The 56,592-nt window shown below is 56.5% G+C and carries 50 protein-coding genes; 27 read left to right on the plus strand and 23 right to left on the minus strand.

Annotation, left to right across the window (positions count from 1 at the left end; all coding sequences use genetic code 11):
- Window positions 1-127: 127 nt before the first annotated feature.
- The 9 genes from rhaB (at window position 128) to rhaM (ending at window position 9,984) form a co-directional block, all read left to right on the plus strand.
- Window positions 128-1,597 (plus strand): rhamnulokinase, encoded by a 1,470-nt coding sequence (gene rhaB / locus WFN61_RS19125; protein ID WP_337039096.1) that lies wholly within the window; start codon window positions 128-130, stop codon window positions 1,595-1,597.
- Window positions 1,594-2,853 carry an L-rhamnose isomerase gene (gene rhaA / locus WFN61_RS19130; protein WP_312273557.1) on the plus strand — a complete coding sequence of 420 codons (1,260 nt, stop codon included), beginning with the start codon at window positions 1,594-1,596 and terminating at the stop codon, window positions 2,851-2,853. The genes rhaB and rhaA overlap by 4 nt, the downstream gene beginning before the upstream one ends.
- Before the next feature lie 56 nt (window positions 2,854-2,909).
- The gene (rhaD, locus tag WFN61_RS19135) at window positions 2,910-3,740 is read left to right on the plus strand and encodes a rhamnulose-1-phosphate aldolase (RefSeq protein WP_144818857.1); all 831 of its coding nucleotides are present in this window, start codon (window positions 2,910-2,912) and stop codon (window positions 3,738-3,740) included.
- Between the two features lie 86 nt (window positions 3,741-3,826).
- Window positions 3,827-4,813 (plus strand): rhamnose ABC transporter substrate-binding protein, encoded by a 987-nt coding sequence (gene rhaS, locus WFN61_RS19140; RefSeq protein WP_103821692.1) that lies wholly within the window; start codon window positions 3,827-3,829, stop codon window positions 4,811-4,813.
- A gap of 101 nt (window positions 4,814-4,914) precedes the next feature.
- Window positions 4,915-6,417, plus strand: coding sequence for a sugar ABC transporter ATP-binding protein (locus WFN61_RS19145; protein ID WP_337039097.1), 1,503 nt, complete (start codon window positions 4,915-4,917; stop codon window positions 6,415-6,417).
- Complete coding sequence (locus tag WFN61_RS19150; RefSeq protein ID WP_144818861.1) at window positions 6,417-7,421, plus strand: ABC transporter permease; 1,005 nt, start codon at window positions 6,417-6,419, stop codon at window positions 7,419-7,421. The genes WFN61_RS19145 and WFN61_RS19150 overlap by 1 nt, the downstream gene beginning before the upstream one ends.
- A complete protein-coding gene (locus WFN61_RS19155) occupies window positions 7,418-8,422 on the plus strand; it encodes an ABC transporter permease (protein ID WP_144818862.1) in 1,005 nt (334 codons plus the stop codon). The genes WFN61_RS19150 and WFN61_RS19155 overlap by 4 nt, the downstream gene beginning before the upstream one ends.
- 102 nt (window positions 8,423-8,524) lie before the next feature.
- Window positions 8,525-9,673: a lactaldehyde reductase gene (gene fucO, locus WFN61_RS19160; RefSeq protein ID WP_337039098.1), complete on the plus strand. Its 1,149-nt coding sequence runs from the start codon at window positions 8,525-8,527 to the stop codon at window positions 9,671-9,673.
- A complete protein-coding gene (gene rhaM / locus WFN61_RS19165; protein WP_312176252.1) occupies window positions 9,670-9,984 on the plus strand; it encodes an L-rhamnose mutarotase in 315 nt (104 codons plus the stop codon). The genes fucO and rhaM overlap by 4 nt, the downstream gene beginning before the upstream one ends.
- 36 nt (window positions 9,985-10,020) lie before the next feature.
- Here the strand turns inward: rhaM and WFN61_RS19170 are convergent, their stop codons facing one another.
- From WFN61_RS19170 to WFN61_RS19195, 6 genes are all read right to left on the minus strand, one after another.
- Window positions 10,021-11,280 carry a hypothetical protein gene (locus WFN61_RS19170; protein WP_144818868.1) on the minus strand — a complete coding sequence of 420 codons (1,260 nt, stop codon included), beginning with the start codon at window positions 11,278-11,280 and terminating at the stop codon, window positions 10,021-10,023.
- Window positions 11,281-11,301: 21 nt separating this feature from the next.
- Entirely contained in the window at window positions 11,302-13,296 is a 1,995-nt protein-coding gene (locus tag WFN61_RS19175) for a hypothetical protein (RefSeq protein ID WP_337039099.1), read from the minus strand.
- 151 nt (window positions 13,297-13,447) lie between these two features.
- Window positions 13,448-14,722: an MFS transporter gene (locus WFN61_RS19180; protein ID WP_337039100.1), complete on the minus strand. Its 1,275-nt coding sequence runs from the start codon at window positions 14,720-14,722 to the stop codon at window positions 13,448-13,450.
- 43 nt (window positions 14,723-14,765) lie between these two features.
- A complete protein-coding gene (locus WFN61_RS19185) occupies window positions 14,766-16,889 on the minus strand; it encodes an alpha-galactosidase (protein ID WP_337039101.1) in 2,124 nt (707 codons plus the stop codon).
- A gap of 104 nt (window positions 16,890-16,993) precedes the next feature.
- Window positions 16,994-17,989 carry a LacI family DNA-binding transcriptional regulator gene (locus WFN61_RS19190; RefSeq protein WP_337039102.1) on the minus strand — a complete coding sequence of 332 codons (996 nt, stop codon included), beginning with the start codon at window positions 17,987-17,989 and terminating at the stop codon, window positions 16,994-16,996.
- Between the two features lie 20 nt (window positions 17,990-18,009).
- A complete protein-coding gene (locus tag WFN61_RS19195) occupies window positions 18,010-18,558 on the minus strand; it encodes a helix-turn-helix domain-containing protein (RefSeq protein WP_144818878.1) in 549 nt (182 codons plus the stop codon).
- Window positions 18,559-18,673: 115 nt separating this feature from the next.
- Here WFN61_RS19195 and WFN61_RS19200 point away from each other — a divergent pair, with 115 nt between their 5' ends.
- Window positions 18,674-19,333: an AzlC family ABC transporter permease gene (locus WFN61_RS19200; protein WP_144818879.1), complete on the plus strand. Its 660-nt coding sequence runs from the start codon at window positions 18,674-18,676 to the stop codon at window positions 19,331-19,333.
- Window positions 19,333-19,656 (plus strand): AzlD domain-containing protein, encoded by a 324-nt coding sequence (locus WFN61_RS19205; RefSeq protein WP_042394496.1) that lies wholly within the window; start codon window positions 19,333-19,335, stop codon window positions 19,654-19,656. Before WFN61_RS19200 ends, WFN61_RS19205 begins: the two co-directional genes overlap by 1 nt.
- A 38-nt stretch (window positions 19,657-19,694) precedes the next feature.
- Here the strand turns inward: WFN61_RS19205 and WFN61_RS19210 are convergent, their stop codons facing one another.
- Both WFN61_RS19210 and fdhD read right to left on the minus strand, forming a co-directional pair.
- The gene (locus WFN61_RS19210) at window positions 19,695-19,907 is read right to left on the minus strand and encodes a DUF1471 domain-containing protein (protein ID WP_042394493.1); all 213 of its coding nucleotides are present in this window, start codon (window positions 19,905-19,907) and stop codon (window positions 19,695-19,697) included.
- A 128-nt stretch (window positions 19,908-20,035) separates the two neighbouring features.
- Window positions 20,036-20,860: a formate dehydrogenase accessory sulfurtransferase FdhD gene (gene fdhD / locus WFN61_RS19215; RefSeq protein WP_144818881.1), complete on the minus strand. Its 825-nt coding sequence runs from the start codon at window positions 20,858-20,860 to the stop codon at window positions 20,036-20,038.
- 190 nt (window positions 20,861-21,050) lie between these two features.
- On the opposite strand from fdhD, the gene fdnG reads away from it, so the two are divergent.
- The 4 genes from fdnG to fdhE are packed head-to-tail and all read left to right on the plus strand — an operon-like array spanning window position 21,051 to window position 26,577.
- Entirely contained in the window at window positions 21,051-24,101 is a 3,051-nt protein-coding gene (gene fdnG, locus WFN61_RS19220; RefSeq protein ID WP_144818883.1) for a formate dehydrogenase-N subunit alpha, read from the plus strand.
- Between the two features lie 12 nt (window positions 24,102-24,113).
- On the plus strand, window positions 24,114-25,019 hold the full coding sequence (gene fdxH, locus WFN61_RS19225) for a formate dehydrogenase subunit beta (protein WP_144818885.1): 906 nt from the start codon (window positions 24,114-24,116) through the stop codon (window positions 25,017-25,019).
- Window positions 25,016-25,651, plus strand: a complete 636-nt coding sequence (fdoI, locus tag WFN61_RS19230; RefSeq protein ID WP_042394479.1) for a formate dehydrogenase cytochrome b556 subunit — start codon at window positions 25,016-25,018, stop codon at window positions 25,649-25,651. Before fdxH ends, fdoI begins: the two co-directional genes overlap by 4 nt.
- Window positions 25,648-26,577: a formate dehydrogenase accessory protein FdhE gene (fdhE, locus tag WFN61_RS19235; protein ID WP_144818887.1), complete on the plus strand. Its 930-nt coding sequence runs from the start codon at window positions 25,648-25,650 to the stop codon at window positions 26,575-26,577. Before fdoI ends, fdhE begins: the two co-directional genes overlap by 4 nt.
- Before the next feature lie 82 nt (window positions 26,578-26,659).
- Here the strand turns inward: fdhE and WFN61_RS19240 are convergent, their stop codons facing one another.
- From WFN61_RS19240 to WFN61_RS19270, 7 genes are all read right to left on the minus strand, one after another.
- Window positions 26,660-27,292: a hypothetical protein gene (locus WFN61_RS19240; protein ID WP_337039103.1), complete on the minus strand. Its 633-nt coding sequence runs from the start codon at window positions 27,290-27,292 to the stop codon at window positions 26,660-26,662.
- A 131-nt stretch (window positions 27,293-27,423) separates the two neighbouring features.
- Window positions 27,424-28,365: a fatty acid biosynthesis protein FabY gene (gene fabY, locus WFN61_RS19245; protein ID WP_186370588.1), complete on the minus strand. Its 942-nt coding sequence runs from the start codon at window positions 28,363-28,365 to the stop codon at window positions 27,424-27,426.
- A 44-nt stretch (window positions 28,366-28,409) separates the two neighbouring features.
- A complete protein-coding gene (dtd, locus tag WFN61_RS19250; RefSeq protein WP_337039104.1) occupies window positions 28,410-28,847 on the minus strand; it encodes a D-aminoacyl-tRNA deacylase in 438 nt (145 codons plus the stop codon).
- Window positions 28,844-29,716 carry a virulence factor BrkB family protein gene (locus WFN61_RS19255; protein ID WP_144818895.1) on the minus strand — a complete coding sequence of 291 codons (873 nt, stop codon included), beginning with the start codon at window positions 29,714-29,716 and terminating at the stop codon, window positions 28,844-28,846. The genes dtd and WFN61_RS19255 overlap by 4 nt, the downstream gene beginning before the upstream one ends.
- On the minus strand, window positions 29,710-30,309 hold the full coding sequence (yihX, locus tag WFN61_RS19260; RefSeq protein ID WP_144818897.1) for a glucose-1-phosphatase: 600 nt from the start codon (window positions 30,307-30,309) through the stop codon (window positions 29,710-29,712). The genes WFN61_RS19255 and yihX overlap by 7 nt, the downstream gene beginning before the upstream one ends.
- A 120-nt stretch (window positions 30,310-30,429) precedes the next feature.
- The gene (locus WFN61_RS19265; RefSeq protein WP_144818899.1) at window positions 30,430-31,236 is read right to left on the minus strand and encodes a DeoR/GlpR family DNA-binding transcription regulator; all 807 of its coding nucleotides are present in this window, start codon (window positions 31,234-31,236) and stop codon (window positions 30,430-30,432) included.
- A 34-nt stretch (window positions 31,237-31,270) separates the two neighbouring features.
- Entirely contained in the window at window positions 31,271-32,167 is an 897-nt protein-coding gene (locus WFN61_RS19270; RefSeq protein WP_312777706.1) for a sugar kinase, read from the minus strand.
- A gap of 154 nt (window positions 32,168-32,321) precedes the next feature.
- Here WFN61_RS19270 and yihU point away from each other — a divergent pair, with 154 nt between their 5' ends.
- Genes yihU through WFN61_RS19300 form a run of 6 tightly spaced genes read left to right on the plus strand, consistent with a single transcriptional unit; the run spans window position 32,322 to window position 40,298 of the window.
- Entirely contained in the window at window positions 32,322-33,212 is an 891-nt protein-coding gene (yihU, locus tag WFN61_RS19275; protein WP_337039105.1) for a sulfolactaldehyde 3-reductase, read from the plus strand.
- Window positions 33,213-33,229: 17 nt separating this feature from the next.
- Window positions 33,230-34,105 carry a sulfofructosephosphate aldolase gene (gene yihT, locus WFN61_RS19280; protein WP_312283119.1) on the plus strand — a complete coding sequence of 292 codons (876 nt, stop codon included), beginning with the start codon at window positions 33,230-33,232 and terminating at the stop codon, window positions 34,103-34,105.
- A gap of 14 nt (window positions 34,106-34,119) precedes the next feature.
- Window positions 34,120-35,361, plus strand: a complete 1,242-nt coding sequence (gene yihS / locus WFN61_RS19285) for a sulfoquinovose isomerase (protein WP_312235411.1) — start codon at window positions 34,120-34,122, stop codon at window positions 35,359-35,361.
- Window positions 35,362-35,377: 16 nt separating this feature from the next.
- Window positions 35,378-37,402, plus strand: coding sequence for an alpha-glucosidase (locus WFN61_RS19290; protein WP_337039106.1), 2,025 nt, complete (start codon window positions 35,378-35,380; stop codon window positions 37,400-37,402).
- Window positions 37,403-37,447: 45 nt separating this feature from the next.
- Window positions 37,448-38,830, plus strand: a complete 1,383-nt coding sequence (locus WFN61_RS19295; protein WP_312235413.1) for an MFS transporter — start codon at window positions 37,448-37,450, stop codon at window positions 38,828-38,830.
- Window positions 38,831-38,873: 43 nt separating this feature from the next.
- Window positions 38,874-40,298 (plus strand): MFS transporter, encoded by a 1,425-nt coding sequence (locus tag WFN61_RS19300; protein ID WP_312235414.1) that lies wholly within the window; start codon window positions 38,874-38,876, stop codon window positions 40,296-40,298.
- A 48-nt stretch (window positions 40,299-40,346) separates the two neighbouring features.
- On the opposite strand, the gene typA is transcribed toward WFN61_RS19300, so the two are convergent.
- A complete protein-coding gene (gene typA, locus WFN61_RS19305; protein ID WP_144818915.1) occupies window positions 40,347-42,170 on the minus strand; it encodes a ribosome-dependent GTPase TypA in 1,824 nt (607 codons plus the stop codon).
- A gap of 372 nt (window positions 42,171-42,542) precedes the next feature.
- Here typA and glnA point away from each other — a divergent pair, with 372 nt between their 5' ends.
- From glnA to glnG, 3 genes are all read left to right on the plus strand, one after another.
- Window positions 42,543-43,952, plus strand: coding sequence for a glutamate--ammonia ligase (glnA, locus tag WFN61_RS19310; RefSeq protein ID WP_144818917.1), 1,410 nt, complete (start codon window positions 42,543-42,545; stop codon window positions 43,950-43,952).
- Window positions 43,953-44,099: 147 nt separating this feature from the next.
- The gene (glnL, locus tag WFN61_RS19315) at window positions 44,100-45,149 is read left to right on the plus strand and encodes a nitrogen regulation protein NR(II) (RefSeq protein WP_042394460.1); all 1,050 of its coding nucleotides are present in this window, start codon (window positions 44,100-44,102) and stop codon (window positions 45,147-45,149) included.
- Between the two features lie 11 nt (window positions 45,150-45,160).
- Window positions 45,161-46,570: a nitrogen regulation protein NR(I) gene (gene glnG / locus WFN61_RS19320; RefSeq protein WP_144818919.1), complete on the plus strand. Its 1,410-nt coding sequence runs from the start codon at window positions 45,161-45,163 to the stop codon at window positions 46,568-46,570.
- A gap of 52 nt (window positions 46,571-46,622) precedes the next feature.
- Here the strand turns inward: glnG and hemN are convergent, their stop codons facing one another.
- Both hemN and yihI read right to left on the minus strand, forming a co-directional pair.
- Complete coding sequence (hemN, locus tag WFN61_RS19325; protein ID WP_313574937.1) at window positions 46,623-47,996, minus strand: oxygen-independent coproporphyrinogen III oxidase; 1,374 nt, start codon at window positions 47,994-47,996, stop codon at window positions 46,623-46,625.
- A gap of 200 nt (window positions 47,997-48,196) precedes the next feature.
- Window positions 48,197-48,712 (minus strand): Der GTPase-activating protein YihI, encoded by a 516-nt coding sequence (yihI, locus tag WFN61_RS19330; protein WP_222890681.1) that lies wholly within the window; start codon window positions 48,710-48,712, stop codon window positions 48,197-48,199.
- Window positions 48,713-49,298: 586 nt separating this feature from the next.
- Between yihI and yihA the strand changes: the two genes are divergently transcribed.
- A complete protein-coding gene (yihA, locus tag WFN61_RS19335; RefSeq protein ID WP_186370587.1) occupies window positions 49,299-49,931 on the plus strand; it encodes a ribosome biogenesis GTP-binding protein YihA/YsxC in 633 nt (210 codons plus the stop codon).
- A gap of 48 nt (window positions 49,932-49,979) precedes the next feature.
- Here yihA and WFN61_RS21000 read toward each other — a convergent pair whose 3' ends face one another.
- The 5 genes from WFN61_RS21000 to WFN61_RS19355 form a co-directional block, all read right to left on the minus strand.
- Window positions 49,980-50,027, minus strand: a complete 48-nt coding sequence (locus WFN61_RS21000) for a spot 42 RNA, inhibition of DNA synthesis (RefSeq protein ID WP_071892919.1) — start codon at window positions 50,025-50,027, stop codon at window positions 49,980-49,982.
- Window positions 50,028-50,191: 164 nt separating this feature from the next.
- Window positions 50,192-52,978 carry a DNA polymerase I gene (gene polA / locus WFN61_RS19340; RefSeq protein ID WP_337039107.1) on the minus strand — a complete coding sequence of 929 codons (2,787 nt, stop codon included), beginning with the start codon at window positions 52,976-52,978 and terminating at the stop codon, window positions 50,192-50,194.
- A 332-nt stretch (window positions 52,979-53,310) separates the two neighbouring features.
- Window positions 53,311-53,934, minus strand: a complete 624-nt coding sequence (dsbA, locus tag WFN61_RS19345) for a thiol:disulfide interchange protein DsbA (protein ID WP_144818927.1) — start codon at window positions 53,932-53,934, stop codon at window positions 53,311-53,313.
- Window positions 53,935-53,961: 27 nt separating this feature from the next.
- Window positions 53,962-54,948: a serine/threonine protein kinase gene (locus WFN61_RS19350; RefSeq protein WP_144818929.1), complete on the minus strand. Its 987-nt coding sequence runs from the start codon at window positions 54,946-54,948 to the stop codon at window positions 53,962-53,964.
- Window positions 54,949-55,024: 76 nt separating this feature from the next.
- On the minus strand, window positions 55,025-55,294 hold the full coding sequence (locus WFN61_RS19355; protein ID WP_042394445.1) for a YihD family protein: 270 nt from the start codon (window positions 55,292-55,294) through the stop codon (window positions 55,025-55,027).
- 70 nt (window positions 55,295-55,364) lie between these two features.
- Between WFN61_RS19355 and mobA the strand changes: the two genes are divergently transcribed.
- Window positions 55,365-55,946 (plus strand): molybdenum cofactor guanylyltransferase MobA, encoded by a 582-nt coding sequence (mobA, locus tag WFN61_RS19360; RefSeq protein ID WP_312283114.1) that lies wholly within the window; start codon window positions 55,365-55,367, stop codon window positions 55,944-55,946.
- Window positions 55,946-56,458 carry a molybdopterin-guanine dinucleotide biosynthesis protein MobB gene (mobB, locus tag WFN61_RS19365; protein ID WP_312283113.1) on the plus strand — a complete coding sequence of 171 codons (513 nt, stop codon included), beginning with the start codon at window positions 55,946-55,948 and terminating at the stop codon, window positions 56,456-56,458. The genes mobA and mobB overlap by 1 nt, the downstream gene beginning before the upstream one ends.
- Window positions 56,459-56,592: the final 134 nt, after the last annotated feature.

Below are 56,592 nucleotides of genomic sequence, written 5' to 3' on the forward strand. Positions count from 1 at the left end.
AATTGTGAACGCTATCACGTTCATCTTTGCTTTCTTGCCAGCGCCTAATTTTGCCTGTCCATAGCAAGAAGGTACGCCGCTGAGGGGGTTCGTAGACTGTCGGCATTGACTCTCAGAGGACTCCACTATGACCTTTCGCCATTGTGTCGCGGTCGATCTCGGCGCATCCAGTGGGCGCGTCATGCTGGCGCGTTACGACAGTGAACAGCGCGCCCTGAGGCTGCGTGAAATTCACCGCTTCGTCAACTGCCTGCAAAACGTGAACGGCTTTGCTACCTGGGATATCGACAGCCTGGAGAGTGAGATTCGCCTTGGGCTAAACAAGGTCAGCGAGCAGGGTATTCAGATCGATAGCATCGGCATTGATACCTGGGGCGTGGACTATGTGCTGCTTGATGAACACGGCCAGCGCGTCGGTCTGCCGGTGTCGTACCGCGACGGGCGCACCCACGGCGTAATGGCCCGCGCCCAGGCGCAGCTCGGCAGAGAGACAATTTACCGCCGCAGCGGTATCCAGTTTCTGCCTTTCAACACGCTCTATCAGCTGCACACATTTGTCGAACAGCAGCCAGAGCAGGCGGCGCAGGTAGCTCATGCCCTGCTGATCCCAGACTACTTCAGCTTTCGTCTGACGGGCAAAATGAACTGGGAGTACACCAACGCCACCACGACCCAACTGGTGAATATCAATAGCAATGACTGGGATGACATCCTGCTGGCCTGGACCGGCGCTAACCCAGCGTGGTTTGGCACACCGACCCAGCCGGGCAACGTGATTGGCCACTGGCGAGGCCCGCAGGGGAGTGAAATTCCCGTCGTGGCCGTCGCCAGCCATGATACCGCCAGCGCCGTGATCGCCTCGCCGCTGAGCGATGCGGACAGCGCCTACCTCTCCTCTGGAACCTGGTCCCTGATGGGTTTTGAGAGCCAAACCCCCTATACCGACGAGGCGGCGCTGGCGGCCAATATCACCAACGAGGGCGGTGCCGAAGGGCGCTACCGGGTGCTGAAAAACATCATGGGCCTGTGGCTGCTACAGCGCGTGTTGAAAGAGCAGAACGTCACCGACCTGCCCGCCCTGATTGCGGAAACCGAGCAGCTAACCGCATGCCGGATGCTGATTAATCCCAACGATGAGCGCTTTATCAACCCGGAAAACATGAGCGCCGAGATCCGCGCTGCCTGCCGCGAGTCAAGCCAGCCAGAGCCAGCCAGCCAGGCTGAACTGGCGCGCTGCATCTTCGACAGCCTTGCCCTGCTCTACGCCGACGTGCTCGGCGAGCTGGCGGCGCTGCGCGGCAAACGGTTCAGCCAGCTGCATATTGTTGGCGGCGGCTGCCAGAACCGTCTCCTCAACCAGCTCTGCGCCGACGCCTGCGGCGTCACGGTGGTCGCGGGCCCCATCGAAGCCTCAACGCTGGGCAATATCGGTATTCAACTCATGACCCTGGACGAGCTGGACAACGTCGACGCTTTCCGTCAGGTCGTGACGGCCAATTACCCCCTGACAACCTTTATTACACAACCTGACAGTGAAATTGCCCGCCACGTCGCGCAGTTTCAAACCAAACAACAGAGAAAGGAGCTTTGCGCATGACCACTCCCATTGAACAAGCCTGGGAACTTGCTAAGCAGCGGTTTGCCGCGGTAGGCGTTGACGTTGAGGAGGCGCTGCGCCAGCTCGATCGCCTGCCGGTTTCCATGCACTGCTGGCAGGGCGATGACGTGGCTGGGTTTGAGAACCCGCAGGGCGGCCTGACCGGCGGGATCCAGGCCACCGGCAACTACCCTGGCAAAGCGCGCAGCGCCCAGGAGCTGCGGACGGATCTGGAGCAGGCTCTGAGCCTGATCCCCGGGCCAATGCGTCTGAATCTGCATGCAATCTACCTTGAATCAGAGACGCCGGTGGAGCGTAACGCCATCAGGCCCGAGCACTTTACCAACTGGGTGGCGTGGGCAAAAGCGCAGAAGCTGGGCCTGGACTTTAACCCCTCTTGCTTCTCGCATCCGCTGAGCGCCGATGGCTTTACCCTCTCCCACGCCAACGACGAGATCCGCCAGTTCTGGATCGACCACGTTAAAGCCTGCCGCCGCGTATCTGCCTGGTTTGGCGAGCAGCTGGGTACGCCGTCGGTGATGAATATCTGGGTTCCGGACGGCATGAAAGACGTCACCGTTGACCGCCTCGCCCCGCGTCAGCGCCTGCTTGCCGCGCTGGATGAAGCCCTGAGCGAAAAGCTGAGCCTCGACCACCACATCGATGCCGTAGAGAGCAAGCTGTTCGGTATCGGTGCGGAGAGCTACACCGTCGGCTCGAACGAGTTTTATATGGGCTACGCCACCAGCCGCCAGACCGCGCTCTGCCTGGATGCGGGCCACTTCCATCCGACGGAGGTGATCTCCGACAAGATCTCCGCCGCCATGCTCTATATCCCGCGCCTGCTGCTGCACGTTAGCCGCCCGGTGCGCTGGGACAGCGATCATGTGGTGCTGCTGGATGACGAAACCCAGGCCATTGCCAGCGAAATCATTCGCCACGATCTCTTTGACCGGGTGCACATTGGTCTCGACTTCTTTGATGCGTCAATCAACCGCATCGCCGCCTGGGTGATCGGCACCCGCAATATGAAAAAAGCCCTGCTGCGTGCCCTGCTGGAGCCGACCGACCAGCTGCGCACGCTGGAGGCCGAGGGCGACTACACCGCCCGGCTGGCGCTGCTGGAAGAGCAAAAATCGCTGCCGTGGCAGGCGGTATGGGAGATGTACTGCCAGCGTCACGATACCCCGGCGGGGAGCCAGTGGCTGGACAGCGTGCGGGCCTATGAAAAAGAGATTTTAAGTCACCGTAAATAAACAGTAGGCCGGGTAAGCGCAGCGCCACCCGGCATTTTCAAAGGAACTATAAGACTATGCAGACCATCACTACTTCATGGTTCGTCCAGGGGATGATCAAAGCGACCTCTGACGCCTGGCTGAAGGGCTGGGACGAGCGCAACGGCGGCAACCTGACCCTGCGGCTGGACGACGGCGATATCGCCCCGTTTACGGCCGAATTCCACGCCAGCCCGCGCTATATCGCCCTGAGCCAGCCGATGCCGCTGCTGGCCAATACGCCGTTTATCGTCACTGGCTCCGGCAAGTTTTTCCGTAACGTGCAGCTCGACCCGGTAGCTAACCTCGGGATCGTTAAAGTCGACAGCGACGGCGCGGGCTACCACATTCTCTGGGGGCTCACCGATGAAGCGGTTCCTACCTCCGAGCTGCCGGCGCACTTTCTCTCCCACTGCGAGCGCATCAAGGCTACCGATGGCAAAGACCGGGTGATTATGCACTGCCACGCCACCAACCTGATCGCCCTCACCTATGTGTTGGAAAACGATACGGATGTGATCACCCGCAAACTGTGGGAAGGCAGTACCGAATGCCTGGTTGTGTTTCCTGATGGCGTTGGCATTCTGCCATGGATGGTCCCCGGCACCGATGAGATTGGCCAGGCCACCGCAGGGCAGATGTCACGGCACTCGCTGGTGCTGTGGCCGTTCCACGGCGTCTTCGGCAGCGGTCCAACGCTGGACGAAGCCTTTGGCCTGATCGACACCGCCGAGAAGTCTGCCGAGGTACTGGTGAAGGTCTACTCGATGGGCGGCATGAAGCAGACCATCACTCAAGAGGAGTTAATTGCCCTCGGTAAACGTTTTGGCGTCACCCCGATGGCCAGCGCACTACAGCTTTATAAATAAGAACATCGCGCCCCGCTCATTGAGATGGGGCGAAACCACACCTGCAAGCCCTACACAACTCACTCAATATCAGTGGAGTAAAAGCAATGAGAATAAAGACAAGCTTGATCCTCACCGTTGCCGCTCTGGCGTTGTCCGGTTCCGCATTAGCAGAAGTCAAAATTGCCCTGGTCGCAAAATCCCTCGGCAATGGTTTTTTTGAGGCAGCGAACGTCGGTGCCCAGGAGGCGGCTAAAGAGTTAGGGGATGTTAAAGTCATTTATACCGGCCCGACCACCACCACGGCGGAAGCGCAGATCGAAGTGCTTAACGGGTTGATCGCTCAGGGGGTAGATGCGATCGCTATCTCAGCAAACGATCCGGACGCCGTTGTGCCGGTACTGAAAAAAGCGATGCAGCGCGGGATCAAAGTTGTCTCGTGGGACTCCGGCGTGGCGAAAGCGGGTCGCCAGATCCATCTCAATCCATCCAACAATGCGCTGATTGGGGAAACCAACGTTAAGCTCGCCGCCGAGGCGCTGAAGGCGCTGAACGTGGAGAAAGGCGACGTGGCGATCCTCAGCGCAACGCCAACCTCGACCAACCAGAACATCTGGATTGAAGAGATGAAAAAGGTGCTGCCGAAGTACCCCTCCGTCAACCTGGTGACAGTGGCCTACGGCGATGACCTCTCCGATAAGAGCTACCGCGAAGCGGTCGGCCTGCTGAAAACCTACCCGGATCTGAAGGTGATCGTCTCCCCCTCCTCGGTAGGTATCGTGGCTGCCGCCCAGGCGGTGAAAGATCAGGGCAAGATTGGCAAGGTGTACGTCACCGGATTAGGCCTGCCGTCTGAGATGGCGGGCGCGGTGAAATCCGGCGCAACCAAGAGCTTTGCTATCTGGAACCCGATCGATCTGGGCTATGCCGCTACCTATCTGGCGGACGATCTGGTCAAAGGCACGGCCACTAAAACGGAAGCCAATATGGGCAAACTCGGCAAGGTGAAGCTGGATGCAGACGGCAGTGGTGCGATGTCTGAGCCGTTTGTCTACGATGCCAGCAATATTGATAAGTTTTCCAAAATTTTCTGATGTGATTTGTAGGAGAGATAAGCGCCAGCATCAACCGCCGTTCTGCCGGATGGCGCTGCGCTTATCCGGCCTACGATCCCCCGTCGATACGGAGACTTATCATGACACCACTGCTTCAGCTCAAGGGGATCACCAAAGTGTTCCCTGGCGTGCGCGCTCTTGAGAACGTACAGCTTGACCTCTGGCCTGGCAAAGTTACCGCGCTGATTGGTGAAAATGGCGCAGGCAAATCCACGCTGGTTAAAGTGATGACCGGCATCTATCAGCCTGAAGAGGGTGAAATCCTCTATAAGGCGATCCCTATCCAACTACCCGCGCCGGAATCCGCCCATCGGGTGGGCATTACGGCGATCCACCAGGAGACCGTGCTGTTTGATGAGCTGTCGGTAACGGAGAACATTTTTGTCGGTCAGTACCTCTATAAGGGCTTTTTGAAAAAGCTCGACTGGCCCGCCATGCACCAGAAAGCCCGGGATATCCTCGCTCGCCTCGAAGTGCAGATCGATCCCAATGCGACCCTGAAAACCCTGAGCATCGCCCAGCGCCACATGGTCGCCATTGCACGCGCCCTCTCCTTTGATGCGCAGGTAGTGATCCTCGACGAGCCTACTGCCGCGCTCTCCCAGCACGAGATTCTGGAGTTCTACCAGATCGTTGAGCGCCTGAAGCAGGAGGGCAAGGCGATCCTGTTTATCTCCCATAAATTCGACGAGATTTTTGAGCTGGCGGATCACTACACCATCCTACGCGACGGGGTGTACGTCGGCTCCGGGGCGATGAGCGAGATTAGCGAAGAGCGGATGGTGGCGATGATGGTAGGCCGCGCCATTACCCAGACCTATCCCAAGATCGCCTGCGATCCTGGCGAAACGGTGCTGGAGGTGAAGGATCTCTGCCATCCCACCGAGTTTGCCCACATCAACTTTACCCTGCGCAAGGGCGAGATCCTTGGCTTTTACGGGCTGGTGGGCGCAGGTCGTACCGAGCTGATGCAGGCGCTTTCCGGCGTGTCGCGCCCCTCTTCCGGCAGCATCGTGCTTAACGGCAAAACGGTGCAGTTCCACCAGCCTGCGGATGCCATCCGGGCCGGTATCGTCTGCGTGCCGGAGGAGCGGCAGAAGCAGGGTGCCATTATTGCCCTGCCCATCGCCCAGAACATCAGCCTGCCACAGCTCGGCAAGCTAAATCCGAACGGCGTGCTGCACGACGACCGTGAGTGGCGACTCGCCGACGAGTATGCCAGACGGCTCCAGGTCAAAGCGTTCAGCTGGCAACAGCCGGTGGAGACACTCTCCGGCGGCAACCAGCAGAAGGTGGTGATCGGTAAATGGCTCGCCACGCACCCCGACGTCATCATTCTTGATGAGCCTACCAAAGGCATCGATATCGGCTCGAAGGCGGCCGTACATCAGTTTATGTCCGAGCTGGTCGGCCAGGGGTTGGCAGTGATCATGGTCTCCTCGGAGCTGCCTGAGGTAATGGGCATGGCCGATCGGATCGTGGTGATGCATGAGGGGCGGATGGTCGCCGAATACGCGGCGGGTGAAGCCACCGCCGAGACCATCGTTAGCGCTGCCAGCGGTGCGAAACAGGAGGCAGCATAATGTGGCAACAACTGCTTAAAAACCGCGAGGCGCTGCTGGCCGCGGTGATCGTCCTGATGGTGCTGGCTATCGGCAGCCGCGTACCGTCGTTTATCGCCCCTGGCAACCTGGCGGAGATGTTTAACGATACGGCGATCCTGATTATTCTCGCCCTCGGCCAGATGATGGTGCTGCTGACCAAGGGCATCGATCTGTCGATGGCCGCCAACCTGGCGCTGACTGGGATGATCGTCGCCCTGCTCAACTTCCATCATCCTGATATTCCGGTCTGGGCGCTGCTGATCCTGGCGACCGGCCTCGGACTGGTGATGGGCGCGATCAACGGCCTGCTGGTGTGGAAGATGGGCATTCCGGCGATTGTGGTGACGCTCGGCACCATGAGCATCTATCGCGGCATTATCTTTCTACTTTCTGACGGGGGCTGGATCAACTCCCACCAGATGAGCGGCGATTTCCTTGCCCTGCCGCGCGCCAGCGTGCTGGGGCTGCCGCTGCTGAGCTGGTGCGCCGTCGCCGCGCTGCTGCTGGTAGGCTACTTCCTGCGCTACAGCCGCACCGGGCGGGCGCTCTATACCGCAGGCGGCAACGCCACGGCAGCCTACTACACCGGCATCAACGCTGGAAAAATGCAGTTCGTCAGCTTCTGCCTCTCTGGCGCGCTGGCCGGGTTCTGCGGCTACCTGTGGATCTCCCGCTTCGCCGTGGCCTATGTCGACGTCGCTAACGGCTTTGAGCTGCAGGTGGTGGCCGCCTGCGTAATCGGAGGGGTTAGCACCATGGGCGGTACGGGCCGCGTGCTCGGCTGCTTGTTTGGCGCGCTGTTCCTCGGCGTGATCAACAACGCGCTGCCGGTGATCGGTATCTCACCCTTCTGGCAGATGGCCATCTCCGGCACGGTGATTGTGATAGCGGTTCTGCTTAATGAGCGCGGCAATAAACGCAAAGGTCGGCTGATCCTGCGCGACGCGGCGCTGGCCCGACAGAAACAGGCGGTGAAATCATGAGTAAAATGTTAACTACTGACGGCCCAGGCAACCCTCCCGCAACGCTGCCGCTGCTGAAACGGCTCCTGTGCTGGGAGGGCTTCTTACTCGCCGTCACGCTGCTGGTGTTTTTAATTAACGCCTTCGCCTCTCCCTACTTTCTCAATATCTGGAACCTCTCTGACGCCACCTTTAACTTCACCGAGAAGGCGATCATCGTTCTGCCGATGGCGATGCTAATTATCGCCCGGGAGATAGACCTGTCGGTGGCCTCTACCATTGCCCTCAGCTCCACCGTGATGGGCTTTTGCGCCCAGGCGGGGGTGGATACACCGCTGCTGGTGGTTGTGGGGTTAGGCGTCGGTCTGCTGTGCGGGCTGTTTAACGGCCTGCTGGTGACGCGGTTTAATCTCTCCTCTATCGTCATCACCATCGGCACCATGAGTCTCTATCGCGGCATCACCTATATTCTGCTAGGTGATAAGGCGCTGAACGAATATCCCGAAAGCTTCGCCTGGTTCGGCCAGGGTTACGTCTGGGGGGCGCTGTCGTTTGAGTTTGCGCTCTTTATCGTGCTGGCGGGCATCTTTGCGTTCGTGCTGCACCGCACTAACTTTGGCCGCCGCACCTACGCCATCGGCAATAACCCAACTGGAGCATGGTACTCCGGCATCAACGTCAAGCGTCACAACCTGCTGCTTTTTGCCCTGGTGGGGCTGATGGCCGGACTGGCCTCGGTGCTGCTCACCTCGCGCCTCGGCAGTACCCGCCCCACTATCGCTACCGGCTGGGAGCTGGCGGTAGTGACTATGGCAGTGCTGGGTGGGGTCAATATTCTTGGCGGCTCCGGCAGCATGGTGGGCGTGATTATCGCCGCCTTCCTGATGGGGCTGGTGACCTTTGGCCTGAGCCTGCTCAACGTGCCGGGCATCGTGATGTCGATCATCATCGGCGCGATGCTGATTGTGGTCATCTCCCTGCCGATCATCACCCGCCGGATTGTGCAGCGAAGACGAATATAGCTGCCGGGTGGCACTACGTTTACCCGGCCTACGGTCCTGTAGGCCCGCGCAAGCGCAGCGCCGCCGGGCATAAAAAATCACAGTAATGAACGGAGATCTATCATGAGCTTTATGTTGGCACTGCTTAAAATCAGCCTGCATGGCGCAGGTGCAATTGGCGATATGGTTAATCTGGTAGCAAACAAGCAGTGGGGCAAGGCGCTGGTTGTCACCGACGGTCAGCTGGTTAAGCTGGGCCTGCTCGACAGCCTGTTTGCCGCCCTGAATGCGCACCAGATGCCCTACCACCTCTTCGATAGCGTCTTCCCTAACCCCACCGAGGAGCTGGTGCAGGCGGGCTACGCGGCCTGGCAGGCGGCGGAGTGTGACTACATCATCGCCTTCGGCGGCGGTAGTCCGATCGATACCGCGAAAGCGGTAAAAATCCTCACCGCTAACCCTGGCCCCTCAACCGCCTACTCCGGTGTCGATAAAGTGGTTAATCCCGGCGTGCCGCTGGTAGCCATTAATACTACCGCCGGTACCGCGGCGGAGATGACCAGTAACGCGGTGATCATCGACTCGGCGCGTCAGGTAAAAGAGGTGATTATCGACGCCAACATCATTCCGGATATCGCTGTCGACGACGCCAGCGTAATGCTGGCAATCCCGGCATCGGTCACCGCCGCCACCGGCATGGATGCCCTGACCCACGCGGTAGAGGCCTTTGTCTCCGTCGGCGCGCATCCGCTAACCGACGCCAACGCGCTGGAGGCAATTCGGCTGATCAATCTTTGGCTGCCGAAAGCGGTTGGCGATGGGCAAAACATCGAGGCCCGGGAACAGATGGCCTTCGGCCAGTATCTGGCGGGGATGGCGTTTAATAGCGCCGGGCTGGGCCTGGTACACGCTCTGGCACACCAGCCGGGGGCGACGCACAACCTGCCTCACGGCGTCTGCAACGCCATCCTGCTGCCGATCATCGAAAACTTTAACCGCCCGAACGCGGTGGCGCGCTTTGCCCGCATCGCTCAGGCGATGGGGGTCGATACCCGCGGCATGAGCGACGAAGCCGCCAGCATGACGGCCATTCAGGCGATTCGCGATCTCAGCGCTCGGGTAGGTATCCCCTCCGGCTTCAGCCAGCTCGGCGTGACCAAAGAGGATATCGAAGGCTGGCTGGACAAGGCCCTGGCCGACCCCTGCGCCCCCTGCAACCCACGTACCGCCAGCCGGGACGAGGTGCGTGAGCTCTATCTGGAGGCATTATGATCCGCAAAGCCTTTGTGATGCAGGTCAACGCCAACGCCCACGAGGAGTACGAGCGCCGCCATACGCCTATCTGGCCCGAGCTGGAGGCGGTCCTGAAGGACCACGGTGCGCATCACTACGCGATCTACCTTGATAAGGCGCGTAACCTGCTGTTCGCCACCGTAGAGATTGAGTCTGAGGAGCGCTGGAACGCGGTCGCTAATACCGACGTCTGCCAGCGCTGGTGGAAGCATATGCGCGATGTAATGCCGACTAACGCCGATAACAGCCCGGTAAGCGCCGAGCTGAAAGAGGTGTTCTACCTGGCGTGAGGTGTTGCCAGGCTACTCCTGTTCAAACGTTTGTGCTCAGTCGCTGAGGCGTTGCGCCAGACTTGTCAGCAGCTGCTCCTTATCCGTGACCGCGTATGAGGCATAATATTGCTCTGCGCCCTGGGCGGTGAACATTACTGCTTTTGGCGTATTGGCAATAAAAATACCGCAGGCCTCCAGCCAGCCGGGGGCCTGCTGCAGCAGTTCTGGTGCCATATCGCTGCCGTCCTGTTTGAAGATCAAATACAGCGTTGCCAGGCCGTCACCCAGGCTTCTGAACACCGGAGTGGTACTGATGTGTTGATTGGTCAGTAATGCCTGGCATACTGCCTGCGCCCGTTCTGTCTCTGCTTGCCAGCCATGCTGTCGGCTATCCACGGTCATCGCCAGGGTGGGTAAATACCAGTCAATCTGCTGATATTCTCCGTCGGTGAGTGCCTGAGCGCGTTGATAGAACAGGGGTAAAGGGACATCGCCAGGAATAAACTGTAGATGAGGCGTATTTCTATCGCTGCTGGTTTCCAGCGAGTTTTGTACCAAAATATCCCCAGCCTGGCTGTAGCGGGTTAAATACTCGACCATCGCGGTGAAGTATTGCGTTTTATTCAAAAAATTGTCGCCGGCACGCAGCGCTGACTCATTGGCAAAAACATCATCGTTATACGTTTTTAGCTCAGCGATCGGAGCCTGATTGAAATAGAGCGCGCTATCATCACGCGTTTTGCACAATAAGAGATTATTTCTTTGCTGCTCTTGCTCCGCTCGGTACAGAGTGAAATCTGGCGTGACGATTTTCTGTCCAGCAAAGTAAGGTCGGGTAGGCTCCTGTTCAATAAAAGGCTGGCCGTTTAATGCGATCCTTTTGGGTTGTAATGCGTCATCACGCTGATAGAAGCGAGTGAGAGACGTCAGTTCGGCGTGTAGCTGGGCATGGCGCTCGACTTTATTTCGGTCATCAATACCCAGCTGGTCCAGCAGGCGTTTTCTCGGCGCCTGAAGCACTTTTTCAGCAAAATTCAGCGCTTTTTGATCGCCAAGCAGGGCTATCATATAGGGCGACATGCCCCCCTCTTCACTGCACCCTGCCAGCGGATGGGTCATTTTCTCAATGCTGCTGGTGCTATTACCCGGCACGACATCCATTTTGATACATTCCCCGGCTGGCCTCTCCTGGGTTAGATGTGCCGTACGGGGTTTATTGCTCTCTTGCTGGAGCGGTATAAATTGGCCGATCGTGGATCGGTAATTATGGTTAATCATATTGGTTATTTCTTTATTGGGGGAGAAAGGGGCCATGATGGCCCCAGGTAAACCGGATCAGGCTGCCAGCCGATCGTTTAACAGACGGTGGGTAATGAAATGCTGCAGTAGCGGCTGCTGCTGCTCTTTGATGCGGTCAAACAGGGTGCTATCGACGTTGGCCCGGAAGTTATGCAGGGCGGAAACGGCCTGGTCCAGATCGTCAATCATATAGTAGGTGAATAGTGACAGCACCTGATGGGTTTCGGGCTGGCTTGCGCGCAGCGGGAATTGGCTAACATACTCCCGGGCCAACTCTGCCCGGCTGTCAAACAACGCCGTCAGCTTCGGGTCGGCCTTGAGTGCGTTGAGGGACTGGGTTGCCGTTTGGTAAAAGCCCTGAATGTCATGGGTGATATCAATCAGTTTATCCATCGGCAACAGATTATTGGGGCTGTTACTGAACTGGATGTGTGGCAAATCGCGTTTCAGCGGCGCCTTGAACTGTTCGTTGGTGCGTTCCCGCAGTTGGGTTCTGGCTGGAAATGCCCTGTTCTCGGAACAATCGGGCTTCAACTCGGCATTTTGATCGTAGTTCATTAGCAGGGGAACGACAGCGAGCACCGTCTCGGGTAAATCGGCAGAGGAGAGATCCAGTTTAGGGATCTTATCCAGAACTTCGGGTAGGTTATCGTAAGTGGTAAGCTGCTTATTGAATAAAGCCTCGTTGGTAATTTGTAGCCGCTGCCCGCTGAATTTAGCCACGGTTATTTTTTCCAGCGGTTTAAAGGTATTGGCCGTCAGATTTTGCCTTATTTGTGCGTTGAGGATCTCTTTCTGTTCTTTTAATGCTGCGACAAACTGTTGGGGATCGGCATCACGGAATTTGCCCAAGACAAAACGTTGTAATGACGTGAGATGCGAGGCCTGGTCCAGCTCTTCTGCGGTAAGAAAAGGCTGGCACCGGTCGGTACCATGGAAGGTCATTAATTCAGAATCGCGTGATTCCGTTTCGTTTTGGCTGCTTGCAGAGCGGTGATGCGCGATCATTTCAGTACGAATACCCGTTTCAATCGGTGTTGTACTGTCTGGGTTGTGAATAACTACATAGCTCGCCCCCGGAATATGGCTGAACTCTTTTTGCAGATCGTCCATGGTTGGGAATTTAGTTGCCGCTTCGTTTTGGGTAAAACGGATACTTTTTTCGGTATCATAAGGAAACGCGGCCAGGCACTGTTCCGTGTTGGCCCGATCGGTACCGGCGGTACGTGTGGTAATCAGCTTAAACTCGGCAGCATAATTACTGTTGTCAAAGTGATACATCCACTCCCGGTATTTTCCGTCTTCTTTACTGGCCGGATTGTTCATAAAGCGGAAGTTGGACACTCCCGGAATATCGCCTAGCTGATAAGCTGCCTTGAACAGCTGCAGCGGCGTCAGTTTGGCATTTAAACAGCGCGGGTCGGTAATCTGCGATTTGATATTTTGCGCAGCAAAATCCAGTTTCGCGTAGTCGTCCTTTTTAACCGCGTGGTTTGCCATTTTTTCGTCATAGAATTGTTTGAAATCGGCATAGGTTTCCCTGTCGATCTCGCTGGCAGAAACGCCATAGGTTCCCCACTCTTTTAACAGCGTATTAAAAGAGCCTTTCAGATCGTCGTCAACGAGGGAGAGGAGCTCCAGCCGGAGCTGCGCCGTTTTGTCAGCGTCTGATAGCTGTTTATATTGGCTCTTTTCAACCTCGCCTAAATCGGTGATGGCCTGGAATCGGCTAGGCTGCGCAGTACTAAAGCTATACTGGCTAAGAACGGTATTAATCAAGTCCGGATTTTTAATTATCTCCATGGCATTACAGTGGGTGATCTTATCTATAAAATTTATGCCCATTGCCTCCACCGTGGAGAAAGCGACCGGGTTTAGTTTTACACTACTGTTTGTCACTGCTGAGAGCTGATATACCAGCCCTTTGTTTTTATCAATCAAAAAACATTCATTACCACTGTCCGTTTTTGCCTCAACAACGGCGACAGGATAATGAGTTGGCGTCAAATTGGTATTATTAATAACAGGCATACTTTGCATTTTCCCATGATTTTTAAAAGCGCCGTATTTTTTAGCTACCGCTATTTTTTGTCTTTCAAAAATCGATTATGGGATACGTATCTGCAATGCTATCGGTAAGACCCACCTCTGGTGGGTTTTACCTTTTAAAACACCTTACCGATCAGCGCCTGGCTGGAAGCGGCGTTGTGTCTGAGGTGTTCTCTGTACGCCCTCTGCCGCTCAGCGTAAACGCCGATACCACCGTAATTGCCAGTACAAAGCAGCCCAGCATCAGGTAGGTATCCTGGAAGCCGATCCGGTCATACATATTCCCGGCAAAAGCGGAGAGGAATATCGCCGCGAGCTGCTTAGCAAACTGGAAACCAATCAGGTAGATAGTGGCAGACAAACGGGTATCAAATACACCGGTAATGTATTTAAAGGCCCCTACCAGCAGGAACGGCACCTCCAGCGCATGCAGCATCTTCAGGGCAACCACCTCAACCACCGTTGTGGCGAACGACGAGCCAATAATACGCGTCGCCATAATCAGCCCGGCAATCAGCAGCGTGTTTTTCGCCCCGATGCGGTTAATGATCCACGGCGAGCAGAACATGATGATAGCGTTGCAGATCTCCCCGGCCGTGGTGGCAAAACCAAAGGCGCGGGTGCCCTCCTGCGGCGTAGCAAAGAAGGATTTGAAGAAGGTGGCAAACTGCTGGTCGAATACGTCATAGACGCAGGCAACGCCCACCACGTAGAGAATAAACAGCCACATTTTGCGCTGGCGGAACAGATTAAATACCGTTTTCGCCGTGATTTGCGGCTGGTTGGCCCCGAGCGCGTTCATCACCTCTGCCGTCTGATTTGGTTTTGGTTTGGCGATAATCAACAGCAGCATCAGCAATAGTGCCGCCGCCGAGCCCATCCAGAATACGTATGATGGGTCGATACCGAACAGGATCCCACCTGTCGAAGCGCAGAGTCCCCAGCCAAGGCAGCCAAACATGCGCGCCTTGCCATATTCGAAGTAGCTGTTGCGGCTTACGCGCTCAATATAGGCTTCGATAGCCCCCGAACCCGCCGAGAAAACAAAGCCAATGTACAGGCCGCCGCTTAATGCCCCCAGCCAGATGCTGGTTTTCAACAACGGGGCGAAAACGTAGAGGAAAAACGGTGCGAACAGAAACAGCAGCACCGCAATGATCCACAGCATGTGTTTTTTCAGCCCCAGCTTGTCCGAAATCACGCCCAGTACGGGCTGGAAAGCGATGGCAGAGAGCGAAATACAGGAGAAGACGATCCCCGTATGGGTTTTATTCAGGCCGATGATATCCGACAGCCAGATCGGCAGGAACGGAAAGCAGGTGGCCATAATGAAGAAGTAGAAAAAGAAAAACAGCCCGAAGATCCAGAAGTTAGGGTTGTCTTTATGGGTACAGGTTGTTGTGCTCATTATTATTATCCTCAGCCTGGGCCGGCTCCCCGGCCCATCACCATTACACCCGTTCGACACCAATCAGGATGGCGCTTTCCGGATCCAGAATCGGCAGTGCAATGCCCGCCTGCATCAACCACTCACCGCTTACCGTCTGCGGGGCTTCCATCCATGCAGGCAGTTTGCGCATGGTATGTCCGCCCTCGCCGGTTAAGCGAATGTCAGGATGATCGAGCAGCGTGATACGGTATTGCGCGCCCGCCTCCAGCCCCGGCATGCGCAGCGGCATCATCAGGGTGTAATCCGGCATCTGAAGCTGGCTGACGATAAACAAGCCCTGGCCTCGATCCTGACTCACGACGCCCTGCACCAGCGTAGTGGGATCCGGCATATCCACGCGCCACTGAGTACCCGTGTGGATCACCTCGCGCCACCGCTTGTGCAGCGCGGCGTAATGCCGGTAGCCCTCACGCTCCTGCTGGTCGACGCTGAGCGGATCCAGCTCCAGCCCCATGTGGCCAAACAGCGCCGTCAGCCCGCGAAATGCAATGCTGTGCTGGCGGAAGGTGGCGTGGCATTTATGATGACCGATATGCGCGCCCATCACCTCCGTTGGGAAGAAGTAGCTCATCCCGCGCTGGATGGTATTACGCTCCAGCGCGTCGTTGTTATCGGATGCCCAGAAGCGATGGCAGCGGGTCAGCACCTCGTAGTCAATACGTCCTCCGCCCGAGGAGCAGGACTCAAACTCGACCTGCGGGAAGCGTTGGCCAAGGATATCGAGCAGGCGATAGAACTGGCGCGTTTGCGCATCGGCGGCGGCCTTGCCGTTGTGCCCCGGCTGCACCAGCTCCCGGTTCATGTCCCACTTCACATAGTCCACCGGGTGCTCACCCAGCAGCCAGGAGATACGTTCCAGCAGATACTCAAACGCTGCCGGAATATTCAGATTGAGGACGAACTGATGGCGCCCAGTGGGCTGCGTATATCCCGGCATTGCCAGCACCCAGTCCGGGTGCGTCCGGTAGAGATCGGAGTCCGGGTTGATCATCTCCGGCTCGACCCAGATACCGAACTCCATGCCGAGGTTTTTAACGTGGTTAATCACCGGCATCAGGCCGTTGGGGTACTTTTTCTCATCAAGATACCAGTCACCCAGCGCGGCGTGGTCGTCGTTGCGCCCTTTAAACCAGCCGTCGTCGATAATAAATCGCTCCACGCCCAGCGCTGCCGCTTCGTCCGCCATCCGCATGATGTAGTGCGGATCGTGGTCGAAATAGATCCCTTCCCAGGTATTGAGGTGCACCGGGCGCGGCTTATTTTCCGGGAAGCGGATAACGTTGTCCCGCAGATAGCGGTGGAACTGCTGGCTCATCCCGTTCAGTCCGTTTGCGGAGTAGCTGGCATACAGGCGCGGCGTCCAGAGGGTTTCCCCCTCGGCAACAGCCCTCTCTCCCGGCAGGTAGAGCGCTTCGGCCTGCAGATAGCGGCGGCCGTCGGTTTTGGCCTCGGCCCGCAGACGGTGATTGCCGCTCCAGCCAAGGTGCACGCCCCACACATCGCCGTGCATTTCACTGAATGCCTGGGTACCGCTAATTAGCGCCGGGAAGTGTTCATGAGAGGTGCGACCGCGACGGTTTTCAATCACGAAGCTGTCATGTTCGAGCTTCACACGGTGCGGCTGGAATTCGCGGATCCAGCGTCCGTGAAAGGCCATCACCTCTCCGGCGCGCTCGGCAATGGGCAGCGTGACGGCAAGACGATCGACCTGCCACGCCTGCGCCCGCAGATTGGTTAAACCGTGGCGTACTACCAGCACGCCGCTGGCGTCGAGGGCAAGCTCACTGACCAGACGCAGGCCAGCATGCTCATCTTCCGCGGTCACGGTGAGGGATTGCCCCTGCTGCTGCACGTGTGTGGTTTTGAATACTGGCGAGCTGTCTAAACCATCGCGATGGCCTTCAATGCCAGGCGTTCCAAACAGACCGTGACCCAGCTCGGCCATCAGCGTGACCGGCGAGTCAACGTCTAGTCTGCCGTTGGCAACCGGGCGAGACAAACTCTCTGCATCCTGCGGCGAAAAGTGGTTAAGGTGCGGGCCCCAGTAAAGAATTTCAGCAAACGGGTGAGTTTTCAACACCACGTCTACCGACTTGCTTTCCAGTCGTAAAATCGAATCATGCATCAGACATCTCCTGTCGTCGGGATGTCTTGAGTGTTGATCCGAAACGTTTCGGATACAAACCAAAACGTTTCGGATTTGTGATCGGGTTTAGAATTTCGGCAGATTTACGCCGTCTGGCCGGCAGAAAAGCCTGGCTGCCACAGCACCTGAAGCTGGGCGATATCCTCGCCGTTAATTAACCGCAGCACCATGTCGGCGATCTGTTTGCCGACGCCCTGACGGGTAGCCTGGATCACCGCCGCCACGTTGACATCCACGATGCTGTCCTGCGGCAGACCGTCGTAAACCACCAGCGAAACGGCATTATCGCCGGTTAATCGGCCAAGCTGGGACAGGGCCATCGCCACCCCATCGCCGTGGGTATTGCAGTCGGTAAGAATGGCCGTTGGAGGCGATGCCAGCGAGAGCAGATCCCGCGTCGTGGTATAGCCTGCACGCCGTGAAGGCGGCATGGTGCGCAGCCATTCGCTGGACAGCCCCGCCTCGGCCAGGGCATCAAGGTAGCCCTGGCGGCGTTGGGTGATAAAAGCCTGAGAATTATTTTCGCCCAGCAGGGCAATACGCTGATGGCCCTTATCAATCAGCCAGCGCGTGGCGTGATACATCCCGGCGTAGTTGTCGAAGTCAAACCATGCATACGGCTGCGGCAGCTGGCTACGGCCCAGCGCCAGGAAGGGAAAACCGATACTCTGAAGCTGCTCAAGGCGCGGATCGTGGTCAAGCGTATGGGCTACGATCAGCGCATCCACGCGGCGGCTCTGTACCATGCGCATATAGCTGTGCTTATCGGCCAGATCGTCGTCGGCAATGAGCAGCAAATCAATCTCATGCCGCGCAAGCTCGTGGCTAATTTCGCCGACCATCTCCATAAATACGCTGTTATTGAGCGGAACCGGATGCACCGGGAAAACCAGCCCAACGGCGTCGATTTTGCCCATCTTCAGACGGCGGGCAAAGGTATTCGGACGATAGCCGCGGCGCTGTGCTTCCGCTTCAACCCGGGCACGCGTCTCTTTGGAGACATCATCATACCCGTTGAGTGCACGGCTAACGGTGGTAACGGACAGCCCCAGTTCTTTGGCAATGGCTTTAAGCGACATGTTTTTCCGTGTCTTGCTGTTTAATTTTGTTCCGCAACCAGAAGCGCATGCGTATCCGGCTCAAGCGCTTTAAAGATATGCGGCCGATCGGCGGGATAGCAGATGTAATCCCCTTCCCCCAGCTCTTCCGGCGCGTCGGTCAGCCCCACGAGCGCCCGACCCTGGGTCACAATGATGTGCTCCACCGATCCCGGCGGATGAGGCTGGGAGATGCGATCCGCGCCTGGCTGGGTCAGCAGTAAATAGATATCACGCCGCGCGCCCGGTGGACAGGCGGCCAGTAAAATTGCCTCATAGTTCGCCTGCCCGGCAACCACCTTCGTTCCCTCTCCCCGGCGAATTACCTGCGTCGCGGGCTGCTGCGGCTCCAGCAGACGGGCGAAAGGAATGTCCAACGCCACGCACAGCGACCAGAGCGTCTCCAGGCTCGGGTTGCCGTTGCCTGACTCTAGCTGAGAGAGCGTGGATTTGGCGATCCCGGCCCGGCGCGCAATTTCTGCCAGGGAAAGTCCGGTTCGCAGACGTTCTCGCACTAAACTTTTAGCGATCACGCTAATCGGCTGCGTCATATAACGGCCCTTGCTCTATATATCGAACGAATCGTTCATCTTGTAAAACGATCTGGATGCGTTCATTATAATGGATATTCGTTCGATATGGCTAAACCAATACGGCTAAAACAGTATGAAACATCATCTCTCTTGCCTGAAAGGCGACACGATAAAGGCGATCGTTCTGGTCTGCCTGGCGGTGGGTATTGTCGGTATGTCCTACGGTTCGCTGGCAATGGCGTACGGCTTCCCGATCTGGGTACCCTTTGTGCTCTCTATTACCGTGCTGGCGGGCGCGTCTGAATTTATGTTCATCGGCATCGTTGCCAGCGGCGGTAATCCGCTGGCCGCCGCCGCCGCTGGTTTACTGGTTAATGCCCGCCATGTGCCGTTTGGCGTGACGGTGCGCGACCTGGTCGGCAAGCGCGGTGCCAGCCTGCTCGGCTGCCATATCATGAATGACGAAAGCGTGGTGTTTGGCCTGTCGCAGAAAACGCCTGAACAGCGTAAAGCCGCCTACTGGCTGTGCGGATTAGGGGTGGCGATTATCTGGCCGCTTGGCGCACTGCTGGGTGCGGTAGTGGGTAAACTGCTGCCCGATCCAGAGACCATCGGCCTGGATGCGGTCTTCCCGGCTATTTTGCTGGCGTTAGTGGTACCGGCTTTTAAAAATCGCACCACGCTTATTCGCGCCTGTAGCGGTGCAGCGTTATCACTTGCCGCCGTACCCTTTGCGCCGGTAGGTTTACCGGTCCTGCTCTCTCTGCTCGGCCTGGCCGCAAGGAAAAAATAGTGGAAAACATGACGGTATTTATTCTCGGCATCGTCCTGTTATCAGCAGGCACCTATTTGATGCGCCTGGGCGGAGCCAAACTCGGTAGCCGGCTGGCCCTCTCTGAACGTTCGCAGGCATTGCTTTCCGATGCGGCCACCGTGCTGCTGTTTTCCGTGGCGCTGGCAACCACCTTTTACGAAGGGGATCATTTCGCCGGTATGGCGCGGGTGATCGGCGTCGCCTTTGCCGTATTCCTGGCCTGGCGTAAGATGCCGTTAATTGTGGTGATCGTGGCGGCAGCGGTGGTGACGGCGCTGCTGCGGCTGGCGGGCGTGGCATAAAAAAAGCGCCCGTAGGCGCTCTTTCAACGATGAAGATGTTATTTGGTCAACTCAGCGGTCATGTGTACATAGTTACCTGAGTAAGCCTGGGTAATTTTGTAAGATGACGCGCCAGCCTGCTCGGCCTGAGCGGCGATTTTTGCTTCCGCACCGGAGAGCGTAGTGTCAGTCGCGGAGACGGACTGGGCAGCAAAAGAACCGAAGGAAGCGGCAAGAGCGATAACTGCAACAAAAGTTTTGATGTTTTTCATGATGATTACCCTTTAATTAAGTTGTTTGTATAAGGCGTGTCGCCTTGATGTGATAAATAATAGACCGGTTCATCACCAACTAAAAGTAAAGGGATTTGCTGACTAAATTCAAATTTTTTGAATGTACATTATGCGCCCACCAACCGCTGTGGATGGGTATAGATCGTTGCCCTGCCAGGCTTGCAAAAACCCACCAGCGTCAGGTTGCAGCGTTCGGCAACTTCGACCGCTAACGTTGTAGCCGCCGAGACCGCAAACAGAATTTCCACGCCGCACATGGCCGACTTCTGCACCATCTCATAGCTCGCCCGGCTGGAGACCAGCGCCGCCCCCTGCTGCCAGCCAGCGCCTTCCCGGGCGCGATGGCCCAGCAGTTTATCCAGCGCCACGTGCCTGCCGACATCCTCGTGCCCGCCCATCAGCTCGCCATCGGCCGCAATCCACGCCGCAGCATGGGTACAGCCGGTAAGCTGGCCGACCGGCTGGACGCTGCTCAGCTGGCGAAGCGCCCGATCCAGATTCGCCAGATCGAACGTCTGGGTAAAAGGCAGCGGGGTAACCGGCTTGCCGATATCATTAAGCTGCTCCACGCCACATACGCCGCAGCCAGTACGGCCAGCCAGCGCCCGACGACGCTCTTTCAGTCCCATAAAGCGGCGGCTGGAGAGCTCAATCTGCACCTCCAGACCGTTACAGGAGGGCACCACGTCCATCCCGTAGATCTCCGCCGGGGCGTCGATGATGCCTTCCGAAAGAGAGAACCCAATGGCGAACTCGCTGAGGTCCTTCGGCGAGGCCATCATCACCACGTGTGAAATCCCGTTGTAGACCAGCGCGACGGGCACCTCTTCCGCCACGCTGTCCGGCTGAGGATGCTGTAAATCATCACGTTTCCACAGCGTCACCTGGCGGCACCCTGTGATATCGGTCGACTTTTTAGGAGTAGAGAGCATTTTATTGTTCACTTTTTGTTAACTGTATGGGAACAGGCCTGGTGACATTGTGGTATTCTGGCGGCAATTCCTCCAGGGCGAGGAGGACCATTCTATTCTGAACCTTTACGGCCATGCCCGCAAAGCGTAAAGACTCGAGATCACCATTCGAGACAATGTCGACATAAATAAAAAAGTAAGGAGCGACCCCATGCAGGTCAGCAGAAGGCAGTTCTTTAAGATCTGTGCTGGCGGTATGGCAGGTACAACGGCAGCCGCACTGGGCTTTGCACCCAGCGTCGCGCTGGCGGAAACACGGCAGTATAAGCTGCTGCGCACCCGCGAAACACGTAACACCTGTACGTACTGCTCCGTTGGCTGCGGGCTATTAATGTATAGCCTTGGCGACGGTGCAAAAAATGCCAAATCATCCATCTTCCATATTGAAGGGGATCCGGATCATCCGGTGAACCGCGGTGCGCTGTGTCCAAAAGGAGCCGGTCTGGTGGACTTTATCCACTCCGAAAGCCGCCTGAAGTATCCGGAATACCGCGCGCCAGGTTCTGATAAATGGCAGCGTATCAGTTGGGATGAGGCGTTCGATCGCATCGCCAAACTGATGAAAGAGGACCGCGACGCCAACTATATCGCGCAGAATGAGCAGGGCGTGACCGTTAACCGCTGGCTCTCTACCGGTATGCTGTGCGCCTCTGCGGCCAGCAATGAAACCGGCTATTTATCCCAGAAATTTACCCGCGCACTCGGCATGTTAGCCGTCGACAACCAGGCGCGTGTTTGACACGGACCAACGGTAGCAAGTCTTGCTCCAACATTTGGTCGCGGTGCGATGACCAACCACTGGGTCGACATGAAGAACGCCAACCTCATCGTCGTGATGGGTGGGAACGCGGCAGAAGCGCATCCGGTGGGTTTCCGCTGGGCGATGGAAGCCAAGATCCACAATGGCGCGAAGCTGATTGTCGTCGATCCGCGCTTTACGCGAACCGCCTCGGTCGCGGATTTCTATGCGCCTATTCGTTCTGGTACTGACATCGCCTTCCTGTCAGGCGTCATGCTGTACCTGCTGAATAACGAAAAATATAACCGTGAATATACCGAAGCCTATACCAACGCCAGCCTGATCGTGCGGGAAGATTTCGGCTTTGATGACGGTCTGTTTACCGGCTATGACCCGGATAAGCGCAAGTATGACAAAGCCAGCTGGAACTATGAGCTGGATGAAAACGGCTATGCGAAACGCGACATGACGTTGACGCATCCTCGCTGCGTATGGAACCTGCTGAAAAAGCATCTGGCTCGCTATACGCCTGAGGTTGTGGAAAACATCTGCGGTACGCCAAAAGCCGACTTCCTGAAGGTCTGCGAATATATCGCCGAAACCAGCGCCCACGATAAGACCGCGTCGTTCCTCTACGCGCTCGGCTGGACGCAGCACTCGGTTGGTGCGCAGAACATTCGTACCATGGCGATGATCCAGCTGCTGCTCGGCAACATGGGGATGGCAGGCGGCGGCGTTAACGCCCTGCGCGGCCACTCCAACATTCAGGGTCTGACCGACCTTGGCCTGCTGACCCAGAGTCTGCCGGGCTACATGACGCTGCCGAACGATAAGCAGAACGATCTGGAAACCTACTTCGCCGGCAATACCACCAAGCCGCTGCTGGAAGGCCAGGTTAACTACTGGAGCAACTACCCGAAATTCTTCGTGTCGATGATGAAAGCCTTCTACGGCGACAAAGCGACGGCGGAGAACAGCTGGGGCTTTGACTGGCTGCCGAAGTGGGATAAAGGCTACGACGTCCTGCAGTATTTCGACATGATGGCGAAAAACGAGGTGACGGGTTACATCTGCCAGGGCTTTAACCCGGTGGCATCGTTCCCGAACAAAAACAAGGTTGTCTCGTCGCTGTCGAAGCTGAAGTTCCTGGTCACTATCGATCCGCTCAGTACCGAGACCTCGACCTTCTGGCAGAACCACGGCGAGCAGAACGACGTTGATTCATCGAAAATCCAGACTGAAGTGTTCCGTCTGCCATCAACCTGCTTTGCGGAAGAGGACGGCTCTATCGTCAACTCCGGGCGCTGGTTGCAGTGGCACTGGAAAGGTCAGGACGCTCCGGGCGAAGCGCTGAACGACGGCGAGATCCTGGCGGGTATCTTCCTGCGCCTGCGTAAGATGTACGCGGCTGAGGGCGGTGCGAACCCGGAACAGGTTCTGAACATGTCCTGGAACTACACCACGCCAGAGAACCCTTCCCCACAGGAAGTGGCGATGGAGAGCAACGGCAAAGCGCTGGAAGATATCATCGACCCGGCGAGCGGCAAGGTGCTGGCGAAGAAGGGCGATCAGCTCTCCTCCTTTGCCCATCTGCGTGATGACGGTACCACCTCCAGCGGCTGCTGGATCTTTGCCGGTAGCTGGACGCCGGACGGTAACCAGATGGCGCGCCGTGACAACGCCGATCCGTCAGGGCTGGGGAATACCCTTGGCTGGGCATGGGCGTGGCCGCTGAACCGCCGCATCCTCTATAACCGCGCCTCGGCGGACCCGCAGGGTAAACCGTGGGATCCGAAACGCCAGCTGCTCTCCTATGCCAATGGTAAATGGGTAGGGGCAGATATTCCGGACTACAACACCGCGCCTCCGGGTAGCAACGTTGGGCCGTTTATCATGCTGCAAGAGGGCGTCGGACGTCTGTTCGCGATCGATAAGATGGCGGAAGGACCGTTCCCGGAGCACTACGAGCCGTTTGAGACGCCGCTGGGTACCAACCCGCTGCATCCGAATGTGATCTCTAACCCGGCCGCTCGCGTGTTCAAAGATGATATGGACGCGATGGGTAAAGCGGATAAGTTCCCGTACGTCGGGACCACTTACCGCCTGACCGAGCATTTCCACTACTGGACCAAGCACGCGCTGTTGAACTCGATTGCGCAGCCGGAGCAGTTTGTGGAGATCGGCGAGAAGCTGGCGGGCAAGCTGGGCATTGCCCAGGGCGATACGGTGAAGGTCTCCTCTAACCGCGGCTATATCAAGGCCAAAGCGGTGGTGACCAAACGTATTCGCACCCTGAACGTGCACGGCCAGGAAGTCGATACCATCGGGATACCTATCCACTGGGGTTATGAAGGCGTGGCGAAGAAGGGCTTTATTGCCAATACGCTGACGCCGGTTGTTGGTGATGCGAACACGCAGACGCCGGAGTTCAAGGCGTTCCTCGTGAACGTGGAAAAGGTGTAACGGAGACGACCTATGGCTTATCAATCGCAAGACATTATTCGTCGTTCCGCGACTAACAGCTTTACCCCCGCGCCTCAGGCGCGGGATCACCAGCTCGAAGTGGCGAAGCTCATCGACGTGACCACCTGCATCGGCTGTAAAGCCTGTCAGGTGGCCTGTTCCGAGTGGAACGACATCCGTGATGACGTGGGTCATAACGTCGGGGTATATGATAACCCGGCGGATCTGACGGCCAAATCCTGGACGGTGATGCGCTTCTCGGAAGTCGAGCAGAACGACAAACTGGAGTGGCTGATCCGTAAGGATGGCTGCATGCACTGTGCCGATCCTGGCTGTCTGAAGGCCTGCCCGTCTGAAGGGGCAATCATTCAGTACGCTAACGGCATCGTCGACTTCCAGTCTGAGCAGTGCATCGGCTGCGGCTACTGCATCGCTGGCTGTCCGTTCGACGTTCCGCGCCTGAACCCGGAAGATAACCGCGTCTACAAATGCACCCTGTGCGTGGATCGCGTGACCGTCGGCCAGGAGCCTGCCTGCGTGAAGACCTGCCCAACCGGCGCTATCCATTTTGGTTCCAAAGAGGATATGAAAACGCTGGCGGGCGAGCGCGTCAATGAGCTGAAAACCCGTGGTTACGATAATGCAGGCCTGTACGATCCGGCAGGCGTTGGCGGTACGCACGTGATGTACGTGCTGCACCATGCCGACAAGCCGAATCTCTATCATGGCCTGCCGGAAAACCCGGAGATCAGCGCCACTGTGAAGTTCTGGAAAGGTATCTGGAAACCGCTCGCCGCCGTTGGCTTTGCGGCGACCTTTGCCGCCAGCGTCTTCCACTACGTGGGCGTCGGGCCAAACCGCGCTGACGATGACGAAGACAATCTTCACGACAAAAAAGATGATGAGGTGCGCAAATGAGAAAACGTGACACCATCGTGCGCTATACCGCGCCGGAACGCATCAACCACTGGGTCACCGCCTTCTGCTTCGTGCTGGCGTCGGTGAGCGGGCTGGGGTTTTTCTTCCCCTCCTTTAACTGGTTGATGAATATTCTCGGCACGCCGCAGCTGGCGCGGATCCTCCACCCCTTCGTTGGGGTGGTGATGTTTGCCTCGTTTATCATCATGTTTTTCCGCTACTGGCACCACAACCTGATCAACCGGGACGATATCTTCTGGGCGAAAAACATCCAGAAAATCATCGTTAACGAAGAGGTTGGCGACACCGGGCGCTATAACTTTGGTCAGAAGTGCGTCTTCTGGGCAGCGATTATTCTGCTGGTGCTGCTGCTGGTCAGCGGAATTATCATGTGGCGTCCGTGGCTCGCGCCTTACTTCTCCATCCCAACAATCCGCCTGGCGATCATGCTGCATTCATTTGCCGCAGTTGGGCTAATTGTGGTTATTATGGTGCATATCTACGCCGCCCTCTGGGTAAAAGGCACGATTACCGCCATGGTAGAAGGATGGGTAACGAAAACCTGGGCGGAGAGACATCACCCGCGCTGGTATCGTGAAGTCCGGAGCAAATCGGAAAAAGAGGCTGAATGAGTATTCGCATAATCCCGCAAGATGCGTTGGAGAAAGGCGAGAAACGTGCGGCGGAAGCCATTCCGCCGTTGCTGTTTCCCCGGCTGAAAAATCTCTATAACCGTCGAGCAGAACGCCTGCGCACGCTGGCCGAGAGCAATCCGCTGGGTGACTATCTGCGCTTCGCCGCGCTGGTAGCCCATGCCCAGGAGGTGGTGCTGTACGATCATCCATTAACCATGGATTTGACCGCACGCATCAAAGAGGCTGCTGACCAGGGCAAGCCGCCGCTGGATATTCACGTCCTGCCACGCGACACCCACTGGCACAAGCTGCTGCACTCTCTGATTGCCGAGCTGAAACCAGAGATGAGCGGCCAGGCGCTGGCGGTGATTGAGAATCTGGAGAAGGCTTCGACTCAGGAGCTGGAAGAGATGGCGAGCGCCCTGTTCGCCAGCAACTTCGCGGCAGTGAGCAGCGATAAGTCGCCGTTCATCTGGGCGGCGCTGTCGCTCTACTGGGCGCAAATGGCCAGCCTGATCCCGGGTAAAGCCCGCGCCGAGTACGGTGAGCAGCGTCAGTTCTGTCCGGTCTGCGGCTCAATGCCGGTGTCCAGCATCGTGCAGATTGGTACCTCACAGGGGCTGCGCTATCTGCACTGCAACCTGTGTGAAACCGAGTGGCACGTGGTACGCGTGAAGTGCAGCAACTGCGAGCAAACCCGCGATCTGCATTACTGGTCGCTGGACAACGAGCAGGCTTCGGTCAAAGCAGAGAGCTGCGGCGACTGCGGTACCTACCTGAAGATTTTGTATCAGGAAAAAGATCCGAACGTCGAGCCGGTGGCAGACGATCTGGCCTCGCTGGTGCTGGACGCGCGCATGGAGCAGGAGGGCTTCGCCCGCAGCTCCATCAACCCGTTCCTGTTCCCGGGTGAAGGGGAGTAGTCCTCTTTAACAATGCCGGGCGGCGCGACGCTTGCCCGGCATTCTCAATAAAAACGCATGGGTTATTTTTGGGCGCACGGTTTTAATTTTTCTTATCGAGCCAGGACTTAATAGTGCTTAAATGCGCCATTACCGCATCATACTGCACATCAGTATCGATATTATTGTTGCCAAATATACAGAAATCTTTATCTGCAACAGAATGATGTAATAGCGCGTGCGCGTTTTTTTTATCCTCAGCGCTGGTATTGAAATTGCTAAGATATTGCAGGGCGGTGGTGACCTTACGCATCCCCTTTTGAGCGTTCACGGCATCGCGATCTGCACATGCCAGAATAGCATCCAGATGCCCGGTGAGGTGATTCATTGTTATATTCACCTGTTCGGGCGAGCTCATAAAGCCGATTATCTCCAGCGGTAATGCTGGCTTTGTTATACCCTGCGTTTCAGTGGCAGACGCTGCGGATTTTTCAGAACGTTCAGCAGCGTCGAGGGCGCGAAACATGTACTTACCCCCTCTCAACGCTGTCAGCTGATCGTTATATTTCTGCGCTTTTTTCAGTTCGTAACGAACCTCACTATTATTAACTTTCTCGAGTTTTTTTATCAGCTTACTCTGCATTCTTATATTCTTCGTATCGTCTTTTAACGCCAGCTCAACGTTGGCACTGGTGCTATTCAGTAAATACGCTTTCAAATAAGTCACTGTTTTCATAATCTTCCCCAAAATGGATAATATTGCGATCGCATTATAAAAACAGGTCGGGGCAGCAATACTCTAAAGTGATTTTTATATTTTGCCGATAAAATAGATCGTTTCCGGCGCATGACGCGCCGGGATTGCCGTTACTCCTCCTCGTTACCGCCCTCTTCGTACGAACCGAAGGGTTTCGCTGGCAGCACGATAAAGATGCCTTCAAAAATGGCGCCGGCGACGTCGTTGCCGAACAGCTCAACCTGCAGCTGCACGCGAGCTTTGCGGCCGCGGGCCAGACGGTCGAGATCGCCGCTGAGCGAACCCAGGTCGGCAATCGCGCTGGGTCTGCCGGTGACAGGGTGGCTGTAGCGAATATGGGCGTCAGCGAGAATAATCGTGCCGCCGAGGTGACGCTCGCGCAGCATCAGCCAGATCAGCCCCCAGCCGGTCAGCGTGGCGAGAGAGAAAAGACTCCCGGCAAATAGCGTATTGTGTGGATTCTGGTTACCCGTCTCCGGCATGGTCGTAATAAACTTCTGCCCGGTATACTGCTGAATGCGCACGCCCATCTTCTCGCTGAGCGGAATGTGCTGATACCAGGCCTGCTGTAGCTGTCCGCACCAGTCGCCGCGATGCAGAATATCGTCCAGCGAGGCGATGGGTTTCATCATGAGAAAATGGCGCAGCGGTGTGGTTTGCGGGGCGGTGATCTCACCTTCGTTGACAAACCCAAGCTTGGCAAAAAACTCAACGGCGTCCTCGCGGGCGCTACAGGTGACTCGCTTAACCCCCTCCTGGCGCGCCACCGACTCCAGGGTCATGGCCATCAGCGTGCCGAGCCCTTTATCCTGCACGTCAGGGTGCACGGCCATAAAGCGAATCGAGCCTTCGTTGTCGGCGTTGATATACAGCCGCCCAACGGCAACCAGCTGGCCCTCTTCATCCAGCACCATCTGATGATGCGCCATCGCATCCCAGGCATCGCGCTCGGAGCCGCGCGGCTGATGAAGGGGCTTACGCAGCATTTCCCAACGAAACGCGTAGTAGCGCTCTAACTCTGCTTCGGTTTGCGGTACGCGAAGATGATACATAGCAGCACTCTCTCTTGTGACCTGGGGCCAGGCTAACTGTTGGCTCATACTTGCAGCCAGAAGGTAACCGGACCGTCGTTGACTAGCGAAACCTGCATATCGGCAGCGAACCGCCCAGTTTGCGTAACGATCTCCTGCTGGCGGCAGCGCTCGACAAAGTAGTCATACAGCGCTTCGGCGCGATCCGGGGCTGCGCCCCGAGAGAAACCCGGACGCATGCCGCGCTCGGTATCCGCTGCCAGCGTAAACTGCGATACCACCAGCACGCTGCCACCGGCCTGCTGAACGTTGAGGTTCATCTTGCCGTCGGCATCGCTGAAGATACGGTAGCCTAATACGCGTTCGCAAAGACGGTTCGCTTTTTGCTCATCGTCCTCTTTTTCGACACCTAACAGCACCAAAAGTCCGGGGCCAATTTCACCCGTCACGTTACCTTCCACGGTCACGCTGGCACGGGAAACACGCTGAATTAATGCAATCATGGTTGGTCTAATGTCTCTTGCTCTGCGGCTAATTTGAGTTTGCGGTACTCCCCGAGAGTGACAGTTATTTCTGCACCAAGCAAGACGATACACCAGGTCCAGTAGACCCAGACAAAGAGAATGGGCACCACCGCCAGCACGCCGTAGATGAGCTGGTAGGAGGGAAACATGGTGATATAGAGCGCGAACGCCTTTTTCCCCAGCTCAAAGAGCAGCGCGGCCACCAGCGCGCCAACGACGGCATCGCGGTTGGGCACGCGGGTGGTCGGCACGATGCTGTAGAGCAGCCAGAACGAGAGCCACGACAGGATCAGCGGAAAGATACGCAGGACGTGATCGATCACGCTATTCAGATCGGTTGCCCAGCGCAGCGAGAGCAGATAGGAGCTAATCGCCAGGCTTGCCCCCGCCAGCAGCGGCCCCAGGGTCAGGATCATCCAGTAGACGGCAAAGGAGTAGACTTTGGGTCGCGCCCGCTTGCTACGCCAGATGGTATTCAGGGCGCTATCAATGGCATACATCAGCAGCAGCGCGGTGACAATCAGGCCGCACGCCCCTACCGCCGTCATTTTGCTGGAGTTAGCGACAAACTGTTCGATATAGCGCTGAATGATATCGCCGGTTGATGGCAGGAAATTGGCAAAAACAAAGTGTCGCAGCTGCATGCTGACGTCGTTAAACATCGGAAATGCGGCGAAAAGCGCAAAAATTACCGCCACCAGCGGTACCAGTGAAAGCAGCGAAACGTAGGCGAGATTACCCGCCAACGTCGTCATATTGTCTTCGTCGATGCGCTGCCAGAGCAGCCGGAGCCACGCCCACAGCGGGCGGGCATGGTGGCTGGCTTTATGATGAACGGTTTTTAGCATAGCTGTTTTGCAAAGTAGTTCGGTATCGTCTCTTTTCCGGTCACCAGAATTGAGGTAATACCTAACTGATTAGCTCCCTCTATATTATCGTCATTATCGTCAAAAAAGACCGCATCCTCGGCCGAGAAACCCTCTTCCTGCAACACCGCCTGGTAGATACGCGCCTCGGGCTTACGCATCCCCATCTCCTGGGAGAGGTAAATCTTATCCGCTGCGGCGCGCACTTCAGGATACTGCTCTGGCCAGAAGGTGGTGTGCAGGCGGTTGGTATTGGAGAGCACCACCACACGGTGCCCCTGCGCACGCAGCTTATGCATGATGTCGATCACCTCCGGACGCAGCCCGACAAACACCGCCTGCCAGCCGTGGGAGAACTGCTCATAACTCAGCGGTAGCGACATCTCCAGACACAGCGCCTCGGCAAAATCTTCATCCGACAGCTCGCCCCGCTCGTGGCGGTGAAACGCCTCGCCCATGGTAAAGCTCTGCTTCAGCGTCGCCAGTGGGATCCGGCTGAGATCGCTCCATGCGCCCAGCACGCGATTAAAGTCGATATCAACAATCACGTTACCTAAATCAAAGATATAGAGCATGTTTCTCTCCTTGCTTGCCGTGGAAAAATAACTGTAGCGGGAAAGATACGCTTTGGCTATGCGTTAGCGTCAGCCTGAAAGGGGGCAGGCTCCCTCAGGAAGAGAGCCTGCAGAGTAGATTTAAAGCGGGGCCTGGCTCGCCTGCTCGTCAGCCATGACGTCTACCGTCTCTACCTGGCTTGCTTTAAGCAGTTTTTGTAGCGCCGGGCCGGGAAGCTCATCGGTAAAGAGCGCCGTTACCTGCGAGACGTTGCCGATCTCAACGGCAGCAGAGGCGTGGTATTTCGTATGATCGGCAGCCAGCAGAATATGACGCGAATGCGCCATCATTGCCTTCACTACGCTGGCCTCGTTCACGTCAAACTCCATCATTGCGCCGTCGGTTTCGACCGCGCCCACGCTGGTGACCAGATAGTCAGCCCGGAAGCCGGAGACGAATGCCGTGGCAGCAGGCCCGATAATACCGCCATTGTGGGAGCGCAGCGTACCGCCAGGTACCATCACCTCAAGGCGGGGATTTTTATACAGAATATGCGCCACGCGCAGGCTATTGGTGATAATACGCAGATGATTATGGTTGAGTAACGCACGTGCAACATGCTCGACGGTAGTGCCGATGGTAATAAATATCGTCGATCCATCAGGGATATAGTCGGCAATGGCCTCACCAATGGCACGCTTCTCCTCCGTCAGCGACACTTCCCGCTGCTCAAACGCGGTATTCACCACGCTGGAAGCGCGCCCCGCTCCGCCGTGATGGCGGGTGATCAGCCCCTGCTCGCTAAGCTTGCGGATGTCGCGGCGCACGGTTTGCGTAGAGACCGCTAACAGCTGTGCCAGCTCGTCAATATTCATGTAGCCACGATCGGCGATCAGCGTCAGCAGGCGATCGTGCCGCGGGTTGCCGGTCAATTCGGTAAGGCTCATGGATTGTCCTCGAAAAACCATCACGTTTCGCATTCTATACAAAAAGGGACAAAAAAGAGCGGGTTTGATCACAGTCAGGGATCCCTGCACGTCCGCCGGGTCGGGTGCATTTTAACGCGGCAACGGCACTGGCAAAACGTACCGCCTCGGCAGAGGCGTCATGCTGCGCCAGGCTTACCGCCAGCGCGCCGTGAAAAACATCTCCCGCCCCGGTGGTATCCACGACCTCTACCTTAAAACCTGGCTGATGGCATACGCGGTCACCTTCCAGCCAGACGCACCCTTCTGCGCCCTGAGTAACATAAACGCGACCCTGGGTGAGCATTTGTGCGCGTTTAAGAGCGGCAACGGTCTCCCTCTCTTGGGTCAGGCGTTGCAGGCCGGGCGCAGAGAAGGCGACATGATCGCTTAAGGCCACCAGGTCAGCGATATTTTGCGGGGTCACATCCGCGTCCAGCAGCGTAGTCACCCCCTGCTGCCGGGCCAGCGTAAACGCGCGCTTAGCCCCCTCGTGCCAGCGCACGTCCGCGAGTACCGTGTCCCAGCGGGAGAAGTCGATAGCGTCAAGCCAGTCCGCCGACTCTGGCAGATCGGGGCTGGGGTAGTTAGCAATGATCCGCTCCCCCTTTCCGTCAACCAGCACCGCCGACTGGGATGAGCGTGCGCCCGGTACAACCCGGGTATAGCGCGTGTTTACCCCCAGGGCGTCCAGCTCCGACAGCAGTCTCCTTCCCGTATCGTCGTCCCCCACGCGGCCAATAAAATCCACCTCCGCGCCCAGCTTTGCCGCCGCCACCGCTGCCGTTGCGGCTGGCCCGCCGCCCACTTCCGTATAGTCATGCGCCACATACTTTCCCCCTTCGACAGGTAAATCAGCGAGATACCAGATGCGATCCAGTACGGTAATACCGATACAGGCTATTCGAGCCATAGTGAGTTTCTCCTGTTTTCTGATAGTGACATTTTAATTTGACCAAATGTTTAAAAAGTGACCCATGTCTATTTTTTGACTTTAGATTACAAATACGATCAAAAACAGACAACACAAACGCGCAGAAATTGACACGATGTGACAGGAGAGAGGCATGTCAGCAATCGCATTTATCGGTTTAGGGCAGATGGGCGCGCCAATGGCGAAGAATCTGTTGCAACAAGGTCACCAGCTTCAGGTCTTTGATGTGAACCCGCACGCGGTTCAGGCGCTGGTGGAGAGCGGCGCGCAGGCGGCGGGAACGCCAGCGCAGGCAGCAACGGATGCCGAATTTGTGATCACCATGCTGCCAAACGGCGACCTGGTGCGCAGCGTACTGTTCGGCGAGCACGGCGTTTGCGAAGGATTATCCCGTGAAGCGCTGGTGATTGATATGTCTACCATTCATCCACTGCAAACCGACGCGCTGATCCGCGACATGGCTGAGCGAGGCTTCAGCATGATGGACGTCCCCGTCGGACGTACGTCTGACCATGCTATTGCTGGAACGCTGCTCCTGTTGGCAGGCGGCACGGCGCAGCAGGTTGAACGTGCGACCCCCGTATTAATGGCGATGGGCAACGAGCTCATTAACGCTGGCGGGCCAGGCATGGGCATCCGCGTGAAGCTTATCAACAACTACATGAGCATCGCTCTGAACGCGCTCTCCGCTGAAGCCGCCGTGCTGTGCGAGGTGCTGGGACTCTGCTTCGATGTCGCGCTGAAGGTGATGAGCGGGACGCCTGCCGGAAAAGGGCACTTCACCACGTCGTGGCCGAACAAGGTGCTGAAGGGGGATCTTTCACCCGCCTTTATGATCGATCTGGCGCATAAAGATCTGGGCATTGCCCTGGATGTCGCCAACCAGCTGCACGTTCCAATGCCGCTGGGCGCGGCTTCCCGCGAAGTTTACAACCAGGCGCGCGCCGCCGGGCGCGGGCGCGAAGACTGGACGGCCATTCTTGAACAGGTTCGCGCATCTGCCGGGCTGAAAAAATCACACTGATACGAAAGGACTGAGGAATGACGACGTACACCCTGAAAGATATCACCCGACCCTCCGGCGGTTTTGCGATGCTGGCCGTGGATCAGCGCGAAGCGATGCGCCTGATGTTTGCCGCAGCGGGTGCCCCGGTGCCGGTTAGCGACCAGCATCTGACCGATTTTAAGGTCAACGCGGCGAAGATTCTGTCGCCGTACGCTTCAGCGATCCTCGTCGACCAGCAGTTTTGCTATCGCCAGGTCGTTGAGCAGCACGCGATAGCCAAAAACTGCGCGATGATTGTCGCAGCCGACGAGTTTATTCCAGGCAACGGTATTCCGGTCGACAGCGTGGTGATTGATAAAAATATCGACGCGCAGGCGGTGAAGCGCGACGGCGGCAAGGCGCTGAAGCTGCTGGTGCTCTGGCGCAGCGATGAGGATCCGCAGCAGCGTCTGGAGATGGTGAAGGCGTTCAACACGCTGTGCCACAACCACGGGCTGCTGAGCATTATTGAGCCGGTGGTGCGTCCTCCGCGTCGGGGTGACACCTTCGACCGCGAGCAGGCCATTATCGAGGCGGCGAAAGAGCTGGGTGACAGCGGGGCCGACCTCTACAAGGTGGAGATGCCGCTGTTTGGCAGAGGCTCGCAGCAGGCGCTGCTGGCCGCCTCGCAGAGGCTGAACGAGAACATCGCTATGCCGTGGGTGATCCTCTCCTCCGGCGTGGACGACAAACTCTTCCCCCGTGCGGTACAGGTTGCTATGCAGGCGGGCGCATCCGGTTTCCTTGCTGGCCGAGCCGTCTGGTCGTCAGTGGTGGGCCTGCCGGACACCGAAATGATGCTTCGCGATATTTCTGTACCGAAACTGCAGCGTTTAGGTGAGATCGTCGACGAAATGATGGCTCGCCGTTAAGAAAGGACCTGAACATGAAATGGTTTAACACCCTGAGCCACAACCGCTGGCTTGAACAAGAGACCGACCGCATTCTCGATTTCGGTAAAAACGCCGCCGTGCCGACCGGCTTCGGCTGGCTCGGCAATAACGGCCAGGTACGCAGCGACATGGGCACCCATCTCTGGATCACCGCCCGTATGCTGCACGTGTATGCGGTGGCGGCGAACATGGGCCGCCCCGGCGCGTATGCGCTGGTTGAGCACGGCATTAATGCCCTCAATGGCCCGCTGCGCGACAAGCAGCACGGCGGCTGGTACGCCTGCGTAAACGATGAAGGCGTGATTGATGCCTCCAAGCAGGGCTACCAGCACTTCTTCGTGCTGCTGGGCGCTGCCAGCGCGGTGACCACCGGCCATCCGCAGGCGCGTCCTCTCCTCGACGAGGCGATTGCGGTGATCGAGCGCTACTTCTGGAGCGAAGAGGAGCAGATGTGCCTCGAGTCGTGGGACGAAGCGTTCAGCAAAACAGAGGATTACCGCGGGGGCAATGCCAATATGCACGCCGTGGAAGCGTTCCTCATCGTCTATGACGTCACCCACGACCGTAAATGGCTCGACCGTGCCCTGCGCATCGCCTCGGTCATTATTCACGACGTGGCCCGCAAAGGGGAGTATCGCGTTAACGAGCATTTCGACACTCACTGGAACCCGATCCGCGACTACAACATCGATAACCCCGCCCACCGCTTCCGCGCCTACGGCGGCACTCCGGGCCACTGGATTGAGTGGGGCCGCCTGATGCTGCACCTGCGCGCCGCGCTGGAAGCCCGCTTTGAAACCCCGCCTGACTGGCTGCTGGAGGATGCAAAAGGCCTTTTCCACGCCACTATCCGCGACGCCTGGGCACCCGACGGGGCAGATGGTTTTGTCTACTCGGTGGGCTGGGACGGCAAGCCTATCGTGCGCGAGCGCGTACGCTGGCCAATTGTCGAGGCGATGGGCACGGCCTATGCCCTCTACACCGTGACCGGCGAGGCGCAGTACGAAGCCTGGTATCAGAAATGGTGGGATTACTGCATCACGTACCTGATGGACTACGAAAACGGTTCATGGTGGCAGGAGCTGGATACCAATAACAAAGTGACCACCAAAGTCTGGGACGGCAAGCAGGATATCTATCACCTGCTGCACTGCCTGGTGATCCCCCGCCTGCCGCTGGCACCGGGACTCGCCCCGGCTGTTGCCGCCGGTTTACTGGATAGCCAGGCCAAATAAGAAAGACGGAGTTTTTATGCGTACCCTACACAATATAGATCTGAAAAATAGTGAAAATGGTTTCACCCTACGTTGGCAAAACCGCCTGATTTTGTCCCACTCCGCCGATGCGCCCTGCCTGTGGATCGGTGCGGGTGAGGCGGATATCGAAATGTTTCGCGGCAACTTCAGCATCAAAGACCGCCTGAACGAGAAGATCGCGCTGACCGAGGCTACGGTTACGCAGCAAGACGCGGGCTGGGCGATCCGCTTCACCCGCGGCGACGCGGTGAGCGCCACGCTGCGGGTGGGCGTGGATGCGGAGGGTCGACTGGAGTTCAAGCTGAAAAACGACGCCACCAGCCATAACCGCATCTGGCTGCGGCTGGCAGCGCAGCCAGAGGATCATATCTACGGCTGCGGCGAGCAGTTCTCGTATTTCGACCTGCGAGGCAAACCGTTCCCGCTGTGGACCAGCGAGCAGGGTGTAGGCCGTAATAAGCAGACCTATGTGACCTGGCAGGCCGACTGCAAAGAGAACGCGGGCGGGGACTACTACTGGACCTTCTTCCCACAGCCAACCTTCGTCAGCACCCAGAAGTACTACTGCCACGTGGATAACAGCTGTTATATGAATTTCGACTTCAGCGCCCCGGATTTCCACGAGCTGGCCTTCTGGGAAGATAACGCCACGCTGCGCTTCGAATGTGCAGAAACCTACGTCGATCTGCTGGAAAAACTGACCGCGCTGCTGGGCCGCCAGCCAGAGCTGCCGGGCTGGGTGTACGACGGCGTGACGCTGGGTATTCAGGGCGGCACCGAGGTGTGTCAGCAGAAGCTGGATAAGCTGCGTAACGGCGGCGTGAAGGTGAACGGCATCTGGGCGCAGGACTGGTCCGGCATTCGCATGACCTCCTTCGGCAAACGCGTGATGTGGAACTGGAAGTGGAACAGTGAGCTATACCCGCAGCTGGATAAGCGCATTGCGCAGTGGAAACAGGAAGGTGTGCAGTTCCTCTCCTATATCAACCCGTATGTCGCCAGCGATCGCGATCTATGCGAAGAGGCGGCGGCGCGTGGCTATCTGACCAAAAATGCCAGCGGCGAGGATTATCACGTCGAGTTCGGTGAGTTCTACGCGGGCGTTATCGACCTGACTAACCCTGAAGCCTACGACTGGTACAAAGAGGTCATTAAAAAGAACCTGATCGAACTGGGCTGCGGCGGCTGGATGGCCGATTTCGGTGAGTATCTGCCGACCGACACCTTCCTGCACAACGGCGTCAGCGCGGAGATCATGCATAACGCCTGGCCCGCGCTGTGGGCGAAATGTAACTACGAGGCGCTGGAGGAGACCGGTAAGCTCGGGGAGATCCTGTTCTTCATGCGTGCCGGCTATACCGGCAGCCAGAAACACTCCGTGATGATGTGGGCGGGCGATCAAAACGTCGACTGGAGCCTGGATGATGGGCTGGCCTCCGTGGTCCCTGCGGCGCTCTCTCTGGCGATGACCGGACATGGCCTGCACCACAGCGATATCGGTGGCTATACCACCCTGTTCGAGATGAAACGCAGTAAAGAGCTGCTGCTGCGCTGGTGTGATTTCAGCGCCTTCACGCCGATGATGCGCACCCATGAAGGAAACCGCCCTGGCGATAACTGGCAGTTTGACGGTGATGCCGAAACCATTGCGCATTTTGCACGTATGACTACCGTCTTCACCACCCTGAAGCCCTATATCAAAGATGCCGTGGCGCAGAACGCACAGCGTGGCCTGCCGGTGATGCGTCCGCTGTTCCTGCACTACGAGGACGACGCGCGCGCCTACACGCTGAAGTATCAGTATCTGTTTGGCCGCGATCTGCTGGTGGCGCCTGTTTATGAAGAGGGACGCAGCGAGTGGACGCTCTATTTGCCAGAGGACAGCTGGGTCAATGCGTGGACGGGGGAAATTTACCGTGGCGGTGACGTGACCGTTGATGCCCCGCTCGGCAAGCCGCCGGTCTTCTATCGCCAGCAAAGCGAATGGGCAGATCTGTTTAGCACTCTGCGTCATATCTGATCAGGCTCGCCCGCAGGGCAACCTGCGGGCAGATGGAGAACAATAATGAGTCAACAATCATCTGACCCGGCAACCCTACGCCTGCCGTTTAAAGAAAAACTCGCTTACGGGATGGGCGATCTCGGCTCTAACATCCTGCTGGATATCGGCACGCTGTACCTGCTGAAGTTCTACACCGACGTGCTGGGTCTGCCCGGCACCTATGGCGGTATTATTTTCCTGATCGCTAAGTTCTTTACCGCCTTTACCGACATGGGTACCGGGATCATGCTCGACTCGCGGCGCAAAATTGGCCCCAAAGGCAAGTTCCGTCCGTTTGTGCTCTATGCGGCATTTCCGGTCACGCTGCTGGCCATCGCCAATTTTGTCGGCACGCCGTTTGAAATCACCGGCAAAACGGTGATGGCGACGGTGCTGTTCATGCTGTACGGCCTGTTCTTCAGCATGATGAACTGCTCCTACGGGGCCATGGTGCCCGCCATTACCAAAAACCCGGATGAGCGTGCGTCGCTGGCCGCCTGGCGTCAGGGCGGTGCCACGCTGGGTCTGCTGCTCTGTACCGTCGGGTTTGTGCCGGTAATGAACCTGATTGAAGGCAATGACCAGCTGGGTTACATCTTTGCCGCTACCCTCTTCTCGCTGTTCGGGCTGTTCTTTATGTGGTGGTGCTATAAGGGCGTGACCGAGCGTTACGTCGAGGCGCAGCCCGCCAGTGCGACGCATAAGCCCGGGCTGCTGCAGTCGTTTCGCGCCATCGCCGGTAACCGCCCGCTGTTTATTCTGTGCATCGCTAATCTATGCACGTTAGGGGCGTTCAACGTCAAACTGGCTATCCAGGTTTACTACACGCAGTATGTGCTCAACGACCCGATCCTGTTGTCGTATATGGGTTTCTTCAGCATGGGCTGCATTTTCATCGGCGTATTTATGATGCCCGGTGCGGTGCGTCGCTTCGGCAAGAAGAAAGTCTATATCACTGGACTCCTGATCTGGGTAGCAGGCGATCTCCTTAACTATTTCTATGGCGGCGGCTCGGTGAGCTTTGTCGCATTCTCCTGCCTGGCGTTCTTCGGATCGGCGTTTGTGAACAGCCTGAACTGGGCGCTGGTCTCCGACACGGTGGAGTATGGCGAATGGCGTACCGGCGTACGTTCGGAAGGAACGGTCTATACCGGATTCACCTTCTTCCGTAAGGTGTCCCAGGCGCTGGCGGGCTTCTTCCCGGGGATTATGCTCACGCAAATTGGCTATGTACCGAACGTGGTGCAGTCTACGGGAACGGTTGAAGGCCTGCGGCAGTTGATTTTCATCTACCCCAGTATTCTGGCGGTGATCACCATTGTAGCGATGGGATGCTTCTATAACCTTAACGAGACCATGTATATGCGCATCGTTAAGGAGATAGAGCTGCGTAAGCATCCGGCCTGAATAACTTGAGATAGCGCTCTTCAGGGCGCTATGAGGATCGACTATGAACCGCCTCCCTGATCCGTTGACCCTAAAACTAAGCCTGCGCGAAAAATGTGCCTATGGGATGGGCGATTTTGGCTCTAACCTCATGCTCTGTATTGGCACGCTCTATTTGCTAAAGTTTTACACCGATGAGTTAGGTATGCCTGCATTTTACGGCGGGATTATCTTCCTGGTCGCAAAGTTTTTCACGGCGTTTACCGATATGCTGACCGGGGTAGTGCTGGACTCCCGACGTCATATCGGCGCGAGGGGAAAGTTCCGGCCATTCATTCTGTATGCCTCCGTGCCGGTGGCGCTGGTTGCCACGGCGCAGTTTATGGCCAACGATTTTAGCCTGACGGTGAAAACAGCCCTCGCCACCGTGCTCTTTATGATGTTCGGCCTGTGCTATAGCCTGATGAACTGCTCTTACGGCGCAATGGTACCGGCCATGACCAAAAATCCGAACGAGCGGGCGCAGCTTGCGGCATGGCGCCAGGGCGGCGCGACGGTGGGGCTGTTACTCTGCACCGTCGGCTTTATGCCCATTCAGGCGCTGTTCGTCAGCCAGCCCTCCCTCGGCTATCTGGTGGCCGCGCTGGTGTTTGTCACCGGCGGCTTATTCTGCATGTGGTGGTGCTACAGCGGCGTAAAAGAGCGGTATGTCGAGATCTCGCCCGATCACCATAAGCCCGGCATCCTGAAGTCCTTCTGCGCTATCTTCCGCAACCCACCGCTGCTGGTGCTGTGCATCGCGAACCTCTGCACCCTGGCGGCGTTTAACATCAAGCTGGCGATTCAGGTCTATTACACCCAGTACGTGCTCAACGATCTGCATTTGCTGTCGTGGATGGGCTTTTTCAGCATGGGGTGCATTCTGATTGGCGTGTTTCTGGTGCCCGGTGCGGTGAAGCGTTTTGGCAAGAAGCCGGTCTATCTGGGCGGGCTGGCGCTGTGGGCGGTGGGCGATGTGCTGAACTTCTTCTGGGGAACCAGCTCGCTGCTGTTCGTGCTCTTTTCCTGCATGGCCTTTTTCGGCACTGCCTTTGTGAATAGCCTGAACTGGGCCCTGGTACCGGATACCGTAGACTATGGCGAGTGGAAAACAGGTATCCGTGCAGAGGGGTCGGTCTATACGGGTTATACATTCTCACGCAAAATCTCTGCCGCGCTTGCCGGTTTCCTGCCGGGCATCATGCTGACGGAAATTGGTTATATTCCGAATGCCGTGCAAAGCGCCACCACGCTATTAGGCTTGCGCCAGCTGATATTCCTCTGGCCTTGCGCCCTGGCGATCATGGCTGCCGTTATCATGGGGCTTTTCTATAAGCTCAGTGAACAGCGTTTCGCCTCTATTATCGCTGAGATTGCGCAGCGCAAAACATCCGCTTCCTCCGCCAGAGAGACCGAAGACAGAGAGAACACTCCTGCCAGCATTGCATAAAAAAAGCCGCTGATATTCAGCGGCTTTTATCGTCATGCGAAAAACAGATTACGCGTCGCGAGGACCACGCATCGCACGTTTACGGTCGTTCTCGGTCAGGTGACGTTTACGGATACGGACAGAGGTCGGGGTGACTTCTACCAGTTCGTCGTCATCGATGAACTCCAGCGCCTGCTCCAGGGACATCTTGATCGGCGGAACCAGAACCGTTGCTTCGTCGGTACCCGACGCACGCATGTTGGTCAGTTTCTTACCGGTCAGGCAGTTCACGGTCAGGTCGTTAGAACGGCTGTGAATACCGATGATCTGGCCTTCATACACTTCAGCACCGTGACCCAGGAAGAGCTTACCGCGATCCTGCAGGCTGAACAGCGCGAACGCGACGGCTTTGCCCTGGCCGTTGGAGATCAGCACGCCGTTGTTACGCTGGCCGATTTCGCCCGGACGCACGTCGTCGTAGTGGCTGAAGGTGGAGTACAGCAGACCAGTACCAGAGGTCATGGTCATGAACTCGGTACGGAAACCGATCAGGCCACGTGCCGGGATCAGGTAGTCCAGACGAATACGGCCTTTGCCGTCAGGGATCATGTCTTTGACATCGCCCTTACGCTCGCCCATTGCCTGCATAACCGAGCCCTGATGCTGCTCTTCGATATCCAGGGTCACGTTCTCGAACGGCTCCTGCATACGACCATCGATCATACGGTTGATAACTTTCGGACGGGAAACCGCCAGCTCAAAGCCTTCACGACGCATGTTTTCGATCAGAACTGACAGGTGCAGCTCGCCACGACCGGATACGCGGAATGCGTCCGCATCTTCAGTCTCTTCTACGCGCAGCGCCACGTTGTGCACCAGCTCTTTGTTCAGACGGTCAAGGATCTGACGCGAGGTCACAAACTTACCTTCTTTACCGCAGAACGGTGAGGTGTTGACGTTGAAGAACATGGTTACGGTCGGCTCATCAACGGAGAGTGCCGGCAGCGCTTCGACGTTTTGCGGATCGCAAAGGGTGTCGGAGATGTTCAGCTCGCCCAGACCGGTGATCGCGATGATATCGCCCGCTTCAGCTTCGGTGGATTCAATACGCTCCAGACCGAGGTGGGTCAGTACTTTACCCACTTTACCGTTGCGTGTTTTACCTTCGCTGTCGATCAGGGTGATCTGCTGGTTCGGCTTAACCTTACCGCGCTTGATACGACCGATGCCGATAACGCCAACGTAGTTGTTGTAGTCCAGCTGAGAGATCTGCATCTGGAACGGACCGTCAAGGTCAACGTTCGGTGCCGGAACGTGGTCAACGATCGCCTGATACAGCGGGGTCATGTCTTCCGCCATGTCAGTGTGGTCGTTACCCGCGATACCCATCAGTGCAGATGCATAGATGATCGGGAAGTCCAGCTGCTCGTCGGTGGCGTCGAGGTTAACGAACAGATCGAAGACCTGATCCACAACCCAGTCAGGACGCGCGCCCGGACGGTCAACCTTGTTGATAACGACAATTGGCTTCAGGCCGTGCGCAAACGCTTTTTTGGTTACAAAGCGGGTCTGCGGCATTGGGCCGTCCATAGCATCGACCACCAGCAGTACGGAGTCTACCATGGACATGACACGTTCAACTTCACCACCGAAGTCGGCGTGACCCGGGGTATCAACGATGTTGATACGGTAGTCATTCCATTTAATAGCGGTGTTTTTCGCGAGGATGGTAATCCCACGCTCTTTCTCCAAATCGTTGGAGTCCATCACGCGTTCGGTAGTCTCAGCACGCTCGCTGAAGGTACCAGACTGCTGCAGCAGCTTGTCAACCAGGGTCGTTTTACCATGGTCAACGTGCGCAATGATGGCGATGTTACGCAAATTTTCGATCACAACTTTGCCTCAGGCATTAGAAATAGCGCGTTATTGTACACGTATTAATCGCAGTACAGAACAGGATCACAAAGAACCTTTACAAACAATATAGAAAGTAGGGCTTTGTGATCGGTTTCACGAAGCGGTAGAGAGCCGCCTTAATGTAAATTGCACCAATACAGTGCACTACGATCGCGCATATGCACTATATTGATGCAAGATAACCATTATGGTGCAGCCCTTTTGCACTATGACGTGCATGATAGCGCCTTTTGGGGGTGTTTTAAAAGTTGGCACAGATTTCGCTTTATCTTAGGCAAGGCGATTGTGCCACTTATAAAGTGTAGAACCTCGTTACCACGACGACCAAAAATTCCGGGAGAGTTAAGTATGTCCGCTGAACACGTTTTGACGATGCTGAACGAACATGAAGTGAAGTTTATCGATCTGCGCTTCACTGATACCAAAGGTAAAGAGCAGCATGTCACTATCCCAGCCCATCAGGTTAACGCTGACTTCTTTGAAGAAGGCAAAATGTTTGATGGTTCTTCGATTGGTGGCTGGAAAGGCATCAACGAATCCGACATGGTGCTGATGCCGGACGCCTCTACCGCAGTTATTGATCCGTTCTTCGAAGAGACTACCCTGATCATCCGTTGCGATATTCTTGAGCCAGGCACGCTGCAGGGCTACGATCGCGACCCGCGCTCTATCGCGAAACGCGCTGAAGAGTACCTGCGCTCCACCGGCATCGCAGACACCGTTCTGTTCGGGCCAGAGCCAGAGTTCTTCCTGTTTGACGACGTTCGCTTTGGTGCCAACATTTCCGGTTCCCACGTGGCTATCGACGATATCGAAGGCGCATGGAACACCTCCACCAAATACGAAGGTGGTAACAAAGGTCACCGTCCGGCGGTGAAAGGCGGTTACTTCCCGGTTCCGCCGGTTGACTCCTCTCAGGACATCCGCTCTACCATGTGTCTGGTGATGGAAGAGATGGGCCTGGTCGTTGAAGCGCACCACCACGAAGTAGCGACCGCAGGTCAGAACGAAGTGGCGACCCGCTTCAACACCATGACCAAAAAAGCGGACGAAATTCAGATCTACAAATATGTCGTGCACAACGTCGCGCACCGCTTCGGCAAAACCGCGACCTTTATGCCAAAACCAATGTTTGGCGATAACGGTTCCGGTATGCACTGCCACATGTCTCTGTCCAAGAACGGCACTAACCTGTTCTCTGGCGACAAATATGCTGGCCTGTCTGAAGAAGCCCTGTACTACATTGGCGGCGTAATCAAACACGCTAAAGCGATCAACGCCCTGGCGAACCCGACCACTAACTCCTACAAGCGTCTGGTCCCGGGTTACGAAGCACCGGTTATGCTGGCCTACTCTGCGCGTAACCGCTCTGCCTCTATCCGTATTCCAGTTGTAACCTCGCCGAAAGCGCGCCGTATCGAAGTGCGCTTCCCGGACCCGGCGGCTAACCCGTACCTGTGCTTCGCTGCCCTGCTGATGGCGGGTCTTGACGGTATCAAGAACAAGATCCACCCGGGCGAAGCCATGGACAAAAACCTGTACGACCTGCCGCCGGAAGAGGCGAAAGAAGTTCCGCAGGTTGCTGGCTCCCTCGAAGAGGCCCTGCAGGCGCTTGATGCAGACCGCGAGTTCCTGACCGCAGGCGGCGTGTTCACTAACGACGCGATCGATGCCTACATCGCCCTGCGTATCGAAGAGAATGACCGCGTTCGTATGACGCCGCACCCGGTTGAGTTCGAACTCTACTACAGCGTTTAATTTGAAGTTGTTTTAAGTTGCCGTGGAAACTTTAGCCCATCCCAGGATGGGCTTTTTTCTCCGCCAACGGCCTGATAATACGCGCTTTTTAAGTATAAAAAGCTATAATGCACTAAAACAGTGCAACTCATTTCAGGAGACTGCTTAATGGCAACTGGCACGCTGCCCGATGCTGGGCAGATCCTCAACGCTTTGATCAACAGCATCCTGCTGGTTGATGACGAGCTGGCGATTCACTACGCGAACCCTGCCGCTCAACAGCTGCTGGCACAAAGCTCACGCAAGCTGTTTGGTACACCTCTTCCGGAGCTGCTGAGCTATTTCTCCCTGAACGTCGCCCTGATGCAGGAGAGCCTGGAGGCCGGACAAGGCTTTACCGATAACGAAGTCACTCTGGTGATCGATGCCCGCTCGCACATTCTCTCCGTCACGGCACAACGACTGCCTGAGGGGCTGATCCTGCTGGAGATGGCACCAATGGATAACCAGCGACGCCTGAGCCAGGAGCAGCTTCAGCAGGCCCAGCAGGTCGCCGCACGCGATCTGGTACGTGGCCTCGCCCATGAGATTAAAAATCCGTTGGGCGGCCTGCGCGGCGCGGCGCAACTGCTGAGCAAAGCGCTGCCCGATCCGGCGCTAACCGAATACACCAACGTCATTATTGAGCAGGCGGACCGGCTGCGTAACCTGGTGGATCGCCTGCTGGGGCCGCAACATCCAGGCATGCACGTGACCGAGAGCATTCACAAAGTCGCGGAGCGCGTGGTGAAACTGGTCTCAATGGAGCTGCCGGAGAACGTTACGCTGGTGCGTGATTACGATCCCAGCCTGCCAGAGTTACCGCACGATCCCGACCAGATTGAGCAGGTTCTGCTGAATATCGTACGCAATGCTCTGCAGGCGCTGGGACCAGAAGGCGGCGAAATTACGCTGCGCACCCGTACGGCTTTCCAGCTTACGCTGCACGGCGCACGCTATCGTCTGGCGGCGCGTATTGATATCGAAGATAACGGGCCGGGTATCCCATCGCATCTGCAGGACACGCTGTTTTACCCCATGGTAAGCGGACGCGAAGGTGGCACCGGGCTTGGGCTGTCAATTGCCCGCAGTTTGATTGATCAACACTCCGGCAAAATTGAATTTACCAGTTGGCCGGGTCATACCGAGTTTTCGGTTTACCTGCCAATTAAAAAATAAAGGTGACGATGATGCAACGAGGGATAGCATGGATTGTTGATGACGATAGTTCCATCCGCTGGGTGCTTGAACGCGCCCTTGCCGGTGCCGGCTTGAGTTGTACAACGTTTGAGAGTGGGAATGAGGTGCTCGATGCGCTGACCACTAAAACCCCGGACGTGCTGCTGTCGGATATCCGCATGCCAGGCATGGACGGCCTGGCACTGCTGAAGCAGATCAAACAGCGGCATCCCATGCTCCCGGTCATCATTATGACCGCGCACTCCGATCTCGATGCGGCCGTCAGCGCTTACCAGCAGGGAGCGTTTGATTACCTGCCTAAACCGTTCGATATCGACGAGGCGGTGGCGCTGGTTGAGCGAGCTATCAGCCACTATCAGGAGCAGCAGCAGCCGCGTAACGTGCAGGATTTTGGCCCGACCGCGGACATCATCGGCGAAGCGCCCGCCATGCAGGATGTGTTTCGCATCATTGGCCGCCTCTCCCGCTCGTCGATTAGCGTACTGATCAACGGCGAGTCCGGAACCGGTAAAGAGCTGGTTGCCCACGCGCTGCATCGCCATAGCCCCCGCGTTAAAGCGCCCTTTATCGCCCTCAACATGGCCGCTATCCCAAAGGATCTCATTGAGTCCGAGCTGTTTGGCCATGAGAAAGGGGCGTTTACCGGCGCGAATACCGTTCGCCAGGGGCGTTTTGAGCAGGCCGACGGCGGGACGCTGTTCCTGGACGAAATTGGCGATATGCCGCTGGACGTGCAGACGCGTCTGCTGCGCGTGCTGGCTGACGGGCAGTTTTACCGCGTCGGCGGTTATGCGCCGGTGAAGGTGGACGTGCGCATCATTGCCGCCACCCACCAGAATCTTGAGCTGCGGGTGCAGGAGGGCAAGTTCCGTGAGGATCTCTTCCATCGCCTGAACGTGATCCGCGTGCATCTCCCGCCCCTGCGTGAGCGGCGGGAAGATATCCCTCGCCTGGCGCGTCACTTTTTACAGGTGGCCGCCCGTGAGCTGGGGGTAGAGGCCAAGCAGCTGCATCCGGAGACCGAGGCGGCGCTGACCCGCGTTGCCTGGCCGGGCAACGTTCGCCAGCTGGAGAACACCTGCCGCTGGCTGACGGTGATGGCCGCGGGTCAGGAGGTGCTGATTCAGGATCTCCCCAGCGAGCTGTTTGAGACAACGGTACCCGACAGCCCGACCCAGACGCTGCCGGACAACTGGGCCACGCTGCTGGCGCAGTGGGCGGATCGCGCCCTGCGTTCCGGTCATCAAAACCTGCTCTCTGAGGCACAGCCGGAGATGGAGCGTACCCTGCTGACCACGGCCCTGCGTCATACTCAGGGACATAAGCAGGAGGCGGCAAGGCTGCTCGGCTGGGGACGCAATACCCTGACGCGCAAGCTGAAAGAGTTAGGGATGGAGTAGCGGGAAAACGCCCGGTAGCGCGATGCTTACCGGGCCTACCGATACCGCTCTATTAAATTACGCGGGAAAACTGCTGCAGTCGCGCCTTCTGACGCAGATAGGTGTCAAAGCACATGCAGATATTGCGGATCAGCAGCCGACCTTTCGCCGTTACTTGAATGCCATGCGCATCCACCGCCACCAGCCCGTCTTTTGCCAACGGGGCAAGCAGATTTAAATCTTCCGCAAAGTAGTCGGCGAAATCGAGATCCCACTGTTTTTCTACTGCGCTAAAATCCAGCCTGAAGTTGCAGATCAGCGACTTGATGACGTCCCGGCGGATGCAGTCATCTCTGGTCAGGGCAATGCCCCGCCACAGCGCGTTACCGGTCTCATCCACCTGCTGATAATAGTGCTTCAGCTCTTTTTGGTTCTGCGCGTAGCAGTCGCCAATCATGCTGATAGCCGATACGCCCATGCCTAACAGGTCGCTATCGCCCTGGGTGGTGTACCCCTGGAAGTTGCGGTGCAGCACACCTTCGCGCTGAGCCACGGCCAGCTCGTCATCCGGGCGCGCAAAGTGATCCATCCCGATAAACTGATAGCCCTCCTCGGTGAGCGAGGTAATCGTCTGCTGCAGAATATCCAGCTTCTGCTGCGCCGAAGGCAGATCGGCATCCTTAATCTTCCGCTGCGCGGCAAAGAGCGTTGGCAGGTGCGCATAGTTGAATACGCTCAGCCGATCCGGGTTAAGCTCCCCAACGCGTTTCAGGGTGAAGGCGAAGCTTTCCGGCGTCTGCTTCGGCAGGCCGTAGATCAGATCGATATTGGTCGAGGTGAAGCCGATCTCGCGCGCATGACGTAACAGCGCAAAGATAAACGCCTCATCCTGCTCGCGGTTGACCAGCCGCTGCACCTCTTTGTTGAAGTCCTGTACCCCCATGCTCAGGCGGTTAAAGCCCTCGGCGCGCAGGTGGTCGAGCACGTTCAGCTCAATTTCACGCGGATCGACCTCAATAGAAATCTCAGCGTCGGCGTTAAAATGGAAGTGGTGGCGCAGCAGCCCCATCAGGCGGCTAATTTGCGCTTTGTTGAGATAGGTTGGCGTTCCGCCGCCCCAGTGCAGCTGGCTAACATGGCGACCGGCAAACAGCGGCGCACGGTGGATAATCTCCTGCTCAAGCGCATCGAGATACTGGTCTGCCTTATGCTGCTGGCGGGTGACGATCTTATTGCAGCCGCAGAAGTAGCACAGCCGATGGCAAAATGGGATATGCACGTAGAGCGACAGCGCACGCTCAGGATAGCGGGTCACGGCCTGCTGGAAATCTGCTTCGCCAAAGGTATCGGCGAACTCAAGGGCGGTCGGGTATGAGGTATAGCGCGGCCCAGAATAGTTATATTTCTGGATCAGGGCCAGATCCCAGTCGATTAACTGCGAAGACATGCTCACTCCTTCGGGTAGCGTCGCTGACGACGACGACGGCCTGGCCTGCCCCCATGACGAAGTGCAAGCCGGTTGCGCAGCCACTTTTGTCGCTGCGACAACCGGCGTAGTTTAACGAATAACCACGCCAGATAACACATAACCGGAAGGGTTATAAGCAGGACGAGCAAGCCCATGCTGTAAAGCGAGTAGTCCAGGGATTAGTTGCCACCTTTGAGCAGGCGCATCATATCCTCTTTTTCCTCTTCCTCTTCTTCGTCTTCATCGTCGTCATAGGAGAGACCGAGCTGCTGCATCAGCGCGTCAATGCGGTCCAGTTTAGCGTCAACCCATGCCTGATCTTCTGCGCTCAGGGTGTCGCCATTCTCCAGACGTTCCAGCAGCGCATCCAGGCGCTCATCAGTTTCCAGCAAATCCAGTTCAGCCTGCGGTGAAAGCATAGGTTTCTCGCTCTTGGGTTTGTGCTGACGGGTGACCGGAGTAGCGGTTACGCCCAACGGTACGGGAGTTTTACTGCCGATACGGGGATCTTTCTGCTGCTTCTGGCCGCGCGAGCCGGATGCGCCATCGCTGCCGGTCGCACGGCTGCCTGCCGCGTTGCCGCGATGCTTTTTATCACGCTTACGGTCGCGTGCTTCTTGATTGATTTCATCGCGCGTTTTGCGGTGCGCTTTTGCGGGGCCTTTGCCACGCGGAGACGATGCGGGTTTATTCATCATAGTTGGTCTTTGAGCCGTTTTATTCAGTATAGAATTGCGGCGGAATCTAGCAGAAAGCAAGCAAAGAAAAAAGGCGACAGAGTAAACTGTCGCCTTTTTTCTTGACCACCCACCCTCAGCGGGTTAACTATTCCGTGTTTGCTTACAACCGACCCTGTTTATCCCTTAGCATGAACGTTCCCTGTTGCGGTCCATTTCCCTGTGTAACACGTCTCCTGACGTTCGCCATCCTGGCTATCCAGCGTCTTCGCCTCCTGGCGCTCCTGACCCCTTTTCCCTAAGTCACGTTCCTCGGCGCTCCTCGCCTTTGCCCGCTACTTTACCGTGTTAGAAAAAAGTAACAAGACGCAAAGTGGCATAAAAAGCTAAATTCAGAAAATTCTAATCAACCATCTATTTGATTTAAATAGAGTTACACCTTTATCAAACCTGCAATTACTCTGAAATATCGCAGACGTAAAGTAGCCAATCTCTTACAAGGTCACTAGCCAGTAAGGTCATGAAAGGGGTATGGCGAGAAAAGCCGCCTTTTTCCTGCGTTCAGGTATAATCCCCCAAAGCTTTACTTATGGAGACGACCGCTTTGACTAATTTGAATTATCAACAGACGCACTTTGTTACCAGTGCGCCTGATATTCGCCACTTACCTGCCGATACCGGAATAGAAGTGGCCTTTGCTGGCCGTTCCAATGCGGGTAAATCGAGCGCCCTGAATACCCTGACGCATCAGAAGAGCCTGGCGCGAACCTCCAAGACGCCGGGTCGTACTCAGCTTATCAACCTGTTTGAGGTCACGGAAGGCAAGCGTCTTGTTGACCTGCCCGGCTACGGCTACGCCGAAGTTCCGGAAGAGATGAAGATCAAATGGCAGCGCGCCTTGGGTGAGTATCTGGAGAAGCGCCAGTGCCTGCAGGGCGTGGTGATCCTGATGGACATCCGCCATCCGTTGAAAGATCTCGATCAGCAGATGATCCAGTGGGCGGTTGAGAGCGAAATTCAGGTGCTGGTGCTGCTGACCAAAGCCGACAAGCTGGCAAGCGGCGCGCGAAAGGCGCAGTTGAATATGGTGCGTGAGGCGGTGCTGGCGTTTAACGGTGACGTCCAGGTTGAGGCGTTCTCATCCCTGAAGAAGCTGGGCGTGGATAAGCTGAAGGCGAAGCTCGATAGCTGGTTTAGCGGTTTGACGCCGGTGACAGAAGCAGACGCCGAAGCGTGATCCAATAAAAAACGCCCCAGTCATTACTGACTGGGGCGGCTAAAATATTCAGCCAAATCCGATTACGTGAAGTAAAAGGTCTGAAAGATAGAACATCTTACCTCTGTACCCTACGTCTTTAACTCTACTCTTTTTTTAGACAGTTACAAACGCTTTTTGTAATTTTTTTTCATTCTTTACATAGGTAATTCTAATGATCATCACAAAAAGCTCTATCTTATGTTGCTTACTTACATAAAACTGCGTCATTACGCCAAAGGCTAGTGCGCCAGATCCCAGTTTTCACCACTGCCCACCTCCACCAGCAACGGAACATCCAGCTGGGTGCTGTTCTCCATCAGCTCATGGATCTTCTGGGAAACCTGCTCCACATCCTCTTTGTGCACTTCAAACACCAGTTCATCGTGAACCTGCATAATCATACGCACGCGCGGCTGCTCCGCCTGTAGCCAGGCATCCACGGCGATCATTGCCCGCTTGATGATATCTGCCGCCGTGCCCTGCATCGGGGCATTGATCGCAGCACGCTCAGCGCCAGCCCGGCGCGCGGCGTTGCTGGATGTGATGTCCGGCAGGTAGAGGCGACGCCCCTCTAACGTTTCAACGTAGCCCTGCTCTTTTGCCTGCGCCCGGGTGCGTTCCATATACTCACGCACGCCCGGATAGCGCTCAAAGTAGAGATCCATATAACGCTGAGACTCTTTGCGCGGGATGTTCAGCTGGCGCGAGAGACCGAAGGCGCTCATGCCGTAGATCAGGCCAAAGTTAATCGCCTTCGCGCTGCGGCGTTGCTCGTTTGATACGCTCTCCAGCGGCATGCCAAATACCTCTGCCGCCGTGGCTCGGTGGATGTCCTGGCCCTCGGCAAAGGCAGAGAGCAGCCCCCGATCGCGAGACAGGTGCGCCATGATGCGCAGCTCAATCTGCGAGTAGTCCGCAGAGACGATGACGTAATCCTCCGGCGCAATAAACGCCTGACGGATGCGCCGTCCCTCGTCGTTACGCACAGGAATATTCTGCAGGTTCGGATCGGTAGATGAGAGTCGTCCCGTTGCGGTGACCGCCTGGTGATAGGAGGTGTGCACGCGCCCGGTTTTAGGGTTGATCATCAGCGGCAGCTTATCGGTATAGGTCGATTTCAGCTTCGACAGGCCACGATGCTCCAGAATAACCTTTGGCAACGGATAGTCCAGCGCCAGCTCTTCCAGCACCTCTTCTGAGGTTGACGGTGCGCCACCCGGCGTCTTCTTCAGCGGCTTGATGCCCTGCTTTTCAAACAGGATAACCTGCAGCTGTTTGGTTGAAGAGAGGTTAAACGCTTCGCCCGCGATCTCATGGGCCTTTTTCTCCAGCTCGGCCAGACGCAGCGTGATTTCGCCGGAGTGCTTGTGCAGCACCGCCGGATCGATCTTCACCCCGTTACGCTCGATGCGGGAGAGCACCGGCACCAGCGGCATTTCGATGTTCTGGAAAATATTCAGCGGGCCCGCATGTTTCTCCAGTTTTGGCCACATCTTGAGATGCAGCTGCAGCGTGACGTCAGCATCTTCCGCCGCATAGTGACCGGCCTCTTCCAGTGCGATCTGGTTAAAGGTCAGCTGGTTTTTACCCTTGCCGGCAATCTGCTCAAAGGTCACGGTCTGGTGCTTCAGCCAGCGAGCGGAGAGGCTGTCCATATCGTGACGTCCAGCGACGCTGTCGAGAATATAGGACTCAAGCATGGTGTCAAAGGCGATGCCACGCAGCTCGATGCCGTAGTTCTGCAAAATGCCGCGATCGAACTTAAGGTTCTGTCCGACCTTCAGTGCTTTTTCATCTTCCAGAAGCGGCTTCAGCAGTTCCAGGACACGATCGCGGGAGAGCTGCTCTGGTGCATCAAGGTAGTCATGTGCAACCGGCACATAGGCCGCCAGACCCGGCTCGGTAGCAAACGACAGGCCCACCAGCTGAGCGCTAACGTTGTCCAGGCTATCCGTTTCCGTATCGAAGGCAAACACCGGCGCTCTCTTCAGTCGCGCAATCCACTCGTTCAGCGTCGGCTCATCCAGAACGGTAACGTAATGCTCTGCGGAGAGCGGTGTCGCAGGTTCATCGTCTTCAACCTCAGCGACAGGTGCCGCCTGCGGCTTCGCGGCCGGTTTCGCGCCTTTACCCTGCAACCAGGTTCCCGCTTCGACATCCGTCGTCCAGCGTTTGAATTCGTATCGTTTAAACAGGCTCAGCAGCTCATCTGCGGCAGGCTGCTGTACCGTCAGCTGTTCGCAGGAGAGATCCAGCTCAACGTCGGTCTTGATGGTCGCCAGCTGATAGGAGAGGCGAGCCACCTCTCTATTCTGCTCCAGCTTCGCCGCCATGGTTTTCGCCCCGCGGAAGCTGAGAGTGGCGATCTTATCGGACTCGTTTAGCAGCGTTTCCAGACCGCCCAGCCCCTGCAGCAGCGCCTGTGCGGTTTTTTCACCCACGCCCGGCACGCCGGGGATGTTATCTGAGGAGTCACCCATCAATGCCAGGAAATCGATGATCAGCTCAGGCGGCACGCCATATTTATTGATCACCTCTTCCGGGCCGAGAATGGTGTTGGTCATGGTGTTAATCAGGGTCACGTTCGGCGTAACCAGCTGGGCCATATCTTTATCGCCAGTGCTAATCAGTACCGGGCGACCCATTTTTTCGGCCTCCAGCGCAAGCGTACCGATAACGTCATCCGCCTCAACGCCAGAAATAGCCATCAGCGGCAGGCCCATCGCTTTTACCATCGCATGCAGCGGCTCGATCTGCGAGCGCAGGTCGTCAGGCATCGGCGGTCGGTGGGATTTATAGTGCTCAAACAGTTCGTCACGGAACGTCTTCCCTTTGGCATCAAACACCACTGCGGCATGCGTGGGCTGATACTGCATGATCAAGCTTCTGAGCATGTTCAGCACCCCGTACATAGCGCCGGTTGGCTCTCCTGCGCTGTTAGTCAGCGGTGGAAACGCGTGGTAAGCGCGATAGAGATAGGAGGAGCCATCAACGAGGATTAGCGGGTTTTCTGGGATCTGAACCATGATATCCGTGCCTGTTTAATAATTTATGGTTAAAGGATGCCACATACCGGACGAAAACTTGAGTTTTTCACGGTAATTCGTGGAAAAGATTTCCGGATCGTCGCGATCGTTCGCATTATTATCCTGTGGATAACTTTGTGCATGCTTTTTTGCTGAAGAAATAATAGACCATGTGAAATTGGCGGGGCTGTTTATTTATCTATTTAAATCATATGAATAGAAAAAGGATCTCGATCCTTATGTCCATTAGGTGACAATTTACTCCATGTGGATATAAGCTTTGCTCCTGATATAGAACCTATAAAAAAGCCGGTCATTGACCGGCTTTCTGATTACTTCTGGCCAACCAGATATTTTACCGTTGCGGCATACTGCTGAACGAAGATATCCATGCTGCTGGCATCCATACCCTGCGGGTTAACCTGGTACTTACCGTTAACAAACATGGCTGGAACACCCTGCAGCTGCAGATCGGCGGCCGCTTTCTCCTGCTGGGCAACCAGGGATTTCACCACAAAGCTGTTCCACGCGGCGTCATAGTCTTCGCCTTTAATACCGGCATCAACAAACACTTTGCGAATATCGGCGACGGAAGTCACGGTCTGGGACTTCTGCACCGCTTCAAACATCGGGGCAGTGATCTTATCTTCTACGCCCAGCGCCATCGCGACAGCCCATGCCTGGGTCAGATCTTTACCCAATGGGCCAAGGAATTCGACGTGATATTTCGTCATTTTAGTGCCTTCCGGCAGCTGCTGTTTCACCGTGTCAGAAACATGCCACACGCGTTCAAAATCGTAGCAGTGCGGGCAGTAGAAGGAGAAGAACTCCAGCACCTGCGGCTCTCCCACCGCCGGTTTATCAAGGGCGATATACTGTTTGCCCTCGGTGAACTGAGCCGCAGATGCGCTAAATGCCAGAATGAGACCTGCAAGCGCCAGCCAAATTTTCTTCATGGTTAATACTCTCCTGAACGTGTCAAATTAATACATCGGCGTAAGTTGCAAAGGCGGTTCTTGCAGAACCTTAACCTGCTCAATAAAGGTCAGAGTTTGCCTGTGCCAATAGTCTTCCCCGGTAAGCCACGGGAAATTTTTGGGGAATGCGGGATCGTCCCAGCGGCGGATCAGCCATGCCAGATAATAAACCATACGCATGGCACGTAAAGGTTCGATGAGCGCGATTTCATCAGTGTTGAACTCGCTAAACTCTTCATAGGCTTCAACGATCGTCTCAAGCTGCATACGCCGCTCGGCCTTATCGCCGTTGAGCAGCATCCACAGATCCTGAACGGCCGGACCGTTACGGGCATCGTCGAGATCGACAAACAGCGGTCCATCACGCCAGAGAATGTTCCCGGCATGGCAGTCGCCGTGCAGGCGCAGCAGATCGAAACGCGTATGCCAGTGCGCCATTACCGCCTCGATAAGCGAATCCGTGGCGTTAAGGAAGGCGGCTTTCAGGCCTGAGGGGATAAGCGTCGACCGTTCAAAGACGTTACGAGGCTCAATCAGGTACTCATTAACGTCGATGGAGGGGCGATGGGTGAAGCGTTTTTTACGCCCGGTTTGATGCAGGCGGCCGAGGTAACGCGCTACCCACTCCATCTGATCCAGGCTATCGGCTTCGAACTGACGACCGCCAAGGCTGGGGAATACGGCATAGTAGTACCCCTGATGCGTCAGCAGCGTCTGGCCGTTGAATTCAAGCGGGGCAGCAACCGGAACCTCATCGTTCATTAGCTCATGGGCGAACTGGTGCTCTTCGCTGATTTGTTCTGCCGACCAGCGCTGCGGACGGTAAAACTTCACCACGTAACGGTGGCGATCTTCATCCTGAAACTGATAGACACGGTTTTCGTAACTGTTGAGCGGGGTAAGACCGGAATCCACCCGGATCCCCTGTTCGAACAGCGCATCCATGATGGTATCCGGGTGTAGCGTCTGGAAAGTAAAAGCGTTGTCGTTCATCCCATCATCCGGAAATTACTACGAATAGTTCAGGATATCATTTCGTAGCGTTTTCCGTTGCACCGCTTACAACCTTTTACTCTTTAATTACACCCCGGGCACGCAGCAGAGCGGTTTTGAAATCCTCTTCATAATCTTTCTGGATCCCGGGAATAACCGCATCCTTTGCCGAGTCGCGCATTTTGAGATGATAGATCAGGATATCGTCAGAAAGATCGGTTAGCTCACCGTCATAGCCTGACTCCTGCGCCAATTTTTGCAAGAATTGCATCAGGTTAAGCTCGGGCTCTTTTTGCCAGGCGGGCTGGAGGAGTTCAATTACTTCGTTCAGACGTTTACATTTCATGGCCAGTGCTCCTTACTCTTGAGAGAGACACGTTAGCAGGGTCAAACCCACAATAAAAGAGGCGATATTGGTGAATAGTGGACTAGACATTACGGGCGTCGTGCTGGCTGGCGGCAGAGCGTCGCGTATGGGCGGAGAAGACAAAGGATTATTGCTGCTCAACGGCATTCCGCTCTGGCAGCACGTCGCTGACAGTCTGGCTAAACAGGTAGACCGTGTCGTACTGAGCGCTAACCGCAATCTCGATCGCTATCGGGCAAGCGGCCTGGTCGTTATTGAAGATACGCTGGAGAACTTCCCCGGCCCGTTGGCCGGTATGCTGGCCGTGATGCATCAGACGGCAGCCGACTGGTTTCTGTTCTGTCCGTGCGATACACCGGGCATACCGTCCGATCTGGCAGCACGGCTAGCCTCTGAGCGTAAAGACGCGCCGGTAGTATGGGTGACGGACGGCGAACGCGATCATCCCACCGTTGCGCTAGTTCATCGCCAGGTGATCCCACCGCTTGCGGCTTATCTGGCCGCCGGTGAACGGCGGGTGATGCTGTTTATGCGCCAGGTCGGAGGTCATGCCGTGGACTTTAGCGATTGCCGGTCGGCATTTATCAATATCAATACGCCGGACGATCTCATCGCCAGACAGGAGAAATAATGAAGCCGATCCTCGCCATTGCCGCATGGAGCGGTACAGGTAAAACTACGCTGCTTAAGCGTCTGATCCCTGCTCTCTGTGAACGGGGTATTCGTCCGGGCCTGATTAAGCATACGCATCACAATATGGATGTCGATAAGCCCGGCAAGGATAGCTATGAGTTACGTAAGGCGGGTGCAGCACAAACCCTCGTCGCCAGCCAGCAGCGGTGGGCCCTAATGACCGAAACGCCGGATGAAGCGCCGTTAGACTTAGCATTTCTGGCCAGCAGAATGGATCACACGAAATTAGATCTGGTTCTGGTAGAGGGGTTTAAACATGAGCCGGTGGCGAAGATCCTACTTTTTCGCACAGATACCGGGCATCGGATAGAGGAGCTGGCGATTGACGATCGTGTTATTGCGATCGCCAGTGACGTTGTGATTGACGCTGCCGTTCCGGTGTTAGATTTGAATGACGTGCCAAATATTGCCGATTTTATCGTGCAGTGGTTAAAGCGTCAGAGTAAGTAAGGTAGGACAGGCGTCATTTGTAGGCCCGGTAAGCGCAGCGCCACCGGGCGTTCAGTCAGCAACACAACGCAAAAAGGCCATCCTTTCGGATGGCCTTCTGCTTGTTTGATGCCTGGCAGTTCCCTACTCTCGCA

The sequence above is a fragment of the Pseudescherichia sp. AS216 genome, from assembly GCF_037152055.1.
In the GTDB taxonomy this organism is placed as follows: domain Bacteria; phylum Pseudomonadota; class Gammaproteobacteria; order Enterobacterales; family Enterobacteriaceae; genus Pseudescherichia.

Bases quoted from the DNA above. Each gene is read 5' to 3' on its own strand.
- fdxH (WP_144818885.1), top strand. From the start codon at position 24,114: ATGGCTTATCAATCGCAAGACATTATTCGTCGTTCCGCGACTAACAGC.
- rhaM (WP_312176252.1), top strand. From the start codon at position 9,670: ATGATCCGCAAAGCCTTTGTGATGCAGGTCAACGCCAACGCCCACGAG.
- rhaA (WP_312273557.1), top strand. From the start codon at position 1,594: ATGACCACTCCCATTGAACAAGCCTGGGAACTTGCTAAGCAGCGGTTT.
- fabY (WP_186370588.1), bottom strand. From the start codon at position 28,365: ATGTATCATCTTCGCGTACCGCAAACCGAAGCAGAGTTAGAGCGCTAC.
- rhaS (WP_103821692.1), top strand. From the start codon at position 3,827: ATGAGAATAAAGACAAGCTTGATCCTCACCGTTGCCGCTCTGGCGTTG.
- glnL (WP_042394460.1), top strand. From the start codon at position 44,100: ATGGCAACTGGCACGCTGCCCGATGCTGGGCAGATCCTCAACGCTTTG.
- WFN61_RS19350 (WP_144818929.1), bottom strand. From the start codon at position 54,948: ATGAACGACAACGCTTTTACTTTCCAGACGCTACACCCGGATACCATC.
- fdoI (WP_042394479.1), top strand. From the start codon at position 25,016: ATGAGAAAACGTGACACCATCGTGCGCTATACCGCGCCGGAACGCATC.
- WFN61_RS19270 (WP_312777706.1), bottom strand. From the start codon at position 32,167: ATGGCTCGAATAGCCTGTATCGGTATTACCGTACTGGATCGCATCTGG.
- hemN (WP_313574937.1), bottom strand. From the start codon at position 47,996: ATGTCTTCGCAGTTAATCGACTGGGATCTGGCCCTGATCCAGAAATAT.
- WFN61_RS19150 (WP_144818861.1), top strand. From the start codon at position 6,417: ATGTGGCAACAACTGCTTAAAAACCGCGAGGCGCTGCTGGCCGCGGTG.
- WFN61_RS19265 (WP_144818899.1), bottom strand. From the start codon at position 31,236: ATGAGCCTTACCGAATTGACCGGCAACCCGCGGCACGATCGCCTGCTG.
- glnG (WP_144818919.1), top strand. From the start codon at position 45,161: ATGCAACGAGGGATAGCATGGATTGTTGATGACGATAGTTCCATCCGC.
- dsbA (WP_144818927.1), bottom strand. From the start codon at position 53,934: ATGAAGAAAATTTGGCTGGCGCTTGCAGGTCTCATTCTGGCATTTAGC.
- WFN61_RS19200 (WP_144818879.1), top strand. From the start codon at position 18,674: ATGAAACATCATCTCTCTTGCCTGAAAGGCGACACGATAAAGGCGATC.
- WFN61_RS19145 (WP_337039097.1), top strand. From the start codon at position 4,915: ATGACACCACTGCTTCAGCTCAAGGGGATCACCAAAGTGTTCCCTGGC.
- WFN61_RS19210 (WP_042394493.1), bottom strand. From the start codon at position 19,907: ATGAAAAACATCAAAACTTTTGTTGCAGTTATCGCTCTTGCCGCTTCC.
- polA (WP_337039107.1), bottom strand. From the start codon at position 52,978: ATGGTTCAGATCCCAGAAAACCCGCTAATCCTCGTTGATGGCTCCTCC.
- dtd (WP_337039104.1), bottom strand. From the start codon at position 28,847: ATGATTGCATTAATTCAGCGTGTTTCCCGTGCCAGCGTGACCGTGGAA.
- WFN61_RS19180 (WP_337039100.1), bottom strand. From the start codon at position 14,722: ATGAGCACAACAACCTGTACCCATAAAGACAACCCTAACTTCTGGATC.
- yihU (WP_337039105.1), top strand. From the start codon at position 32,322: ATGTCAGCAATCGCATTTATCGGTTTAGGGCAGATGGGCGCGCCAATG.
- WFN61_RS19295 (WP_312235413.1), top strand. From the start codon at position 37,448: ATGAGTCAACAATCATCTGACCCGGCAACCCTACGCCTGCCGTTTAAA.
- WFN61_RS19155 (WP_144818862.1), top strand. From the start codon at position 7,418: ATGAGTAAAATGTTAACTACTGACGGCCCAGGCAACCCTCCCGCAACG.
- WFN61_RS19190 (WP_337039102.1), bottom strand. From the start codon at position 17,989: ATGTCGCTTAAAGCCATTGCCAAAGAACTGGGGCTGTCCGTTACCACC.
- WFN61_RS19300 (WP_312235414.1), top strand. From the start codon at position 38,874: ATGAACCGCCTCCCTGATCCGTTGACCCTAAAACTAAGCCTGCGCGAA.
- WFN61_RS19185 (WP_337039101.1), bottom strand. From the start codon at position 16,889: ATGCATGATTCGATTTTACGACTGGAAAGCAAGTCGGTAGACGTGGTG.
- fdhE (WP_144818887.1), top strand. From the start codon at position 25,648: ATGAGTATTCGCATAATCCCGCAAGATGCGTTGGAGAAAGGCGAGAAA.
- mobB (WP_312283113.1), top strand. From the start codon at position 55,946: ATGAAGCCGATCCTCGCCATTGCCGCATGGAGCGGTACAGGTAAAACT.
- fucO (WP_337039098.1), top strand. From the start codon at position 8,525: ATGAGCTTTATGTTGGCACTGCTTAAAATCAGCCTGCATGGCGCAGGT.
- yihT (WP_312283119.1), top strand. From the start codon at position 33,230: ATGACGACGTACACCCTGAAAGATATCACCCGACCCTCCGGCGGTTTT.
- WFN61_RS19175 (WP_337039099.1), bottom strand. From the start codon at position 13,296: ATGCCTGTTATTAATAATACCAATTTGACGCCAACTCATTATCCTGTC.
- WFN61_RS19290 (WP_337039106.1), top strand. From the start codon at position 35,378: ATGCGTACCCTACACAATATAGATCTGAAAAATAGTGAAAATGGTTTC.
- WFN61_RS19195 (WP_144818878.1), bottom strand. From the start codon at position 18,558: ATGACGCAGCCGATTAGCGTGATCGCTAAAAGTTTAGTGCGAGAACGT.
- WFN61_RS19355 (WP_042394445.1), bottom strand. From the start codon at position 55,294: ATGAAATGTAAACGTCTGAACGAAGTAATTGAACTCCTCCAGCCCGCC.
- yihX (WP_144818897.1), bottom strand. From the start codon at position 30,309: ATGCTCTATATCTTTGATTTAGGTAACGTGATTGTTGATATCGACTTT.
- WFN61_RS19170 (WP_144818868.1), bottom strand. From the start codon at position 11,280: ATGGCCCCTTTCTCCCCCAATAAAGAAATAACCAATATGATTAACCAT.
- glnA (WP_144818917.1), top strand. From the start codon at position 42,543: ATGTCCGCTGAACACGTTTTGACGATGCTGAACGAACATGAAGTGAAG.
- yihS (WP_312235411.1), top strand. From the start codon at position 34,120: ATGAAATGGTTTAACACCCTGAGCCACAACCGCTGGCTTGAACAAGAG.
- yihI (WP_222890681.1), bottom strand. From the start codon at position 48,712: ATGAATAAACCCGCATCGTCTCCGCGTGGCAAAGGCCCCGCAAAAGCG.
- WFN61_RS19240 (WP_337039103.1), bottom strand. From the start codon at position 27,292: ATGAAAACAGTGACTTATTTGAAAGCGTATTTACTGAATAGCACCAGT.
- WFN61_RS19255 (WP_144818895.1), bottom strand. From the start codon at position 29,716: ATGCTAAAAACCGTTCATCATAAAGCCAGCCACCATGCCCGCCCGCTG.
- fdhD (WP_144818881.1), bottom strand. From the start codon at position 20,860: ATGCTCTCTACTCCTAAAAAGTCGACCGATATCACAGGGTGCCGCCAG.
- rhaD (WP_144818857.1), top strand. From the start codon at position 2,910: ATGCAGACCATCACTACTTCATGGTTCGTCCAGGGGATGATCAAAGCG.
- rhaB (WP_337039096.1), top strand. From the start codon at position 128: ATGACCTTTCGCCATTGTGTCGCGGTCGATCTCGGCGCATCCAGTGGG.